General features: G+C 42.5%; 59 protein-coding genes and 2 riboswitches (1 of these 61 cut by a window edge). Of the genes, 42 read left to right on the forward strand and 17 right to left on the reverse strand.

Features of this window, described 5'->3' with window-relative positions; translation table 11 throughout:
• The first annotated feature begins 6 nt into the window (after positions 1-6).
• Entirely contained in the window at positions 7-444 is a 438-nt protein-coding gene (locus QR721_RS01280) for an Hsp20/alpha crystallin family protein (RefSeq protein ID WP_348028394.1), read from the forward strand.
• Positions 445-491: 47 nt separating this feature from the next.
• On the opposite strand, the gene QR721_RS01285 is transcribed toward QR721_RS01280, so the two are convergent.
• Positions 492-1,445 carry a bile acid:sodium symporter family protein gene (locus tag QR721_RS01285; RefSeq protein ID WP_348028396.1) on the reverse strand — a complete coding sequence of 318 codons (954 nt, stop codon included), beginning with the start codon at positions 1,443-1,445 and terminating at the stop codon, positions 492-494.
• Between the two features lie 122 nt (positions 1,446-1,567).
• On the reverse strand, positions 1,568-2,005 hold the full coding sequence (locus tag QR721_RS01290; RefSeq protein ID WP_348028398.1) for a universal stress protein: 438 nt from the start codon (positions 2,003-2,005) through the stop codon (positions 1,568-1,570).
• A 163-nt stretch (positions 2,006-2,168) separates the two neighbouring features.
• On the opposite strand from QR721_RS01290, the gene QR721_RS01295 reads away from it, so the two are divergent.
• The 9 genes from QR721_RS01295 (at position 2,169) to QR721_RS01335 (ending at position 12,847) form a co-directional block, all read left to right on the forward strand.
• Entirely contained in the window at positions 2,169-4,109 is a 1,941-nt protein-coding gene (locus tag QR721_RS01295) for a GTP-binding protein (protein ID WP_348028400.1), read from the forward strand.
• 94 nt (positions 4,110-4,203) lie between these two features.
• On the forward strand, positions 4,204-4,359 hold the full coding sequence (locus tag QR721_RS01300) for a hypothetical protein (protein WP_348028402.1): 156 nt from the start codon (positions 4,204-4,206) through the stop codon (positions 4,357-4,359).
• 123 nt (positions 4,360-4,482) lie between these two features.
• Complete coding sequence (locus QR721_RS01305) at positions 4,483-7,113, forward strand: CDP-glycerol glycerophosphotransferase family protein (RefSeq protein ID WP_348028404.1); 2,631 nt, start codon at positions 4,483-4,485, stop codon at positions 7,111-7,113.
• Between the two features lie 142 nt (positions 7,114-7,255).
• Positions 7,256-8,098, forward strand: coding sequence for a YitT family protein (locus QR721_RS01310; protein ID WP_348028406.1), 843 nt, complete (start codon positions 7,256-7,258; stop codon positions 8,096-8,098).
• Positions 8,099-8,180: 82 nt separating this feature from the next.
• Positions 8,181-9,353 (forward strand): tryptophan synthase subunit beta, encoded by a 1,173-nt coding sequence (gene trpB, locus QR721_RS01315; RefSeq protein ID WP_348028408.1) that lies wholly within the window; start codon positions 8,181-8,183, stop codon positions 9,351-9,353.
• Positions 9,354-9,441: 88 nt separating this feature from the next.
• On the forward strand, positions 9,442-10,035 hold the full coding sequence (locus QR721_RS01320) for a biotin transporter BioY (protein ID WP_348028410.1): 594 nt from the start codon (positions 9,442-9,444) through the stop codon (positions 10,033-10,035).
• Between the two features lie 78 nt (positions 10,036-10,113).
• The gene (locus QR721_RS01325) at positions 10,114-10,821 is read left to right on the forward strand and encodes a response regulator transcription factor (protein WP_348028412.1); all 708 of its coding nucleotides are present in this window, start codon (positions 10,114-10,116) and stop codon (positions 10,819-10,821) included.
• A complete protein-coding gene (locus tag QR721_RS01330) occupies positions 10,811-12,166 on the forward strand; it encodes a HAMP domain-containing sensor histidine kinase (protein ID WP_348028414.1) in 1,356 nt (451 codons plus the stop codon). The genes QR721_RS01325 and QR721_RS01330 overlap by 11 nt, the downstream gene beginning before the upstream one ends.
• Positions 12,167-12,247: 81 nt before the next feature.
• Entirely contained in the window at positions 12,248-12,847 is a 600-nt protein-coding gene (locus QR721_RS01335) for a DUF5666 domain-containing protein (protein ID WP_348028419.1), read from the forward strand.
• A 319-nt stretch (positions 12,848-13,166) separates the two neighbouring features.
• Here QR721_RS01335 and QR721_RS01340 read toward each other — a convergent pair whose 3' ends face one another.
• Positions 13,167-14,075 (reverse strand): DMT family transporter, encoded by a 909-nt coding sequence (locus QR721_RS01340; protein ID WP_348028421.1) that lies wholly within the window; start codon positions 14,073-14,075, stop codon positions 13,167-13,169.
• A gap of 144 nt (positions 14,076-14,219) precedes the next feature.
• Here QR721_RS01340 and pdxR (QR721_RS01345) point away from each other — a divergent pair, with 144 nt between their 5' ends.
• A complete protein-coding gene (pdxR, locus tag QR721_RS01345) occupies positions 14,220-15,608 on the forward strand; it encodes a MocR-like pyridoxine biosynthesis transcription factor PdxR (protein ID WP_348029758.1) in 1,389 nt (462 codons plus the stop codon).
• Positions 15,609-15,675: 67 nt separating this feature from the next.
• Entirely contained in the window at positions 15,676-16,407 is a 732-nt protein-coding gene (locus QR721_RS01350; RefSeq protein ID WP_348028423.1) for a gamma-glutamyl-gamma-aminobutyrate hydrolase family protein, read from the forward strand.
• 49 nt (positions 16,408-16,456) lie between these two features.
• Here QR721_RS01350 and QR721_RS01355 read toward each other — a convergent pair whose 3' ends face one another.
• On the reverse strand, positions 16,457-16,663 hold the full coding sequence (locus QR721_RS01355) for a hypothetical protein (RefSeq protein WP_348028425.1): 207 nt from the start codon (positions 16,661-16,663) through the stop codon (positions 16,457-16,459).
• A 122-nt stretch (positions 16,664-16,785) separates the two neighbouring features.
• On the opposite strand from QR721_RS01355, the gene QR721_RS01360 reads away from it, so the two are divergent.
• From QR721_RS01360 to QR721_RS01380, 5 genes are all read left to right on the forward strand, one after another.
• Entirely contained in the window at positions 16,786-17,289 is a 504-nt protein-coding gene (locus QR721_RS01360; RefSeq protein WP_348028427.1) for a TspO/MBR family protein, read from the forward strand.
• Between the two features lie 37 nt (positions 17,290-17,326).
• Positions 17,327-18,043, forward strand: coding sequence for an aspartate/glutamate racemase family protein (locus QR721_RS01365; protein ID WP_348028429.1), 717 nt, complete (start codon positions 17,327-17,329; stop codon positions 18,041-18,043).
• On the forward strand, positions 18,036-18,581 hold the full coding sequence (locus QR721_RS01370) for a cysteine hydrolase family protein (RefSeq protein WP_348028431.1): 546 nt from the start codon (positions 18,036-18,038) through the stop codon (positions 18,579-18,581). The genes QR721_RS01365 and QR721_RS01370 overlap by 8 nt, the downstream gene beginning before the upstream one ends.
• Before the next feature lie 22 nt (positions 18,582-18,603).
• The gene (locus QR721_RS01375) at positions 18,604-19,065 is read left to right on the forward strand and encodes an ASCH domain-containing protein (protein ID WP_348028433.1); all 462 of its coding nucleotides are present in this window, start codon (positions 18,604-18,606) and stop codon (positions 19,063-19,065) included.
• A gap of 97 nt (positions 19,066-19,162) precedes the next feature.
• Complete coding sequence (locus tag QR721_RS01380; protein ID WP_348028435.1) at positions 19,163-19,495, forward strand: zinc ribbon domain-containing protein YjdM; 333 nt, start codon at positions 19,163-19,165, stop codon at positions 19,493-19,495.
• A gap of 76 nt (positions 19,496-19,571) precedes the next feature.
• Here QR721_RS01380 and QR721_RS01385 read toward each other — a convergent pair whose 3' ends face one another.
• Positions 19,572-20,444 carry an RluA family pseudouridine synthase gene (locus QR721_RS01385; RefSeq protein WP_348028437.1) on the reverse strand — a complete coding sequence of 291 codons (873 nt, stop codon included), beginning with the start codon at positions 20,442-20,444 and terminating at the stop codon, positions 19,572-19,574.
• A 260-nt stretch (positions 20,445-20,704) separates the two neighbouring features.
• On the opposite strand from QR721_RS01385, the gene QR721_RS01390 reads away from it, so the two are divergent.
• Both QR721_RS01390 and QR721_RS01395 read left to right on the forward strand, forming a co-directional pair.
• Positions 20,705-21,874: a YhgE/Pip domain-containing protein gene (locus QR721_RS01390; RefSeq protein WP_348028439.1), complete on the forward strand. Its 1,170-nt coding sequence runs from the start codon at positions 20,705-20,707 to the stop codon at positions 21,872-21,874.
• Between the two features lie 82 nt (positions 21,875-21,956).
• Positions 21,957-22,481: a PadR family transcriptional regulator gene (locus tag QR721_RS01395; protein ID WP_348029759.1), complete on the forward strand. Its 525-nt coding sequence runs from the start codon at positions 21,957-21,959 to the stop codon at positions 22,479-22,481.
• Positions 22,482-22,544: 63 nt separating this feature from the next.
• Here the strand turns inward: QR721_RS01395 and QR721_RS01400 are convergent, their stop codons facing one another.
• Complete coding sequence (locus tag QR721_RS01400; RefSeq protein ID WP_348028441.1) at positions 22,545-23,057, reverse strand: DUF3231 family protein; 513 nt, start codon at positions 23,055-23,057, stop codon at positions 22,545-22,547.
• An 80-nt stretch (positions 23,058-23,137) separates the two neighbouring features.
• Here QR721_RS01400 and QR721_RS01405 point away from each other — a divergent pair, with 80 nt between their 5' ends.
• Together QR721_RS01405 and QR721_RS01410 are read left to right on the forward strand one after the other, a co-directional pair.
• Positions 23,138-24,547, forward strand: a complete 1,410-nt coding sequence (locus QR721_RS01405) for a chloride channel protein (RefSeq protein ID WP_348028443.1) — start codon at positions 23,138-23,140, stop codon at positions 24,545-24,547.
• Complete coding sequence (locus QR721_RS01410) at positions 24,544-25,482, forward strand: cation diffusion facilitator family transporter (RefSeq protein ID WP_431189509.1); 939 nt, start codon at positions 24,544-24,546, stop codon at positions 25,480-25,482. The genes QR721_RS01405 and QR721_RS01410 overlap by 4 nt, the downstream gene beginning before the upstream one ends.
• A 36-nt stretch (positions 25,483-25,518) precedes the next feature.
• Here QR721_RS01410 and QR721_RS01415 read toward each other — a convergent pair whose 3' ends face one another.
• The gene (locus QR721_RS01415) at positions 25,519-26,745 is read right to left on the reverse strand and encodes a dicarboxylate/amino acid:cation symporter (RefSeq protein WP_348028445.1); all 1,227 of its coding nucleotides are present in this window, start codon (positions 26,743-26,745) and stop codon (positions 25,519-25,521) included.
• Between the two features lie 140 nt (positions 26,746-26,885).
• Between QR721_RS01415 and QR721_RS01420 the strand changes: the two genes are divergently transcribed.
• From QR721_RS01420 to QR721_RS01435, 4 genes are all read left to right on the forward strand, one after another.
• Positions 26,886-28,139 carry an amidohydrolase family protein gene (locus QR721_RS01420; RefSeq protein WP_348028447.1) on the forward strand — a complete coding sequence of 418 codons (1,254 nt, stop codon included), beginning with the start codon at positions 26,886-26,888 and terminating at the stop codon, positions 28,137-28,139.
• Positions 28,140-28,271: 132 nt separating this feature from the next.
• A complete protein-coding gene (locus QR721_RS01425; protein WP_348028449.1) occupies positions 28,272-29,915 on the forward strand; it encodes an amidohydrolase in 1,644 nt (547 codons plus the stop codon).
• 64 nt (positions 29,916-29,979) lie between these two features.
• Complete coding sequence (locus tag QR721_RS01430) at positions 29,980-30,495, forward strand: metallophosphoesterase family protein (protein ID WP_348028451.1); 516 nt, start codon at positions 29,980-29,982, stop codon at positions 30,493-30,495.
• A gap of 209 nt (positions 30,496-30,704) precedes the next feature.
• Positions 30,705-31,259 (forward strand): endonuclease III domain-containing protein, encoded by a 555-nt coding sequence (locus QR721_RS01435; RefSeq protein WP_348028453.1) that lies wholly within the window; start codon positions 30,705-30,707, stop codon positions 31,257-31,259.
• A 167-nt stretch (positions 31,260-31,426) separates the two neighbouring features.
• On the opposite strand, the gene pdxR (QR721_RS01440) is transcribed toward QR721_RS01435, so the two are convergent.
• The gene (pdxR, locus tag QR721_RS01440) at positions 31,427-32,830 is read right to left on the reverse strand and encodes a MocR-like pyridoxine biosynthesis transcription factor PdxR (RefSeq protein WP_348028455.1); all 1,404 of its coding nucleotides are present in this window, start codon (positions 32,828-32,830) and stop codon (positions 31,427-31,429) included.
• A gap of 104 nt (positions 32,831-32,934) precedes the next feature.
• On the opposite strand from pdxR (QR721_RS01440), the gene QR721_RS01445 reads away from it, so the two are divergent.
• The 3 genes from QR721_RS01445 to lepB all read left to right on the forward strand — a co-directional run bounded on the left by QR721_RS01445 (position 32,935) and on the right by lepB (position 35,921).
• Complete coding sequence (locus QR721_RS01445) at positions 32,935-33,378, forward strand: GNAT family N-acetyltransferase (RefSeq protein WP_348028457.1); 444 nt, start codon at positions 32,935-32,937, stop codon at positions 33,376-33,378.
• 235 nt (positions 33,379-33,613) lie between these two features.
• On the forward strand, positions 33,614-35,098 hold the full coding sequence (gene putP, locus QR721_RS01450; RefSeq protein WP_348028459.1) for a sodium/proline symporter PutP: 1,485 nt from the start codon (positions 33,614-33,616) through the stop codon (positions 35,096-35,098).
• 274 nt (positions 35,099-35,372) lie between these two features.
• Positions 35,373-35,921, forward strand: a complete 549-nt coding sequence (gene lepB / locus QR721_RS01455) for a signal peptidase I (RefSeq protein WP_348028461.1) — start codon at positions 35,373-35,375, stop codon at positions 35,919-35,921.
• Between the two features lie 51 nt (positions 35,922-35,972).
• Here the strand turns inward: lepB and QR721_RS01460 are convergent, their stop codons facing one another.
• Positions 35,973-37,205, reverse strand: a complete 1,233-nt coding sequence (locus tag QR721_RS01460; protein ID WP_348028463.1) for a CDP-glycerol glycerophosphotransferase family protein — start codon at positions 37,203-37,205, stop codon at positions 35,973-35,975.
• A gap of 350 nt (positions 37,206-37,555) precedes the next feature.
• Here QR721_RS01460 and QR721_RS01465 point away from each other — a divergent pair, with 350 nt between their 5' ends.
• The 5 genes from QR721_RS01465 to QR721_RS01485 all read left to right on the forward strand — a co-directional run bounded on the left by QR721_RS01465 (position 37,556) and on the right by QR721_RS01485 (position 41,536).
• A complete protein-coding gene (locus QR721_RS01465) occupies positions 37,556-38,341 on the forward strand; it encodes a thermonuclease family protein (protein ID WP_431189527.1) in 786 nt (261 codons plus the stop codon).
• 232 nt (positions 38,342-38,573) lie between these two features.
• Positions 38,574-38,659, forward strand: a riboswitch (cyclic di-GMP riboswitch).
• A gap of 14 nt (positions 38,660-38,673) precedes the next feature.
• On the forward strand, positions 38,674-39,483 hold the full coding sequence (locus QR721_RS01470) for a methyl-accepting chemotaxis protein (protein ID WP_348028467.1): 810 nt from the start codon (positions 38,674-38,676) through the stop codon (positions 39,481-39,483).
• 130 nt (positions 39,484-39,613) lie between these two features.
• Positions 39,614-40,249, forward strand: a complete 636-nt coding sequence (locus tag QR721_RS01475) for a LysE family translocator (RefSeq protein ID WP_348028469.1) — start codon at positions 39,614-39,616, stop codon at positions 40,247-40,249.
• Positions 40,250-40,261: 12 nt separating this feature from the next.
• Positions 40,262-40,774 (forward strand): GNAT family N-acetyltransferase, encoded by a 513-nt coding sequence (locus QR721_RS01480; RefSeq protein WP_348028471.1) that lies wholly within the window; start codon positions 40,262-40,264, stop codon positions 40,772-40,774.
• A gap of 6 nt (positions 40,775-40,780) precedes the next feature.
• Positions 40,781-41,536 (forward strand): hypothetical protein, encoded by a 756-nt coding sequence (locus QR721_RS01485; RefSeq protein WP_348028473.1) that lies wholly within the window; start codon positions 40,781-40,783, stop codon positions 41,534-41,536.
• Between the two features lie 54 nt (positions 41,537-41,590).
• Here the strand turns inward: QR721_RS01485 and queE are convergent, their stop codons facing one another.
• Genes queE through queC form a run of 3 tightly spaced genes read right to left on the reverse strand, consistent with a single transcriptional unit; the run spans position 41,591 to position 43,412 of the window.
• Complete coding sequence (gene queE / locus QR721_RS01490) at positions 41,591-42,313, reverse strand: 7-carboxy-7-deazaguanine synthase QueE (protein WP_348028475.1); 723 nt, start codon at positions 42,311-42,313, stop codon at positions 41,591-41,593.
• Positions 42,310-42,747, reverse strand: coding sequence for a 6-carboxytetrahydropterin synthase QueD (queD, locus tag QR721_RS01495; RefSeq protein ID WP_348028477.1), 438 nt, complete (start codon positions 42,745-42,747; stop codon positions 42,310-42,312). Before queD ends, queE begins: the two co-directional genes overlap by 4 nt.
• Positions 42,744-43,412, reverse strand: coding sequence for a 7-cyano-7-deazaguanine synthase QueC (gene queC, locus QR721_RS01500; RefSeq protein WP_348028479.1), 669 nt, complete (start codon positions 43,410-43,412; stop codon positions 42,744-42,746). Before queC ends, queD begins: the two co-directional genes overlap by 4 nt.
• An 87-nt stretch (positions 43,413-43,499) precedes the next feature.
• A riboswitch (PreQ1 riboswitch) is annotated at positions 43,500-43,544 on the reverse strand.
• A 237-nt stretch (positions 43,545-43,781) separates the two neighbouring features.
• Between queC and QR721_RS01505 the strand changes: the two genes are divergently transcribed.
• Positions 43,782-44,588: a ZIP family metal transporter gene (locus QR721_RS01505; protein ID WP_348028481.1), complete on the forward strand. Its 807-nt coding sequence runs from the start codon at positions 43,782-43,784 to the stop codon at positions 44,586-44,588.
• Between the two features lie 92 nt (positions 44,589-44,680).
• Here the strand turns inward: QR721_RS01505 and allB are convergent, their stop codons facing one another.
• The 3 genes from allB to QR721_RS01520 form a co-directional block, all read right to left on the reverse strand.
• Positions 44,681-46,039 (reverse strand): allantoinase AllB, encoded by a 1,359-nt coding sequence (allB, locus tag QR721_RS01510; RefSeq protein WP_348028483.1) that lies wholly within the window; start codon positions 46,037-46,039, stop codon positions 44,681-44,683.
• An 82-nt stretch (positions 46,040-46,121) separates the two neighbouring features.
• Positions 46,122-47,480 (reverse strand): NCS1 family transporter, encoded by a 1,359-nt coding sequence (locus QR721_RS01515; protein WP_348029761.1) that lies wholly within the window; start codon positions 47,478-47,480, stop codon positions 46,122-46,124.
• Between the two features lie 494 nt (positions 47,481-47,974).
• Positions 47,975-48,724, reverse strand: a complete 750-nt coding sequence (locus tag QR721_RS01520) for a LytR/AlgR family response regulator transcription factor (RefSeq protein ID WP_348028485.1) — start codon at positions 48,722-48,724, stop codon at positions 47,975-47,977.
• A 114-nt stretch (positions 48,725-48,838) separates the two neighbouring features.
• On the opposite strand from QR721_RS01520, the gene QR721_RS01525 reads away from it, so the two are divergent.
• The 6 genes from QR721_RS01525 (at position 48,839) to QR721_RS01550 (ending at position 53,565) form a co-directional block, all read left to right on the forward strand.
• The gene (locus tag QR721_RS01525; protein WP_348028487.1) at positions 48,839-49,729 is read left to right on the forward strand and encodes a DMT family transporter; all 891 of its coding nucleotides are present in this window, start codon (positions 48,839-48,841) and stop codon (positions 49,727-49,729) included.
• Positions 49,730-49,893: 164 nt separating this feature from the next.
• Complete coding sequence (locus QR721_RS01530) at positions 49,894-50,619, forward strand: hypothetical protein (protein WP_348028489.1); 726 nt, start codon at positions 49,894-49,896, stop codon at positions 50,617-50,619.
• Position 50,620: 1 nt separating this feature from the next.
• Positions 50,621-50,980, forward strand: coding sequence for a GntR family transcriptional regulator (locus QR721_RS01535; RefSeq protein ID WP_348028491.1), 360 nt, complete (start codon positions 50,621-50,623; stop codon positions 50,978-50,980).
• A 2-nt stretch (positions 50,981-50,982) separates the two neighbouring features.
• Complete coding sequence (locus QR721_RS01540) at positions 50,983-51,696, forward strand: ABC transporter ATP-binding protein (RefSeq protein ID WP_348028493.1); 714 nt, start codon at positions 50,983-50,985, stop codon at positions 51,694-51,696.
• Positions 51,696-52,622, forward strand: a complete 927-nt coding sequence (locus QR721_RS01545) for an ABC transporter ATP-binding protein (protein WP_348028495.1) — start codon at positions 51,696-51,698, stop codon at positions 52,620-52,622. Before QR721_RS01540 ends, QR721_RS01545 begins: the two co-directional genes overlap by 1 nt.
• The gene (locus tag QR721_RS01550) at positions 52,615-53,565 is read left to right on the forward strand and encodes a DUF2705 family protein (protein WP_348028497.1); all 951 of its coding nucleotides are present in this window, start codon (positions 52,615-52,617) and stop codon (positions 53,563-53,565) included. The genes QR721_RS01545 and QR721_RS01550 overlap by 8 nt, the downstream gene beginning before the upstream one ends.
• A 603-nt stretch (positions 53,566-54,168) precedes the next feature.
• Here the strand turns inward: QR721_RS01550 and QR721_RS01555 are convergent.
• Positions 54,169-54,930, reverse strand: a complete 762-nt coding sequence (locus tag QR721_RS01555; RefSeq protein ID WP_348028499.1) for a sulfite exporter TauE/SafE family protein — start codon at positions 54,928-54,930, stop codon at positions 54,169-54,171.
• A 234-nt stretch (positions 54,931-55,164) separates the two neighbouring features.
• Between QR721_RS01555 and QR721_RS01560 the strand changes: the two genes are divergently transcribed.
• Complete coding sequence (locus tag QR721_RS01560) at positions 55,165-55,626, forward strand: STAS domain-containing protein (protein ID WP_348028501.1); 462 nt, start codon at positions 55,165-55,167, stop codon at positions 55,624-55,626.
• A gap of 126 nt (positions 55,627-55,752) precedes the next feature.
• On the forward strand, positions 55,753-56,736 hold the full coding sequence (locus QR721_RS01565) for a DMT family transporter (protein WP_348028503.1): 984 nt from the start codon (positions 55,753-55,755) through the stop codon (positions 56,734-56,736).
• A 21-nt stretch (positions 56,737-56,757) separates the two neighbouring features.
• Here the strand turns inward: QR721_RS01565 and QR721_RS01570 are convergent, their stop codons facing one another.
• Positions 56,758-57,671, reverse strand: the 3' portion of a protein-coding gene (locus tag QR721_RS01570; protein ID WP_348028505.1) for a catalase. Its footprint extends 670 nt past the window's final position; only the last 914 of its 1,584 coding nucleotides appear in the window; the start codon falls outside the window, past its right edge; it ends in the stop codon at positions 56,758-56,760.

The following is a 57,671-nucleotide window of genomic DNA, read 5'->3' on the forward strand; positions in this document are numbered from 1 at the left end:
TGTGTCATGGTAAGAGTACCATATGATCCGTTCAAGCAGCTCTCGAATGTTCGTCAGGAGATGGACCGTTTCCTTTCAGGAATTCCGAATCCATTCGAGGGGAACCGAGATTTTGGAAATGTGCGAATGGATGTAGTGGAAAATGATACAGAAGTGATCGTTGCATGCGATATTCCAGGACTGGAGAAAAAAGACGATGTGAGCATTCAGGTTGATAAGCATGCTCTCCACATAAGTGGTACGGTTATAGACCGCTTGGAAATGAGTGAAGGTCATATACATCGTCAGGAACGCTATACCGGTACATTCCAGCGCACGGTTTCTTTACCTGCAGCTGTTTCCTCGGAAGGTGTGACCGCGAGTTACAAAAATGGTGTCCTCGAAGTAAGGATGCCAAAGCTAGAAAGCGAAACAAGACGACGAATTGATGTAAATTTTGAATAGAGAAGCAGGGGAACCGGCAATGCATAAATGCATGCCGGTCCTTCAACTTAGTGGGAGTTCACTTTGTTCCGTTCTCTTAATGGGATTGTACTTAAAATTACCCCTGCAAGACTGCCTAGCGTAAGATTGGCGACCATATTAGCCATTGAAGCAAGTGCTGCCAACGAGCCGAATGCGTCGCTAGCCAGTACAGTTGCGAGTGCAGAATTGCAAATGCCCACTTCAAAAAGCATGGATCGGCATTCTGCATCAGTACAACCTATCCATTTCGCGTATCCAAAGCCAAGAAGCATCTGCAAGACAACCTGAATTACGACACAGAGGAAGAGTGCTGGCAAGACATATGTATGTGCGAGCAACGAAGAGCTCGACTTTGCTGTGATACCGAGAACGACGACATAGAGAGAAAGGGCAGATATGATGGAAGCATAAGGTTTTATAAAGTCATTCAGTTTTGGATAGTAATTTTGCAATAGTATACCGAATATCAATGGTATAAAGACGATTCTTGTCATTTTCCAAAGGAAGGGCAGGTAAGCGAAATGGACGCTTGTCCCGATGATTACTTTTGCTAGAAGGGGTGTCAGCAGAGGGCCAATCAAAGTATCAAATGCTGACATTGTGATGCTGAGTGCAAGATCCCCACGACCAATTAGAGCATTCAAGTTAGCTGAGGTGCCACTTGGAACGATACCTGCCATGATAATTCCGTAAAAAAGTTCAGATACACCAAAGAACAACAGACCAATGATAATAGATACAACTGCTCCTATAATCCATTTACCTAGCGAGCCAAGCAGAGGAATTTTCGGTTTCTTTAGTAAAATGCCGAGACGGCTGCGGTCAAGTGTCAATCCCATAATGAATAGAACGAGCCCGAGTGCAGGTCCTGTTGCCATATTCCATCCTTTAAACAGATCAGGTTCTGAAATGCCCCACATTGCAAAGACGACAATCCAGAGAGGCATGAGTCTGGCGATGATGATTGTAGCGATCTTCAATGCAAAGAAGCCTCCAGTTTGCAAATTTTTATGTGCAATTAATCGTATCATGTCTACAGCTTGTTGTGGGAAGAACCGGCTGCAGGTACGAAAAAACACGTGCTGAAAGAATAGCGCGTGTTTTAATGGACGATGAATACAGGACAATTGGCCAATTGAGCAACTTTGTGACTGACACTGCCTAGGAGCATTTCTTTTACCCCGCTTAAGCCACGGCTGCCGATAATGATCATTTCCTGGCCGGTATCTTTGGCATATTGCAGAATCTGTTTTGCAGGGTCGCCTTGTAAATATACCTCTTTAGCAATAATGCCTTCTTGCTTTAGACGCTCATTATATGTTTTGAGCATCTTCATGACACGCCCTTGGGTTTCCATATCAATGTCTTTTAAGTACGTTTCCGGTACATACATGACACCCATCATTGAAGGGACGAATTCTCTCCCGACAAAGAGAAGTGTGACGTCGGAAATACCTGGTTCGGCGATTTCCAAAGTTGTATCTAGTACGGCATTGCTCATTTCCGATTCATCAATGGCAACGAGAATATTTTTGTACATAATCTCACCCTCTCATTGATAAGAAACATAGTACTAAATAATAGGAATGCATAAATACATTTCCCGCAAGGTGATTGTTTAAAACGATGTATGCCCCCATTTTCGGCTTCAGAAATATCAATTTGCTATACTTGAAGCAAGAAGAAAAAGTGAGGCGAGGTTTGTGCATAAGACAATTGGAATTTTGGCTCATGTTGACGCAGGAAAGACAACGTTCTCTGAGCAGCTGCTTTACCATACAAAGGAAATACGGGAACGCGGCAGAGTAGATCATAAGGATGCATTTCTCGATAGCCATCTGATTGAAAGACAGCGAGGTATTACCATTTTTGCTGATCAGGCTTCGTTTGAATATAAAGGTTCAACTTACACAATGATTGATACACCAGGGCATGTCGATTTCTCTCCTGAAATGGAGCGGATGATACAAGTTATGGATTATGCTGTACTGATTATCAGTGCGACAGATGGAGTGCAGGGACATACAGAGACAGTTTGGCGGCTGCTTCGCAAACATGGAGTGCCAACCTTTATTTTTGTTAATAAGATGGACCGAGAAACGGCAGACTTCGAGGCAATGCTTGCGGAACTTCAGAGCCAATTATCGCAGGATATATGTGATATTAATTCAGGTCTCCAAGACGGAATGATGACAGAAGAACTGGCAGAGTGGATTGCTGAGCGGGATGAACTGCTAATGGAGAAGTATTTTGATAATGGATATGAAAAAGGATTATGGCACTCGACTATGCGCAAACTCGTTCAGGGAGGTACTGTCTTTCCATGTGCGGCAGGTTCTGCGTTGAAAGATGAAGGTGTACTTGATTTTCTTGATAATCTTGATTTGCTTACAGAAACAATATATGACCCGGCTGCTGATTTTTCTGCACATATCTATAAGGTTCGCTACGATGAGAAAGGAAATCGCTTCGCTTATATGAAGGCAAAATCTGGCACATTGCGTGTTAGAGATGAGGTTATGATTAATGGCAGCGCGGAGAAGATAACAGGAATATACAAGATCAAGGGCAGCCAGCTTAAGCCTACGCAAGAGGTTGTAGCAGGAGAGCTCTTCGCTGTTGCTGGCTTGCCTGATGTCCAAGCCGGTGTTGGTATAGGCATGAAATGGGAAAAGCACCAATTAGAGCTCATTCCGACTTTGAAGGCGAAGGTTATTCATGAATCGGGCGTTCATGTGAAAGAAGTATTGCGCATTTTTAACATGCTTGACCGTGAAGAGCCGTCTCTTCAAATCCAATGGGACGAGCATTTCCAAGCCATTCATGTTCATGTCATGGGTGTTATTCAATTGGAAGTGCTGAAGGAAGTTGTACAAGAAAGATTCGGGATTGCCGTAAACTTCGAGAAACCTCAAATTCTTTATAAAGAAACAATTGGCTCAGAGGTCATTGGCTATGGTCATTTTGAACCGCTGCGTCATTATGCTGAGGTTCATTTGAAACTGGAGCCTTCACATAGAGGGAGCGGCGTTACTTTTGAGAATAAAAGTCACCCGAATGACCTCCCGATCGGCTTTCAGAATCTTGTACAGCAGCATGTCCTTGAGCGTGATCACCATGGTTTGCTAACGGGTTCTGCATTGACCGATGTGAAAATAACATTGCTTACAGGTCGAGGGCATCAGGAACATACTTCCGGAGGAGACTTCCGTGAAGCAACATTTCGGGCAATCAGACAAGGGTTGGAGAAAGCAGATAACATTCTGCTGGAACCGTATTATAATTTTCGCATTAAGGTCGTTCAGGATGAGATAGGTCGTATTCTCTCTGACATTCAGCAGGCAAGCGGCACATTTGAGGCCCCTCAGACGATTGGCACTCATGTAGTTGTAACTGGGCGGGTGCCTGTGGAAACCTTTATGGATTATCCTGCTGACTTTGCTTCCTATACTCATGGAAAAGGAATACTTTCACTCGTTTTCGGTGGTTATGATCGTTGCCATAACGAGGAGGAAGTAATTGAAGAAATTGGCTATGACAAGAATGCAGATCCAGAATATACATCTTCCTCAATTTTTTGTACAAAAGGAGCTGGCTATTCAGTACCGTGGGATGAAGTGGAGAAAAAGATGCATTGCCTCTAAATTCCTAAGCTTTTACGTGTTATTTCGATTCGCACGACAGGTACTCATAAAACAGCCCTTCAAAGCAAATCCTATGTTTTGAGGAGGTTGTGATATGAGGGAGAAAAATGAACAAGATTCTGTGCCAAATGTGTCAGGCAGTTTCCAAATTGTTACCGATGAACAGCAGAAGGCGTTGAAGAAGTTGGAAAAGGAAGACACATTGGACGAAAAAAGTCTCTACTATGCGAGAATTTTCATGGAAGACTGATTAAAAAGCCGGGTGGGTGTAGGAAATAATTACTGCATCTACCCGGTATTGTATTGCTTTTGAGTGCTTATACAGCCTAAAATATAATATACCAGATATTTCTAGGCTGAGGAGAGATTTCATTTGTTTCAAGAATTGAAAAAGCAATTGAAAAAAATCAGAGCTTATATAGTTCGTAAAGTTGAGCTGAAAGGTTTTATTTATGATGCAAGGCAGTTAACTTATGAGTTGGAACTTACTAACTTTCGTAAATCAAAAAAGATGATTCAACCTTTTCTCATAGTGGATGATGATATGCAATATGAATTGAATTACTCACTTATTGGGAATAAATTGGAAATACATGTACCATTTCACCTTATCGGGCAGGTTGTAAAAAAGGCTCATATTCTGTTAAAGATTAATAATGAGAAAATGTGGATCAAGGAAGCTCAAGAATACGATGAGTCGCAAGCATATTTTATATATGATCACCGTTATTTAAAGGTATCTGTTTCCAAGAATATTAAGCTGAGTCACCGCCATAGGTTGTATAGCTTTAGCCGAGACGGATTTATTCTGAACAATTTGGACGCATCTTACAACACATTGTATTGCATGATAGAAGAAGGGATCACTCCAGCTTTCCTGCTAATAGACCATAAACAGAACAAATTGCGCGAACTCCATATCAAAACGACTGAGAGAGGGCTAGCTTTAACAGGTTTTGAGTATGTTCCACAAGGCTTCTGGCAGCTTTATGCTTGTACTGATAAGGAGTTGCGACCAGTTCAATCTAAGAAGGAAATGCTCTTTGAATTTCATTCCTTGAATCACTGTATTGCAATTAATGAAAAGGATGGTTTCCTTTTTATGCAATTCCAGCCACATGAGCTTATTGTACAATCGATGGAGTTTGAAAAACAGAGAGATATGATTATGCTGGCATTCAGAACGCAAATCCCTCTTGAACCTGCAAGTGTGCTTATCATGAACGATCTTGCACTGAGTGAAAATAAGGAATATCCTTTATCCATGATAAGTGAAAGTACATATTCGACGGCCATTCCACTTGAGGAACTTTACCGAGGTTTTTCCAAAAAGCGGTTCTTTATTTTGACGACAGCTATAGAGTCTGTGAAATCTCAGCTCAACCTGGACCAGACGAAACTCGCTGCAGACAGGTGGCGCTATCCAGAGGTTATTGACAGTCAGTCTGTTAGTGTATCCTTCTATCGACGCAAGGATGCTTCACTTGGTGTACAATTGCCTCGCCCGAAGCTTCGCAAACAAATTCGTGACATAAAAGGTTCAAGAATTAAGGGGGAGCTCGGATCCCTCGGTCGGTTCATTGATTGCAGAGTGTTTCTTTTAATTGAAGAACGTGAGACTGGTTTGGCTAAGGAATTGGAGATTGAGAGACAATTTTCTATTGATTTACAAACAATAAATCTCTGTGATTTGAAATCAAAAGGGAAAACTGTACTTGATTTTTATATTGTTCTGAAAAACTCTGTAGACGAAATTATTCGTAAAGAGAAGATAAAGTACGAGCATGCAGACTATCGTAAAGACAACTTTTATGGTCATTGGACAGAGCAGGACTTGGACGGAAATCTACATCATTTCCTACTGACTACAACGCCCTTCGATAATTTGAAAATAGAAACATTTGTCATTGCGAAAGACCTTGTTCTTCCAAACGATCCAAGTGTGAAAGATGCCAACGTATGGTTGATCGGTGAACGTTACGATACAGCACAGGACAATGGTTTAGCACTTTTTGAGTGGCTTACTGCCAATACAGATATTGAGGCCTATTATGTAATAGAAGAAAATGCACTTGATTATCAGAAGATCAAGCATTACCAGAACGTGTTGCGTTTCGGATCTCCTGAGCATTTTAATGTTGCTTTCAAAGCAAAAGTGCTTTTGGGTACCCATGATTTAGAGAACCTACTTCCTTATAAGCCTGCGAAAGGTTTCTTTGGCTATGAAAATACGGTGAAAGTATTCCTTCAGCATGGAGTGCTCGGCAGGAAAAATGTAGAGTATCACAAACATAACTATGACTTGCCATTTGATTTGTTTGTCGTTAGCAGTGATCCGGAAAAGTATGATGTAGTCATTGATAAATTCGGCTATAATGAAGATGAGGTCATAGTGACCGGGCTCGCTCGTTTTGATAAATTGCCAAAGGAAAACGATACAAGAGATATCTTGCTCATGCCGACGTGGCGCGACTGGATTCATAATGATGAGCAGTTCTTGAATAGTGCTTATTATCATGCTTATGCTAACTTGATTAACAATGCTGAGCTTCTGGCACTTTTGGAAGACTATGATGTTCGTCTTAACTTCTACCCGCATTATCGTGCGCAGGTTTACTTCAATGAAGAGATTGTGAGTAACCCTAACCGTGTGCGCTTTATTCCGCTTGGGATACGTCATGTGCAGGAGTTGCTTATTGAACATGCGCTGCTCATTACAGACTACAGTACAGTGAGCTTCGACTTTACAATGATGAACAAACCTGTTGTTTTCTATCATTTCGATGTAAAACAATTTTTCAAGAGGGGCATTTTGCGACCGGTGGAAGAAACGTTCCTTGGGAAAATTGCCAGTACAGAAGAGGAACTTGTTAGCTTGATCAAGGATCGGCTTGAAGCTGGATTTTCCAATTATCAAATGGATATTTCCGGAGTGATCAAGTACCAGGACTATAATAACAGCAAACGAATCTATGAACACGTGATTCAGTTTTTGAATCAATGAAAGATTTCTTAATATTAATCGGCAGTTGTCTATTAAGGACAACTGCCGATTTTTGGTGAGTAGGTATTTTTCAAAGATTTTGAATTGTAATTTGGAAAGGTTGATGAATTTGAACGTACAATTAACAAAAAAGAGAGCAGTAATGGAATATATCTCAATTATTTTTGGTTCCGCTCTTGTTGGTCTTGCCTACAATATTTTCTTTCTGCCGGCTAGACTTGCGGCAGGTGGTGTTTCGGGAATTAGTACAATTTTATATGAACTGTATGGATTCACACCTGCCTATGTGCAGTGGTTGTTCAATATCCCGATTTTCATATTAGGAATGATGCTTTTAGGAAAGGACTTCAGCTTTAAAACGCTTGTTGGTATTTTCTTTGTTCCCTTTACCATTTGGGTGACTTCAGGTATGACGTTTCAAATTGAGAATCCGCTACTTGCTGCTATATATGGAGGAGGTCTTCTTGGTATCGGTCTAGGCATCGTTTATCGTGGAAAAGGATCGACAGGAGGACTAGCTACCATAGCACAGATTTTGAAGAAATATACGGGGCTTTCAAGCGGTTATTGCCAGATGATTGTGGATGGCCTTGTTGTCATTGCATCGGCCGCTGTCTTCAATCTTGAACTTGCTTTATACGCAATGATGGCGATTTATGTTACGAGCAAAGTTATTGATTTTGTTCAGCTGCAGACGTCACCATCAAAACTCGTACTCATTATTACGGAAAAAGAGGAGCGGATCCAGTCAATTATACGTGATGAAATTGACCGTGGGCTGACAAAAGTACGTTCTGTCGGTGGCTTTTCAAATATGGAAAAAACGATGATTCTCTGTGTTGTGGAGCAACAGGAGGCCATCTACTTGAGAAAAATTCTTCAGGAAGAAGAGCCGACCTCGTTCGTCGTTTTTCTTAACGCTTCAGAAATTTTGGGGAGAGGATTTTCTCTGGCAAAAGTTGATCCAGTCAAAGATAGAGATTAAAAAGGGAACCGGGTGCATCGGCATCTGGTTTTGTTTTATGTTAGAATAGACGAAATATTCCGCTTAGAGGGAGAGGAAAGATATGAGTGTAAACGGCAATGAGGAAAAACAAGGATATTACGGAGAGTTTGGCGGCAGTTTTGTTCCACCTGAGCTTCAAAATGTCCTGGATGTACTGGCAGAAGCCTTCTATAAGTATAAGGATGATCCTGAGTTTAATGAGGAATTCAATTATTATTTGGAACACTTCGTCGGTCGAGAGAATCCACTCACTTATGCGAAGAATCTTACGGAGAAGATTGGCGGAGCGAAAATTTATTTGAAGCGCGAAGACCTGAATCATACAGGGGCGCATAAAATCAACAATGCAATCGGTCAGATCCTGCTTGCAAAAAGGATGGGAGCAACTCGTATTATTGCCGAAACAGGTGCTGGACAGCATGGTGTGGCTACCGCAACAGCGTGCGCAATGTTCGATATCCCTTGCACAATCTATATGGGGAAAGTGGATGTAGAGCGTCAAGCGTTGAATGTATTTCGAATGGAACTGCTCGGAGCAAAAGTTATTCCTGTAAATAAAGGACAGGGGCGATTGAAAGACGCAGTAGATGCAGCGCTAGGGGACCTCGTAGAAAACTATGAAAATACATTCTACCTTCTCGGTTCAGTTGTCGGTCCACATCCGTTCCCGACGATGGTGAGACACTTCCAGTCAGTAATTAGCGAGGAATCAAGAAGACAGGTTATACAAGCAGAAGGCAAGCTTCCATCAGCGGTTATCGCCTGTGTTGGCGGTGGAAGCAATGCAATTGGTGCGTTTGCTCATTATCTTGAGGACGAGAATGTACGTCTCATTGGTGTTGAACCTGTTGAAGCAGCGACGATTACGGAAGGTGTCCCGGCAGTCATTCATGGATTCAAGTGTCTTACTCTACTTGATGAGAACGGAGAGCCGCAACCGACTTATTCCATAGCTGCAGGACTGGATTATCCTGGAGTCGGACCGGAGCACAGTCATTTGAAAGTATCGGAGAGGGCGGAATATGTAACAGTATCCGGAGAAGAAGCATTATCGGCATTCCAAGAGCTATCGAAAGTGGAAGGAATCATTCCTGCATTGGAAAGTTCACACGCAGTCGCTCATGCTAGCAAACTGGCAAAAGAGCTTTCACCTGAAGACGTCATTATCGTTAATCTGTCCGGCCGTGGCGATAAAGATGTGAACCAAGTCTTCGATATGCTTCATAACAAGTAAGTTAGGTATCAAAATACTTTATTCTCAACTGCCTCCAAATATGTTAACTTATAATAAATATAGTAAACAATAAGGAGCAACAGCTATTATGAGTGATCAGCAAAAGAGATTGAGAGAAATTATTGTCTGTGCATTATTTGTAGCCATCACTGGAATCCTCGCACAAGTTTCTATTCCAGTTCCCCCTGTGCCTTTTACGGGGCAGACATTGGCGGTTGGGTTGACTGCGACTATCATAGGAAGCCGGTTAGGTACATTTTCAATGATCGGTTATATGGCGCTTGGAGCTGTAGGTGTTCCAGTCTTCTCTAGCTTCAGTGCAGGATTGCAAACAATTGTTGGTCAGACAGGCGGATTTATTATCGGCTTCATTCCAGCAGCCTTTATAATTGGTTTTATTCTTGAGAGAACCAAATTTTCAATTCCAATGGCTATAATCGCTAATGTAATCGGCATGTTCGTGACACTTGGGTTCGGAGTGATTCAGTTGAAGTACGTGGCGGATTTAAGTTGGGCAGCAGCATTTGCCGGTGGTGTAACACCATTTATCCCGTTGGGTCTAGTAAAGGCAGTACTGGCAGCCTGGATTGGCATTATTGTGCGCAAACGTCTTATTGCTGCGAATGCTTTACCTGTAACGAAAAGAAAGCGAATAGAGAACTCTGAAATTGGAATATCATAGTAGTACATGAGGATCTGGCTGTCGCCGGGTCCTTTTTTTGATATGATACTTTGAAGTATGAATAATAAGGTGGTCCGAATGATAAAAAAGAAGATACTTATCGCAGAAGATGAGGCAAGAATCGCACGTATATTGGCATTGGAGCTGGAGCATGAAGGCTATGAGACAGAAATCGCAGGGACGGGGAAAGAGGCATTTGCAGCAATGCAAAAAGGTGACTTCGACCTCGTTTTGCTCGATGTCATGCTGCCAGAGATAAGCGGTTTTGAAGTATTGCGACGTGTACGCATGGAGGATGAAACGACACCAATAATTCTCGTCACAGCACGTGACTCTGTATACGACAAAGTAAACGGACTTGACCATGGGGCGAATGATTATATAGCAAAACCATTTGAGATGGAAGAACTGCTGGCCCGAGTAAGGTCCGCCATACGTACTTCGGAAGCGCAGGCAAATAAGCGAGGATCTGGAAACATTAGAATAGTGGGAGATCTGAAAGCTGACCTCATGACACGAGTAGTATTAAAGGACAACAAGGAAGTAGAATTGACAAAGAGAGAATTCGACCTGCTCGTTTTTCTTATGGAATATAAAAATCAGATCTTAACTAGAGAACAGTTGCTTGATGCTGTTTGGGGATTTGCATACAGCGGAGAGACAAATGTTGTTGATGTGTATATCGGTTATTTGCGTAAAAAACTGGACAGTAAAGGTGAATCGTCACTCATTCATACTGTGCGAGGAGTCGGATTTACGATGAAAGGGACAAAAGATGAGCATTAAAACGAGACTAGGTTGGTTGCTTGTGTTCTGGTCTCTGCTTATCTTGCTTGCAGCAAACGCATTTACTTATATTGCTTTTGTCAACGAGACAGAAGACAGAGAACTCGATGCAATAGAGGATGCAGGGGAAGGTCTGCTCAATATGGGCATTGATCTTTCTGATGTTAATAGCAAACCGTTCCTCAAATCTCTGTTGCCTGATGATGGGATGATTAGGGTTCTGGATAATGAAGGGAATGTACTTGTCCGTGTAGCAGATGAGGATGACGCTGCTTATTTTCCTCCCAGCCGGCATCTAAAGAAGGAAAAGACGGCAATCGTGGACATTGAAGGAGAAAGAATTGCTCTGTTTGCAGTTCCTGTTACAAACGGAGGTTCTGCAACAACCTTGGAGATTTCACGTAATTTAAGTGAATTGCAAGAAGAGAAGAGGACTCTGTTACTCACAATGCTCTCAGTTTCAATTGTCCTTCTAGCGCTTGCAGTTCTGATTGGGCAATTTATTGCAAAACGATTTCTTAAGCCCGTTTCAGTCATTGGTAGAACAATGGAAGACATTAAGGAAAGTGGACAGTTCCAGCGAATTGTATTATCGAAACGGAAAGATGATGAGCTTTATGCATTGGCAATGAATTTCAATCATATGATTGACTCGCTTGAAGAGATATTCGCTAGACAAGAGAGGTTTATTGGTGATGCCTCCCATGAGTTGAAAACACCTTTAACAGTTATTGAAAACTATGCATCTATACTGGACCGTTGGGGCAAAAAGGATCCGGCACTCCTTGATGAAGGAATCGAGGCAATTAGAGATGAGTCGATAAGGATGAAGCATCTCGTAGAACAACTGCTTGATCTAGCTTCTGTTCAGAAGCAAAACTTTGAACTCGATCCAATTGATGTCGCTTTATTGGCAAAACAAACAGCTCAACGTCTAGAAAAGGCTTCTGGACGAAATATCCTGATGGAAAGCGGACAGGGTCGGACTTTGGCGATGACAAACAAAGAGAAATTTGTCCAAATTCTTTTCATACTCTTGGATAATGCCTTGAAATATAGCGAAGAAGCAGTGACTGTTAAAATCTCTGCAAATGAAGAAACGGTCATAGTAGAGGTGAAGGACAAGGGAATTGGGATCCCTCAGTCTGAAATTCCAAGATTGTTCGAGCGTTTTTATCGTGTAGATGCTTCGAGGACGCGCGCTACTGGTGGAAGCGGTCTCGGTCTGGCAATTGCTCGGGAACTGACCGAGAAAAACGGAGGCAACCTCCAAATCAACAGTAAACAGGGTGAAGGTACAACGGTAAGATTGGAGTTGCCGGCTGTTGATGAAAGACAATCTTAAGGAATTTCTTAATAGCTTCAAAATGGGATCTTAACTTAGGCGGTTATACTGAATTCAACAAATCATTTTGGAGGGATTCAGATGAAAAAACGGACAAAAATCTTGTTGCCGACAACAGCCTTGGCGCTTGGAATTGGAGCGTTTGCTTTAACAGGTGAATTGAGTGAAGGAACAAAAGCATATCAGAATTACGCTACACAAAATGAATACAAAACAGGTGATATTTATACGGGCAAGAAAGCAAACGCCAAACAGAACGCCAAAAGACATATTGAAATCGAAGGTAAAGTCACTGGAATTTCTAAAGACAGCATTACAGTCGATGTTCCATTCCAAGGAAGCAAGACTTTTAAAATCGATAAGAATACAAAATTAAAAAAGAGCAGTTTGAAAAAAATCTCAAAAGGTTCTCTTGTTGAAATTGATGCAAATGGAGATTATGCATACAAAATTGAAGCCGAGAAATCGATTGAAACTGAAGGCATAATCATTAAGATTACAGAACAGGAAGTAACCGCAGAACAGAATGGTAAGCAAGAGACTTTCAAGAAGGCAGGCAACTTCCGTATTGATGCCGAAGACTATAGCGGTGCATTGGAAGGTCTCCAAGCTGAAATAAAATTGAATGCCAAATCTGAAGTGAAAGAACTGGAAATTGATGAAGACGGTGCCGATGATTAATAAATAAGGAGGCTGGGACAGAAGTGTTTTAGCCTATAAAAAACTCGAACTAATGCAAAGAATAAAATTGCTTTAGTTCGGGTTTTTTCTTTATAGAGTATAAGTTCTCAAAAACACTTGGGGATAAGCCGCCACTGCGAAAAGAATGCTCGCTTTCACCCAAGGCCATAGTGCGACATCTGTTCAAGCTGCCTTTTCCGTCGCTTACTCCGGCGGGGATGCAACCGGTGCCTAGATGTTAACTGATGCATTCTTCGTTTTTTACATAAGCAATTTTGTTGTGTCGCTGCCTCCCCTTCTTCTAGATTCAGCAAATTCGCTAGATTTCAGCGATACTAGTAAGCTTTCCTTTTTTCCGTTTTACAGTCTTTATATTTGTAATAAATACGCCAGTTAGTACGATCATACTGCCGCCAATTTGATATATACTCGGAGTTTCGCCAAGGAAGATCCAGGCGATGAAATAGGAAATGGCTGGTGTCAGATAGAGTGAGCTCGTAGCTTCGGTGGCACCGGTTTTGGATGTGACATAAGCAAGGGCGAAGTACGGAACCACTGTCGGAAAAATGCCGAGATAAACGACTGTCAGTGTAGCATCAAACGGAGCTTTTGCTATTTCAGCGAATAAGCCTGGCGAGAAGATCAGCATGGAAATCGTCCCAGCCCAAATCGTATACATTGTAAATGGAAAGAAACCATAACGTTCAAGATAGCGATTCTGAAATACAAAATAGAAGCACTCTGCTATTGAGGCAATGAGTATAAACATAATACCAATGTGTAGTGCAGTTCCTCCATTACCCCCACCAATCGTAATTACGATAACCCCGATGAATGAAACAAGCGCGCCAAACCAGCCGTGAATTGGAAGCTTCACTTTATGGAAAGCAAACGCAAGAATTGCTGTGAAAATAGGAGTCATGGAAACGAGAAGACTTGCAATTCCAGCACTAACAGTCTGTTCCCCAATATTTAGTCCGATATGATAGACGGTAAAAGCTAGAAAGCCTAGCAGCATAATGACAGGTAAATCTTTAAGCCGTGGTATTGGAGTTTTAACGAACAAAGAGACGATGAGTAGAATACTTGATCCGATAAGCAATCTAAGGAGAGAAAGATGTTCAGGTGAGTAGGCAGAGAGGGCATGTCGAATCCCGGGAAATGCAGATCCCCAGAACAAAATAGTAAAGAAATGTGCGGAGAAAATTTTCAGCTTGGTCATTTTCATAGTTGGGTTACACTCCTCTCAATACCAGCCAGTCGATTTGTTGATTTCCATATTAGCGTGGGTTTGCTAAAATGTCTCCAACCAGTAAACGGTGGAAAAACCAACCAGTATGAGGAGAATTGTTCGTTGAAACAGCCAAAATATATGCAAATCATCATTTATATAAAAAGTAAAATTTCCAACGGAGAGTGGACAATCGGCAGTCCAATTCCAAGCCAAAGAATGCTCGCAAAGATGTTCAATGTAAATCGAAGTACTGTCATTACAGCTCTTGATGAACTGATGGCTGATGGACTCGTTACAGGCATTCCGGGAAAAGGGACAGTCGTTACGAACAACACTTGGACACTTATGGGGAAAGAGGCCATGGCAAATTGGGGTGATAGTGTTTCAAAAGGTATACACGAGGCAAGTATGTCGACGGTTCAGAAAATTAACGATGCCGAATCTGATTCAGGTCTCATCCAATTAAGTAAGGGTGAGCTTTCTCCAAATATTTTTCCCTTAGAACAAATGAAATTAATTATGCGTGAAGTGTCCGAACAACTGGAGCCATTTGGTTATGAAGAGCCAAAGGGAAATCCGTCTCTACGTGAGGCAGTCAGCAATTACTTGGAAAATCGAGGGATGAAAGTGTCGCCATCTTCCATACTTATAGTGTCCGGAGCCCTTCAGGCATTGCATCTTATCTCAATTGGATTGCTGCAAAAGGGCGCAGATGTAATGCTTGAACAGCCGTCTTATTTATACTCGCTTTCTGTCTTTCAATCGGCTGGCATGAATTTATGCGGGTTGCCAATGGATCGTGAAGGTTTAAAGCCAGAAGCACTCAAACAAATGAATGAGCACGGCAAAAATGTTCTTTACACAATCCCTTCCTTCCATAATCCGACAGGTGTTCTTATGACGAATAATCGAAGAATGCAAATTATCAAAGCCTGTGAGCACGAACGGCTGCCAATAATTGAAGATGATGTTTATCGTGATCTTTGGATTGATACGCCGCCTCCGCTGCCATTAAAAACGATGGATCGTCACGGCAACGTTCTTTATCTCGGAAGTTTGTCAAAAAGCCTGAGCCCAGGCTTGCGAATCGGTTGGCTCGTGGGACCCGAAGCAGTCATTGCTCGCCTTGCTGATTTGAAAATGCAATCTGACTATGGATCAAGCTCACTTAGCCAGCAAGTTGCTGCGAAATGGCTTTCAAGCGGAGCATATGACACACATATTGAGAGTGTGAGAAAGGAATTAAGAGAGCGTCGTAATATAGTCTTAAAATACTTGGAGAAGCATCTCGGTCAATTTGCTGATTGGGACATACCTGCTGGAGGATTTTTCATTCGTGTCCGGCTTCGACCAGAATTCCGGGTAGGCAAATTATTCCAGAAGGCGTATGCAAGTGGTGTCCTGCTGAACCCAGGGAGCATTTATGCTGAGCGTGACGGCCAGTATTTTCGGATTTCTTTTGCCTATGATGCGCTCAATAGGCTGGAAGAAGGAATTCAGAGAATCGGTATGCTTGTAAGAAGCTGATTTGTTTTAACTGCACGAGAGCCGGGAAATTGTTCTCTATAATGAATTGTAAAATGGAGGGGAAGACATGGCTGAGAAAAAACCGATCATAGGTGTCTCCGCAGATATTGGAGTAGAAGAGGCGAGCAATTTTCCAGGACACAGGCAGACTTTTGTCTATGAGGACTACGTAAAAGCTGTTGAAGCTGCCGGCGGCGTGCCGATTGTTCTACCAGTAACAAGAGATGAAGAAATAATCAAGCAGCATGCAGAAGAAATTGACGGCCTGCTTCTGTCAGGCGGGGTTGATATCAACCCTCTTGAATATGGAGAAGAGCCGCTTGAGAATCAAGGTGCAATTTTTCCGGAACGTGATGAATTTGAAATTGCCCTTGTGAAAGCTGTTATTGAACTGGAGAAACCCGTTTTCGCAATCTGTCGTGGAATTCAAATCATGAATATTGCATACGGAGGAACCCTTTATCAAGATCTCGAATATGCTCCTGAGCATACGCTTAAACACCAACAAGGATCAGGACGTCCGGGAGATGAGAGTCATACTGTTTTTGTTGAAAAGGGTTCCTGGCTTCATGGTATCTTTGGTGAGGAAGTTAGGACGAATTCATTCCATCACCAAGCAATCAAAGATGTCGCAGCCGGGTTCAAAGTGACAGCAAAATCAAAAGACGGAATTATAGAAGGAATTGAGAAAGAAGGAGACTGCTCCATCGTAGGGGTGCAATGGCATCCGGAACGAATGGCAGATGAGCGAGATGATATGCTAAGGCTGTTTAAGCATTTGGTGAAAGAAGCAAGCTAAAGAAAAAGAGGACGAACCTCATGCCATACGGCATGAGGTTCGTTTTATTTTAGTCCTGTTTGTCTTCATCAAGGAATGATGCTCTAGCCTGTTTGTGTTTGTCGATCTTTTCGAATTTATCAATCTGACCTGCGTTTTCAATATCTCCTGTTGCTTTATACCCTGCAATTTCCTTGTCGGAAGTTGTACCGTAAAGCCCCATGCCGCCTAATTCCACATTGATTTTTTCATTTCTTTCATTATTCTTATTGGCCAATCAGATCACCTCCTGTACTTTTCTCTAAATACTATGTCCAAACTAATCCATAACATTTGCAGAAAATGTGTCTAGCCTGTTTTGTACAATTTCAGGGAATGTTAAATTCAGGAGGCGATACTATGGAAATCTTCAAGGTGAATGGAAAACTGAACGGTAAGAAATTGGCTCTTAGCGTACTCGTGCCTGTAGCTGGAGGGGCACTCGTCGGTTGGTTAGCCAATAAGGATTCAAAGCAGGATTATGCAAAACTTGAGAAGCCTGCATTCTCCCCGCCACCGTCAGTATTTCCTGTTGTCTGGACAGGACTCTACACAAAAATGGGATTGGCGCGATATCGAATTGCGGAGAAGGCGGAACAGATGAATGCCAAGTCAGAAAGTCTTCTTGTATACAACACCCAGCTAGGTTTGAATTTTCTATGGTCATTCCTTTTCTTCAAATGGAACTTACGGGGAACTGCGCTTATAGAGATGACGATTCTTCTTGGAGCAATTCTTATGACAATGTGGAAATTTTATGAGGAAGATCGACTCGCAGGGCTTATGATGACTCCATATCTGGGTTGGGTAGGTTTTGCACTTGCTTTGAATTATTCAATTTGGTCTATGAACAAGCAGAAGTAATTTAAATGTTATAATTGGTTAAATATGGAGGGTTATTATGAGGAAAGTAGGTATCATTGGCGGAACAGGACCAGAGGCGACGGTGGACTATTACCAGTCCATCATCGCCGAATATCAAAATCGGATTGGCAGTAAAGAAGACTTGCCTGAGTTGGTAATTAACAGTATTAATATGTACAAAATTTTTAATTTACTGGAAGAGGATGAAAAGTCCGAGCTAGTTGACTATCTTGTTGAAGCGATTCAATCTTTGGAGCGTGCGGGAGTTGATTTTGCGGTCCTCTCTGCAAATACTGCACATATTGTTTTTGAAGAAGTTGAGAAGAGGGTTTCCATTCCGCTCATTAGCATGATTCAGGCGGCTTCTGCAAAAGCGAAGGAATTGGGACTACAGAAAGTCGGTTTGATTGGCACAGGTTTTACAATGGCAAGTGATTTCTATGAGAATGCATTTTCAAAAAACAATCAGGAAATCATTGTTCCTAGTAAAGAAGACCAGGATTATATTCATCGCAAGATTGTTGATGAATTGGAACAAGGGATAGTCAAAGAAGAGACAAAGTCCAGATTCCTGAAAATCATTCGTAAGATGGTCGCTGAACAGAAGGCAGAAGGGATCATTCTTGGATGTACCGAGTTGCCTCTTATGATTAAAGAGAGTGATCTCGACGTTCCTGCATTAAATACGACGGCCATTCATGTTAATCGGATACTTGATGCAGTGCTTGGGGCAGGAGAGAGTATCGATGACTAATGAAAAGGCATTAATTCTCGTTGATGTACAGCAAGGATTCGATGATCCGAAGTGGGGAACAAGAAACAATTTGCATGCGGAAGAAAACATTGCTCAACTGCTGGCTTATGGAAGAGAGCAGGACTGGCTGATTATTCATGCGCAACATCTTTCTAAAGAGGAATGTTCTCCACTCCACCCTGCTAAGCCAGGGGTTGCTTTTAAACAGTTCGCTCAGCCGCTGCCTCATGAAAAGATTGTGCAGAAACATGTGAATAGCGCATTCATCGGAACAGACCTTGAAGTCTATCTTAGAGAACATTCAATTGAAAAGAATATTATTGTCGGCCTGACAACCCCTCATTGTGTTTCCACAACTGCCAGGATGAGCGGTAATCTAGGATTCGCTACAATTGTAGTCGAAGATGCGACAGCTGCTTTTCCACTCATGAACCACAAGGGTCAGTTTTTCTCGGCTGAAGTGGTTCATGAAAATGCTTTAGCATCCTTGTGCAATGAGTTTGCTGAAATTAAGAAAACTAAGGATCTGATAAAGTAAATAGAGAAAGTGGGTAAAAGTTATGGAGAATAAATCAGTTGTTGCACTTTGGTCAGCTTACAAAGAGAATTATCTAGATGCGCCTGAATCATATGAGGCTTGGGGATTTGGTGACTCGCCAGCGATGGCAGATGATTTGGCAAGGCTTGTAGTGGAGGGCACTAAAACTGCCACTGCTTCAAACCATGCACTCTACGAAATTGAACAGGAGCCGCTTCCTGTGCCAGGTCTAATTAATATCATTCTGGATGGCCAAGGGAAAGCAGTTGCTGTTATCGAAACGACAAATGTGCAAGTCATGCCATTTCATGAAGTTACAGAAGAGCATGCATATTTGGAAGGGGAAGGTGACCGTTCGTTAGCATATTGGCGATCTGTTCATGAATCATTTTTTAAAAAAGAACTTGAAGCAAATGGCTTGGTATTCAATGAAGATATGCTCGTCGTCTGCGAACGTTTTAAAGTTGTTATGATACCCGAATAAAGTGACAGAACCCCTGAATTCACAAGGTTTCCTGGCAATTTGCAGAAACTTCTATATAATGAGATGAAATACATAGCTTATTGGAAGGGGCGAGAATATGTCAGGTATTCCAAGTTGTCCATCCTGCAATTCTGATTATGCCTATGAAGACCGCGGACTGTTTGTCTGTCCGGAATGTGCTCATGAATGGTCTGGTGAGGCGGCAGAATCTGAAAGTACATATGTGAAAGATGCTAATGGCAACATGCTTCAGGATGGAGATACAGTCACAGTCATTAAGGACCTTAAAGTAAAAGGAAGCTCTTCCGTTCTAAAGATTGGAACGAAAGTGAAAAATATTCGTCTTGTGGAAGGTGACCACGATATCGACTGCAAAATACCGGGATTCGGTCCGATGCAGCTGAAGTCGGAATTTGTAAAGAAAGTGTAGTTGCATACATAGTGAAAAGAAGCTGCTCCATCGGTCTTTTGCGACCGATGGAGCAGCTTCTTTTATTTATTATCTTTTATCCAAAGAACATTTTAAGGAAGTCTTTTGGAACATCAGATTCGAAGCGCAATGTCTTGCCTGTTTTCGGATGGACAAAGCTGATCGCATAGGCGTGTAAACCAAGCCGGCGAAGCGGATTGAGTCGTGCGCCATACTTCTTGTCGCCTACGACTGGATGACCAATATCCTGCATATGAACACGAATCTGATTCTTACGTCCGGTTTCCAGATTTACTTCCAGCAGAGACATATCACGGGATGCCTTTGCGACTTTATAATGTGTAATCGCCTTTTTCCCGCCGTTATCCTTCTGGCTGGAATGCATTTTATGGGCAGGCCCTTTGCCCTCTGTAAGCCATGAACTGATTGTACCGTCTTTGGCAACATGACCTTCGACAAGGGCCAAGTATGTGCGCTCTTTAACGTTTTCTTTCCAGGCATTTTGTAGTGCTTGTTGTGTTTCTTTATTCTTTGCAAAGATAAGCAGACCTGATGTATCTCGATCAAGACGGTGAACGATAAACAGCTGGCGCTTTGGTTGGGTTCTTCTGAGGTAATAAGTCAGCTCACGATAAGCGGTTGCCTGCTTCTCTGTATCAGTTGCAATTGTCAACAGTCCGGCAGCTTTCTCGACGACCATGAGATCTTCATCTTCATAGACAATTTCAACTCCGCGGAGCTTGACATCTTCTGGTACGACACGATTTTTAATTTGTACCTTGTCTCCCGGTTGCAGCTTTTCATTAAACTGTGTCGTCACTTTACCGTTTAGAACTACTTGGCCACGACTGAGTATCGACTTTACCGAGTTACGGCTCTTGCCGGAAAGTGCTTTATAAAGGAACTTTAAAAGTTCATCTTGTTCATTAATTCTCCATTCATTTGCCATGGATCGTATTCATCCTCTGTTTTGCAGTTTTCATCATTATACCACCGCAAGTGAGTCCAATACAGCTTGGCACTATTTGGGGGATTGGACTTCAGTAAAATTTTGAGCCAACCTCTGATATGTTGCTTTCTCGTATATATGTGCATATTCCCAAATAAGTGACCTTGAATTTATATTGACGTTTGTATATCTGACGAGTATAATTTCTTTTCGTTACTCTAATTAAAGTAATTCAATTAAAGAAGAAAGGGTTGTTAAATTTGCAGACATTCAAGAGACTCATCAAGATACCGGCAATCCGCAATGCGATTATCATGGCGTTTTTCTATCAGATCATGTTTATCGCTATTTTCATGTATGGATATGGAGCGGTACCGAAGAATATAGACAAATTAGAAGTGGCAATTGTTAATCAGGACGGGAAAGCTGGCCAGTCAATGATTGATGGCATTAAAGGTGAACTTCCTTTTAAAACAGTTGAAGAATCATCTCTGAAAGAGGCGAAGGAAAAGCTCAACAATCGAGATGTCCATCTTGTCATCTCAATGCCTGAAGGTTTTATGGATAGTTTGAAAAAACAAGGTAAAAAAAGTGAGCTCGACTTCTATGTAAATGAAGCGAACCCACCACTTGTCGCTCAATCAATGGAACAAGTTGCAACTGAAATGACCACCTCTGTCAATAAGGAGCTTGGCATCAAGGGTACTGAAGGTACACTCGCAAGTCTTCATATGCCAGCTGATCAGGCGAAGCAGCTTGCAGCTGAACTTCCGAATAAATTGCAGCCGAATATCCATCGTACCGCAACTGTACCGGATGGTTTGAATAATCAGATGGCACCATTCTTCCTGACAATGGTTTCGTATATTGGAGCAATGATTTTCTCCATGGTGACAGGGAATGTCCTTCTAGGTGTGAAACAGCATTTCGGTAAATGGAAGTCATTCTGGTCAATCCATGTAATGAGTGTGCTTGTGTCACTCATTTCACCAGCCATTGGCGTACTTGTTTACTATGCAATCACTGGTGGATTTGATGGAGGTGTGTTTGTCAAAGTATGGCTTACTCACTCCATTGAAATGTTTGCAGCAATTGAATTCATGTCTATCTTTGCCTTGCTATTCCGCTCACACGCAATGTACGTCAACCTGCCAATCATGCTTGTCCAGACAATTGCTAGTGGAGCAATGATGACAACAGCAATGATGCCGGGTATGTTCAAGGCATTTAGCTATGTATCCATCATGTTCTACAGTGTCCAAGCTGATTACAGTATGATGTATGGCGGCGGAGGCGTGGCCGAACATCTGCTGAAACTTGCATTGATTGCACTCGTTTCATTTGGTCTGGTCGCACTCATCCACCAGTTGTTGCCAAATAAGCAGGCAGCCAAGCCGGATGCCAGTGCAGCCAACTCGCAAGTAGTGTAAAATTGAAACTATAGGAATGATCAACTTACACTGATTGCTGAAGGAGGCGTGCAAAATTTCGCTTCAAATATTTATTCTCGGTGTGCTTTCCGAAGGACATCATCATCCATACGACTTAAAAAAGATTTTCAAAAAGAACAAAATGGATGAGGTCTCTGAAATAAATGACGGAAAGCTCTACTATAATTTCGAGTCGCTTCTCAAAAAAGGGTGTATTGAAAAGATTGAAGTAGTGCGAGAGGAGAACCGTCCAGAAAGAACGGTTTATGGAATTACGGATAAAGGTAAGGATGTCCTGAAAGAAAAGATTTATGAGAGTTTCACTAATTTTAAGGGCATCCGCTCCATCTATTCTTCTGTAATCTTTCTTAAGCATACAGATCTCGATAAGTCTGCTTATATGCTTGAAGAAGTCGTGAATAAGCTGAAGGAAAAGATCACCCATTATGATGAAGTCTGGAATAATATAAAGGATAAAACCCCGCCTTCAGTTCATCTGATAACAGATTACACGCATAACCAGATGCGCATTGATCTTGCCTGGCTGGAAAGGGTAGTGAAATTCGTCCAGAATGGTTTGCAATTGGATGGAAGGTCTGAGTTTTGACTTTATGAATAGAGGAAATACAAAAAGAACGGAACCTTTAAGGTTGCCGTTCTTTTTGGTTTTTTATGCGTTTTCTGGACGTGCGTTATGAAGTGGCGGTGGAATAAGCCACCCTTTTTCCTTACTCAGGTGCAAAGTTTGTTCGCCAATCATAGCTTTTTCCATATGGAACTGACCGAACATTTTTGCGATATCTTCACGGATGCACATACCCATGATCTGACTGCAGCTCATTAAGCCGGCAGCGGTATCTGCACCGATGATTGCACAGATTTCCTGATCCATGATGCGCGCGCCTGCAGGGATATCTTCCAGATTGGCTGTCGGTGGTTCAGGCGGACTTGGAGGAAGTGCCACGCCATTTTCTTTGAGAACTAGAGCAACTTGTTTAATTTGGCTTGCTGATTTGTTAACAATATCGTGAAGCAGTTTCTTCAAATCTTCGTCACCTGCATGATTTGCAAGGGTTTGGTAAAGAACATGAATTCCTTGACCACCTGCCATATAGGACCACATGCTGAACACTTCACCGTAATGTAGTGGTTCGTCTTTCGGATTACCATCGAGGATGCCCATTTTTTCATCTCCTTGAACAATCTTGCTGATAGTTTGGCTTCGGGCACATAATTTATACGCACAAATAAGGGGGGAGATTCTTGTCAGACTATACATATAAGGAACCTTTCATCATGTTGGCTATGCTTGCACGCTGGATTTTATTAGCAGTGGTCACAGGGCTTGTTGTCGGAACTGCGACAAGTCTTTTCTTGCATATTCTCGCTTTTTTGATCGGAGCAAGGACAGAGACGCCACTATGGATATTGGCAATAATACTTCCAATTGGTGGTTTGGCTAATGGTTTGCTCATTTACTATGGATATGAAAAAGTGAAAGAGAAACGCAGTGATTCTGTTATTACTTCCATACATAAACAGGGAGGACAGATGCCTTATAGTGCACTGTTTTTCCGACCGGTTGCTGCTCTTATTACATTGGCTTCCGGTGGATCGGCGGGGAAAACTGGACCATGTTCACAAATGGGAGCAATTATCGCATCGTGGCTCGGTAACCGGTTCGGCTTGAGAGAGCAGTTGCAAAAGCAGATTGTCGTCTCGGGAATGGCGGCCGGTTTCGCAGGTGTCTTTGGTATACCGATTGCTGCCGCATTCTACGGAGTGGAAGTCATCTCATCTGGCAAGCTTCGTTATGAATACATTTTTCCGGCTGTTGTCGCGAGTATTGCTTCAGTTGAAGTGAGTAAAGTATGGCATGTTCCGTTTCACTTCTTTCCAATAGAGCAGTCTTATAGGCTGAATGAAGACATTGCTTGGAAAGTGCTAACCATTGGTATTGTATGCGGTCTTGTTGCATGGATTTTCATTGAAGTATTTGAAGAGATCGGCATGCTTTTTGAATACTTGAAGCATCGTTTTCATATTTGGCAACCGCTCATGCCGATGATTGGAGGAACTGTGCTTGCGTTGCTGATCCTATTGATTCCAACAGATTATTTCAGCCTTGGAATGCCTATGCTGCAAGACACATTGCAAGGAGAACAGGCGAAGTTCTATGAGCCATTTATTAAAATATTGCTAGTAGCAATCACATTAGGTTCCGGATTTTACGGAGGAGTCGTGACACCGCTATTTATTATCGGTGCTCTCTCAGGCAGTTCCTTGGCCCAATTGTTCGGCATTCATCCTGCATTTGGCGCTGCAATTGGTTTGGTCGCCGGTGTCGCCTCTGCATCTAATGCCCCAATTGCTGCTGCTTTCATGGGTTTGGAACTGTTTAGCGGGATTAATGCGATTTATGCAGTGACATCCTCTATGGCAGCTTATATTGTAATTGGACATAGAAGTGTGCATCCGGATCAGATTGTTACACATCCGAAGTCATTCCTTGTGTATAAGGAGAACTCTGTTCCTGGAGGAAGAGGAACAGGCCGCATAACATATAAAGCTTTGAGGAAAATGAGAAAGCAGGAAAGTGCACGTCGAGCGTGGAAACGTTTTGTCCCGCATTTTCATCATCAATCGGGTCAATTAAGTAAAAAGCGGGAATGACTCTCCATGAGGATTTTTTAGAAGGAGGGCTGAACTTGGGACATGAACATAGTCATGGCGACAATAAAAAGGCATTGTTGATCAGCTTCCTCATTACAGGTGGTTTCATGATTATTGAAGCAATCGGAGGCTGGCTGACGAACAGTCTCGCGTTGCTCTCAGATGCTGGACATATGCTAAGTGATACTGTATCGCTTGGCATAGGAGTAGCAGCCTTTAAAATCGGAGAAAAAGCGGCTGACCATAGTAAAACTTATGGCTACAAACGTTTTGAAATACTTGCGGCTTTGTTCAATGGTATTACGCTTGCAGTCGTCTCCATCTATATCTTTTATGAAGCAATTCGCCGGTTCGGCAGCCCACCGGAAATCAGCTCAACAGGCATGCTAATAATCGCAGTAATCGGCCTGATAGTGAATATTACTGTCGCCTTTATCATGCATAGTGGAGGAGATACACATGGCAATCTCAATTTGCGTGCGGCGTTTCTGCATGTCATTGGTGATCTGCTTGGCTCTGTTGGAGCAATTATAGCGGCTGTTCTGATCAAGCTTTTCGGCTGGAGTCTTGCAGATCCGATTGCAAGTGTGATCGTTGCCATACTTGTCCTTGTGAGTGCTTGGCGTGTTTTGAGAGATTCCTTGCAAGTTCTGATGGAAGGGGTTCCTAGAGATGTGGAAGTTGATAGCGTCATTAAGACGATTAGGGAGGTGCCGGGAGTCATTGATTTGCATCATTTGCACATATGGGCAATTACCGATGAGCAGAGGGCACTCTCCTGTCATCTTGTCATCGACGGGGATAAGAAGATAGAAGAAGGGGACAAGATTTTGCGTCAGGTCGAACAAGTGTTGGCGGAGAAGCATATCGAACATGTGACCATTCAGTTTGAAAGTGAGCATCAGCATATAGATGCAAACGTCATTTCTGAATAAACAAACCCGGTTGCCTCTCGAGACAACCGGGTATTTCTATGCTGAGAGCTTCTTGCGCGGTTTATCAATAACTGCTGCTCCTACTACGTCTCCCATAACATTGGATGCTGTTCCACCCATGCCAATTAAGGCATCAATGCCGGCAATGAGTGCAACAATTTCCAGAGGCAGTCCAAATACCGATAGAACAGCAGAAAGTGTGACCAATCCTGCAGCAGGTACTCCAGCTGCGCCAACAGAGAGTATAGTACCAATTAAGACAATCGTTACAAAGTCCGAGAAAGAGAGATTGAGGTTCGTAATATTAGCAGCAAATACAATTGAGACACCCATTCGCAATGCACCGCCATCTGAATTGAATACTGCTCCAAGCGGAAGTGAAAAATTGGCTGTCGTTTCGGAAACACCAGCATTTTTAGCTGCTTTTATTGCAATTGGCAGTGCAGCAATACTGCTAGAAGTGAAGAATGCTGTACCATAAGCGTCCCGTGTATCTCTGAGGAAATGCAATGGCGAGAAGCCTGCCGCTTTTAGGAAAGACATATAGACTACTGTCCAGAGAACAATAATGCCCAAATAGAAGACGCCAACGAATTTCAGCAAGGATATGATTGTTCCCCAGCCTTGAGCACCAAACGCAGTGGCGCTGATTGCGAAGATTCCAATCGGTGCATAGAGGAGCACACCTTCAAGAATCTTATAAAACATCTTGTTCAGTGCCTGAAACACATTATTAAGCAGCTCGCCATATTTCTCCATTTGACTATCTTTTGAGTATTTCATTGAGGATAATGCAATACCTACGACGATAGCTACGAACATGATTGCCATCAAATCTCCGGAAGTGAAGGCTTGGAAAATGTTCTCAGGAACGATCTTCAGCAAAATCTCTGAAACATGTGGGGTGGCAGGTTTTTCTACATGTACATCAGGTAATTTGAGCCCGTTTCCAGGATTAATCCAAAGCGCAAATGCCAAACCGATTAGGACGGCAGCTGCAGTTGTTGCCATATAATAGAGGATTAGTTTACCGCCCATTTTTCCAAGCCGTGCGAGATCCATTTGATTAACTGCCAGCACGACGGTCAGGAAGATGACTGGAATCGCGACGAAGCTTAGCAGGTGGATGAGTAGTGTCCCAGCTGGTTTGAAAATTGCAGCATCTTCTTGAAAGATAAGGCCGGCAACAATACCAAGAATGAAAGCAATGGACGTTTTTATTAGAAATGAGGCGTTCTTGTATCTTAACCAGATCGATTTCATAATGGTTCAGCACCTTTTTGAGCATTTTTTACAATTTTAGCAAAACTGTTTCATAAGCGATATCTTTCCGCTCCTTTTTATAAGAGGTGTGCAGATATTCTTAAGGGGGAATAATTATTGCAACGAAAGGAGAGAGGTTCATGAGTATGATGCTAATCCGTAATGGACGGCTTGCCGATGATAGAGAATTGGAAGATTTATATATTCGTGATGGAAAGATTGAGAAGGTAGGGGTAAACCTTTCAGTGGAAAAGGAACCGGATACGGTTATAGATGCGAAAGGTAAGGTCATTTTGCCAACATTAATAGAATGTCATATTCATCCGGACAAAGCTTTCCTTGAAGAGCGGAAGCCGAACGAATCCGGGACTCTTGAGGAGGCCATCAAGAATACGGGAGAGCTGAAGGCTGATTATACATATGGAGATGTGAAGGAGAGAGCGGAAAAAGTCATTCAGTGGGTTCTTCGGCATGGGACGACCATTATGCGTGCTCATCCTGATGTTGACCATATTGAGGAACTTCTCGGTGTCGAAGTACTGCTTGAGCTGAAGAAAAAATATAAAGAGGTTCTTGATCTCCAAATCGTCGTCTTCCCACAAGAAGGAATTTTCAAATCTCCTGGAACATTGGAGCGAATGGAAGAAGGGCTTCGTAAAGGAGCTGATGTCGTTGGGGGCTGCCCATATAATGAGGAATCATTAGAGGACTCAAAACGTCATTTGGAAGCTGTTTTTGACCTTGCTGAGAAATATGACTTGCCGCTCGACCTGCATGTGGACTTTGCGGACAACTTGGAAGATCCGCGTTACTTGCTCACGGAGACAATCTGTGAAATGACGGTTGAACGAGGCATGCAAGGAAAAGTCGCGCTTGGCCATGTTACAACGTTAGGATCTATGAATCCTAAAGATGCTGAAGTCTTGTTTGACAAAATAGCAGAGGCAGGGATAACGATCGTGCCATTACCTGCAACTGACGTATATCTGAATGGAAGAAACGATGAGAAAAATATCCGTCGCGGCATGGCACCGGTAGGGAAGTTGCTTGAGCATGGCGTTAATGTGGCATTTTCCTCTAATAATATACGTAACGCCTTTACTCCATTCGGGAACGGCAATCTATTGCTAATTGGGTATCTGCTTGCAGAGACACAATTCATGGGGTCTGCTGAGCAGCAAAGAAAAGTTTTAGAGCTGATTACGTACAATGCGGCCAAATTATTGGGAATGGAAGACAGTTATGGACTTGCTCCAGGTAAAAATGCTGATTTTAATATTTTTGACTCGACGAAGTTGTCTGATGTTATTCAAGACCAGCCGGCTGCCCTATATGTTGTGAAACGAGGAAAAATTATCGTTGAAAATGACGTACAGACAAAGCGGCATATTTAGTAAGCCTTCGGTGCTTTCCTTTAAAAAGGGGGCACCCTTTTCATTACAATATGTTTTAGTTCGGTAAAAAAAGGAAATAGTTGCGGATGCAGTCAATGACTGCTGGATTTTTTGATTGGAAGTGAGATGCTTATGAAAATAGCTGACTTGATTTTTAAAAACGGAACGATCCTAACGTTGGATGAACAGAACACAGTCGCTGGATCGGTAGCTGTAAACGATGGCAAGATTATCGGGCTTTGGAGCGAACCGGAGCCGCCTAAAGAATTGCTAACTGATAAAACAGAAGTAATTGATCTGCAGGGCAAAACAATGATTCCGGGCTTCATCGATACGCACAATCATCTTCTTGGCTATGCTCAGGTAATGAATTTCGTCCAGTGTGGCCCGCCACTAGTTAAAAATATTGATGATCTGCTGAATAAAGTTTCTCGAAAAGCGAAAGAGAAGGAAGAAGGAGAATGGATTTTTGGGTTCGGCTACGACGATACAGCATTGGAAGAAGCACGACATGTGACACGTTCTGAGATTGACGCGGCAGTCCCAAATCATCCTGTTTTTATTTCTCACATTTCCGGACACCTCGGGGTTGCGAATTCAAAAGCTCTTGAACTGGCAGGGATTGATGAGAGCATCGAGGATACGGAAATGGGACGCTTTGGAAGAGACTCAGAAGGTCGACTGAATGGTGTCTTATATGAAAAGGATGCTATTTCCAGAGTAGTTCAGAACAGAGAACAGGCATCCCCTGAACAACTGCTTGAATCGGTAGGAAAGGCAGCTGAAGAATATCTGTCTCAAGGCATCACCACAAATACGGAGGCAGCAATCGGAATGCTGAATGACCCTAAAGGTGAGCTCGAGCTTTATTTGGCAGCATCAAGAAAAGGTATCAATCCGATGCGCGCTCAGTTGATGGTCATGCATACCGCATTTGAAGAAGAAGGGCCATATGCCGAATTCGACGCCAAGAAAATGGATGATTATATAAAAGAACATTCAGGTGGCCGAGCTCGTCTTGATAGTGTTAAGCTTTTTCAGGATGGCTCTATTCAAGGGTATACTGGAGCGCTGAGAGAGCCTTATTATGCCCGTCCGGAGATTTGTGGAGAATTGTTTCATAAGCAGGACGCCTTCAACGAGAAAATTCTTTACTTCCATAAGAACGGTTTCCGCATTGCCATTCATGGTAATGGGGACAGAGCTATCGGTTCGATTCTGGAAGGCTATGAATATGCATTGAAGAAAGAGCCAAAACAGCATCATTTGCATCGAATTGAACATGTTCAAACAGCGACAGAGGAAGATATTCAGAAAATGTCCAAGCTCGGTGTAGCAGGTTCATTTTTCATCAATCATGTGTACTATTGGGGAGAGCGGCATGAGAAAATCTTCCTTGGTCCGAATCGTGCCAAACGGCTGGATCCCCTGAAAGATGCTGTTGATGCCAATGTCCTCTTTACATTGCATTCTGATTGTCCGGTTACCCCGATATCTCCATTGTTCTCAGTGTGGGCTGCAGTGAATCGTCTGACAGATGAAGGACGCATACTGGGACCAGATCAGCGCATTGATGTAGTTACAGCGTTGAAATCGATGACCATTTATGGAGCTAAGCTGAATTTCCAGGAAGATGAAATCGGAAGCATTGAGACAGGTAAGTTGGCAGATTTCGCAGTTCTAGATCAGAACCCGACAGTGATAGATCCAATAGAAATAAAGAATATCCATGTGCTTAGCACCTGGATTGATGGTAAAAAAGTGTATGAGAGATAAAGTTCAGGGCATGTGCAGTGAGGAAGCGCTGTACATGCCTTCTTTTTGAAAGGAGAGAAACAGGATGAAAATTGTTGTAACTGCTGATACGCATATCAAAGAGAACAGTAAGAAAAGAAGGCTTCCTGATCGGTTGCTAAGGGCATGTACGGATGCTGATCTAATTATTCATGCGGGAGACTGGCAATCAACGCAAGTACATACTGAACTGTCTCAATATGCTGAAGTACTGGGAGTATGGGGGAATGCTGATAGTGAAGAAATCAAAAATCTTATTCCAGAAAAGGATATAGTAGAAGTAGCAGGCAGGAAAATCGGTATTGTTCATGGCCATGGTGATAAGAAAACAACAGAGAAACGGGTGGAGGAAGCGTTTAGAGATGAAGAAGTGGATATTATCATTTTTGGACATTCTCATATTCCAATGATTCGTTACGCAGGTAAGACACTGCTGATCAATCCGGGCTCTCCAACCGACAAACGGCGGCTTCCTTACTTTTCCTACGCATTGTTGAAGATAGATAAAGAGATAGAGTGTGATATTGTGTTTTTTGATAAAGATGACACTGAGAATAGATGAATACACGGAGTCTTCGAAGTTATTTTCTAATGTGAGTTAAAAGGTATTATTTTGGAATGGTATATGTCTTGGTCTGATATTTAGAGTGTTAAAACATATTAAATTTTGGCGGAGGAGGGGTGAACATTCCGTCCTATTTAGAAATATACAATAAACTTTTTTCCTTTTATGGGCCGCAGTCATGGTGGCCGGCGGAGACTGATTTTGAAATGATGATTGGTGCAATTCTCGTTCAGAATACGAGCTGGACGAACGTTGACAAAGCGATGGAAAAGCTGAAGCCTTATTTGGATGCGAATACGATTCAATCTATGCCAACTGAGAAGCTGGCAGAGCTAATCAGGTCAAGCGGTTTTTTCAATATGAAGGCAAAAAGGGTCAAGGCCTTTGTAGAATGGTTTCTTAAGCATGACTGTAATGTTGAGGAATTGAAGAAGTGGCCGCTAAATAACTTGCGTAATGAATTGCTTTCCATTCATGGAATCGGGCGGGAGACCGCCGATGATATGCTCTTGTACGCTTTTGATAAGCCTGTATTCATTGTTGATGCATATGCAAGAAGGATTTTCTATCGAATTGGCTTCGACATGCCTACTTCCTATGATTCTTTTCGTCTTATGGTAGAAGCAGAACTTCCTGAAAGCGTCTATATGTTCAATGAATACCATGCTGTGCTTGTTGAGCATGCAAAAGTGCATTGTCGTAAGAAACCGATTTGTTCGGGATGTCCTCTTATTACAATTTGTTCAAGGAGAATTAATTGAGAATAGAGTTTTCTTTGTAACAAGAGCTTTTAGTGAAAATCCTAGCAAAGTACAGTGTATGTACTTCACCCTAAAAGTTAGAGTCACTAATCTAACTTTATAGGGTGTTTTCTTATGTTTAAATACAAGAAGGATTCAGGTCGTATAGGAGTTTTTAAAGGATTTGTTTATAACTCATGCCAAGCTTTTGAAAGTTTTGTAACTCCTTCAATGATTTGTTCAATAGATAAATTAGCAAAACCCAATTGAAACAGAGGCTTATCCGGATAAGGGCCTTTAAAGTAAGGTTTTGTGGAATACACTTTGACACTATAATCCTTTGCTTTCTGTATTAATGTCGTCTCATCCAAGTTCGTGTTGACCTGCACGATAATATATAAGCCTGCTTGTTGACCAATAATGTTGAGTCGTTCGTCGAATGTTTGACGTAATGTTTCAATTAAAGCAGCCATTTTCGCTTTATATCTTGCTCTCATTTTTCTTAAATGAGAATCCCAATAACCTTCTTTCATGAATCGAGCCAGCGCTCTTTGATGTAACATGGAGGCGCTCTGTTCCAGTTGAAACATTTTCTTTTTGTATACTTCAATAAGGGAAGGAGGCAGGATCATATAGCTGATTCGAATTGCAGGCAGAAAGGCTTTGGAAAACGTGCTAATATAGATGACCCTTCCTTCAGAATCAAATGATGATAAAGCTGGAACTGGCTGATGCTGGTACATGAACTCACTGTCGTAATCATCTTCAATAATATATGCTTGGTGTTCCTTGGCCCATTTAATTAATTGCTGACGCTCAGGAATCGGTATCGTAGCTCCGGTTGGGAATTGATGCGACGGTGTTAGATAGAGAAGTCTGGAGCGAGCTTTGGCAAGCTCGTCCAAGGAAATTCCGATTGGAGAAATTTTTACTGGCTCAATAGTGAAACCTTGAAGTTCGAATACATATGATGCTCCATCGTATCCAGGCTCCTCAACTGCTAAACTTTTATAATCCTCTTTTAACAAAATGCTTAATTGCATCAGAAGCGACTGTGTACTACTGCCAATAATAATCGCTTCAGATGTAGTAAAGACGCCTCGAGACCGCATCAAATACTCTGCTAGTTGCTCGCGAAGAAATTTGTCGCCAAAAGGCTCTCCATAGCCATAAATCATGTCTTCATTCAGTACCTTATTTGCACATTGGCGCCATCTATTTAAAGGGAAAGCTGTTTGGTCTATGATGCCTGTTCGAAAATCAATTGAATATTTCTCTTCGGCTAATTCTTGTACGGTCTGTTTATGAGCCTCTTGTTTGAGATAAATAGGTATGAACTTCTGAACATAATAACCCCTTTTAGGCTCACTCCTTATATAACCCTCTGCTGCCAGCTGTTCATAAGCCTGGAGTGTCGTATTGCGGCTCACTTCAAGAAGATCTGCCAATTGGCGTATTGAAGGGAGTTGGGAATCTTCAACAAGTTGTCCGTTCTCAATTCTATTTCGAATTTGTTCATATATCTGTCTATGTTTTGCTTCTGTCTCGGTAAGTGAAAATAGTAGTGTTTTCATCTCTCTCCAATCTGACATGTAGTTTTAGTCCAAATTGTACCTTTTTGAAATGTCAGTTTTTGAGCATAATATAAAGCATATTAAGCTTGCTGGCAAGCTTGTTCCAAACAGGGGGATTTTTTATGAAGATAAAAGAAGTTAGTTTAGATTCTTTAAAAGAAGCAGCTGAGCTATTTAATGAATATCGAAAATTTTATGGTAAGGAAAATGACCTTTTGGGTGCTGAAACGTTTTTAAAAGAACGAATAGAAAATGGTGAATCAATCATTTTCCTGGCATACGAGCAAGAACAGGCAGTCGGGTTTGTACAAATTTATCCTATTTTTTCTTCTATATCTATGAAGCGTGCCTATATACTGAATGATCTGTTTGTCGAACCATCCTATCGAGGAGGCGGGGTCGGAAAGGCAATATTGAATAGGGTCTTTAATTTATGTGAGGAGAACGGTGGTAGTTATGTTACGTTGCAAACAAGTCCAGATAATCACCGAGCTAAAGGTTTATACGAACATATGGGTATGAGTCTTGACTCGGAGTATGATTGGTACATTAAATATTCCAAATAAAATTGATGCCTGAAGATATATTAAAAAGAATATAAATGAACGGGGATTAAGCCTATTTCAAAATTAGAGCCTGTTTTTTTAAAAATCAAATGAATTCCTATGTTCTCTCTTTCTAGGTATTTAACATATGGGGGAATTTTCTTCACCTTCAAATTAATAAGGCATATGTGCACCATTTTTCCGAATTGCCCTTATGTTATAATGATGAATTATAAAATTGCAAAGGGGGAAGACGATGTCCGATCATGGGTATCAACTGATAGCAATCTTGATTTATCTTGCGGGTATGCTGTGGATCGGCTGGTATGCTTACCGGCGTGTCAACAACTTGACGGATTATATGCTCGGAGGGCGTTCGCTTGGTCCTGCGGTTACTGCTCTAAGTGCTGGTGCTTCTGATATGTCGGGCTGGCTGCTCATGGGGCTGCCGGGTGCCATTTTCGCTTCAGGTCTCGTAGAAGCGTGGATTGCAATTGGCTTAACCATTGGAGCTTATTTGAACTGGATTTTCGTTGCACCGAGACTCCGAGCTTATACGCAAGTTTCCAATAATTCCATTACGATTCCAAGTTATTTGGACAGCCGTTTCAAAGGGAATTCCCGGCTGTTGCGCATTATTACTGCACTGATTATTCTTGTGTTCTTCACATTTTATGTATCATCAGGCATGGTTGCTGGAGGCGTATTCTTCCAAAGCTCGTTCGGCATGAGCTATCATGTCGGGCTGCTGATTGTAGCCGCAGTTGTTATTGCCTACACGCTGTTTGGCGGTTTCCTTGCTGTGAGCTATACGGATTTCGTCCAGGGGCTGATCATGTTCCTTGCGCTAATCTGTGTACCGCTTTTTGGTTTCTTTATAACTGGTGGTTTTTCCGGTACGGTAGAATCAATAAAGGAAGTGAATCCTCATGCGCTTAGTCTTGTAAAGGGCGCAACTGTTGCAGGCGTAATCTCTGCTCTTGCATGGGGGCTCGGCTATTTCGGTCAGCCGCATATCATCGTACGATTTATGGCGATTAAAACGGTTAAAGAAACGAAGCAAGCACGGAGAATTGGAATTGGTTGGATGATTCTCAGCCTTGCTGGAGCAATTGGTACCGCCCTTGTCGGTATAGCCTATTATCAGCAAAACACTGGTGCCAAACTAGTCGATAAAGAAGCTGTCTTTATCGCACTTGGGCAGATCATTTTCCATCCATTCATTGCTGGAGTATTGCTGGCAGCCGTCCTTGCAGCAATTATGAGCACAATATCCTCGCAGCTGATTGTTACTTCATCTGCCTTAATCGAGGATTTGTACAAAACGGTTCAGAAAAGTAAATCCTCAGAGAAGACATATGTATTCCTTGGCCGGATTGCCATTCTTGTTGTATCTATAATTGCGATGGCCCTTGCCTGGAAACAGAACGATACAATTCTGGCACTTGTAAGCTTTGCTTGGGCTGGCTTCGGGGCAGCATTCGGTCCGACAATACTGCTCTCGCTTTATTGGAGAAAAATTACTTCCATTGGAGCGCTATCGGGCATGATTGTAGGAGCCGTTACTGTAATCGTTTGGGGAAATGTTGATATTCTTAAGGATAGCCTTTATGAGATTGTTCCGGGCTTTGCACTGAACCTCATTGTCACAATTGTTGTCAGCTTACTGACGCATAAGGAAAATCCAGAGATCGACAGAGAGTTCAATGAAGCCCTTGAACTGCTGCACTCGGATGATTAAATTCTAATACGACCCGCCTTCCATTGGGGAAGGCGGGTTTTTAACTTTGAAATCGAAGAAAACAGCTGGTCCCGACTTGATGATTAAGTGACAGGACAGAGGGAATTTGCAGAAATTCGTTAGTAATAAAGATAATTGGAGGTGCAGGGTTCAATATTAAGTTTAATGGTCTTTACATAAACTTTTCCTTAAATACATAATATTCTGCTCCTGTCTCTGATACAATGAGGTCATAAGCACATTTTTCCGGTCAAACCGATAAAGGGGGACTTTCGTGAATACGGTTGGTAAAGAGATTTGGTCTTTTGTAAGGATTATACTTTTCGCAATTATTTTTGCTTATATCATCAATCATTTTCTATTGGCCCCTTATGTCGTTAAAGGGGAATCTATGCATCCAAACCTTCAAGAGGAGAATAAGCTTGTCATCAATAAATTGAGCCAATTCAGCCATTATAAGCGGTTTGATATTATTGTGTTCAATGCTCCGGATGAGGATGCCCGCTATGTTAAGAGAATAATCGGTCTGCCTGGAGATACAATTGTGATGAAGAATGACATTTTGTATATTAACGGTAAGGCATACGATGAATCCTATTTGCAGTCCCCAAGTCAAAAAGCGGGTCTGTCCTATACAGGTGATTTTACATTGGAAGAGCTGACAGGATATGAGAAGGTCCCTAAAGGGTCTCTATTTGTCCTTGGTGATAATCGAGCAGTGAGTAAGGACAGCCGTTATTTTGGGCTCCTTTCAAAAAATAAAATAATCGGAAAAGCAGTTTTTCGAATCTGGCCGTTCACAGAGGTTGGCCAGGTACAATAATGTGATTAAAAGGACCTGTGACGCAGTCGTACTGCGTCACAGGTCCTTTTTTTAAGTTTCTTCAACAGTCTTATTCATCGCCACCCCAGGCTTACTCAGTTGAGGAGCGGGCCCGATAATTGTATCTGCAAGGCGCTGGCAATGATGTTTATCGAAATAGGCAATATACTTGTTGGCGATAGGATACCAAGGGTTTGTAGTCGCACCTTCAGCTGTGATATGTCGCAAAATTTCTTGTACCTCTTCAATTGTATCTGCTTTATAACCATACAAATCCTTATTCAAATCCATATAGGTTCCACGTTTCGCAACGAACTCATCCAGATCGAATGTGAAAAATATAATTGGCTTGTTCATATAAAGGAAGTCCCAAGAAACACTTGTATAATCCGTCAGCAGCATGTCGGCAAGAATAACCTCGTCCTGTATAGAAATCTCATTGAAGCTGAAAAACTTGATGTTGGGCTCGTCCTTGGCCAACCCCCGAAAATGAGACTCAAATCTCTTCATGAAAGGATGCAGGGCGCAGATGATTTCAAGTTCTCCATCTCGTATCAGCTGTCGGATTTGTGGATTACTGACAAGCTTCTGTGTTTGCTGGAAATAGCTATTTTCCATGAAGGCTGCTTCATCAAGATCAAGCAGCCATTCACGCCATGTCATCATCATCAGAATACGCTTAACCTTCTTTGCAGGTATATTTGTAGCAAAGCGATCGAAACGCGGCATACCGGTGATGGTCAACTTTTGCTCAGGAATTTTCCATTCAAATTGCTTGATATCCTTTTCGTGCTGTGAAGCGCAATTGAAGTAATCTGTGCGCTTCAATAAAGGAATATCTTCAGGTTGAATGAGGATTTTCTTGAAACCTTCAATTCCGTGGCTTACGTGGGTGATGATTGTACGCCGATTCAGGAAAATATATTTCTCAATATGCGGAGCGATATCATAGATGATGGAGTGACCATGAAATGAATAATCCGCTTTGAAAAACAGCATATAATTGCGCAGGCTGCCAAGCGGAATTGCATTTGGTATTTGTTTTTCCTGTACGTAGCTGGTACTCGGGTCGTATAGCCAGTATACGTCTAGGTCCGCTCGCTCTCGAGTCAGATAACTGTGCAATACGGAGGCATTATCTTCGTATTTCTCGCCAAGATTTCCGCCGACAAGAACGATTGGCCTGCCTGTTCCTCGCCTCGTGAAAATAGAACATGCGAAGGCAAACATTATTTTTAAAAAGGCGATGGTGCGCGCAAATTTTTTTCTGTGTTTGAGTTCCATGGGCATTTTTCCTTCCCAAATTATATGTAAACTAATGATACATTCCCTGAAACTCTGTTTTGTAAGCCAATTTCAATTAAAAATTTTATTTTTGCAGATTCACGGACCAAGTAAAACAATTTTCATAGAAACCGCCACCTAAAAATGGCATTTTGCTATAATGAACAGAGTAATTCAAGAAATTGCCACTTCAAGTCGGAGGGATTGTATTGATGACATTGTTTATATTGTCTTTGTGTCTATCAGCTGCTGTTATGAGCGGTATTTTATACAAACATAAGTCGAACAGAGGAACGGTTGGTTTTGTTGCGCTGATTGCTTTTTGTCTGGTGCTGACTGGCTGTGCGGAGATGGAACAAGGTAGTAGCGATAAGGAACAGAAACAAAATGAATCGGATTCATCACAAGAATCAAAGCAAGAAGGAACTGGACAAGAACAAGTGCAGCAAAAGAAAGAAGAAAACGAATATATTCAAACTTCCAAAGATGGGGAAACAGTACAGGCGAAAAATCAGGCAACTGTCAAGCTATCCAGAGTTGTCGATGGCGATACAATCAAAGTGTATTATAAAGGTAAGGAAGAAACCGTACGTTATTTGCTAATGGATACACCTGAGTCAAAAAAGCCGGGAGAGTGCATTCAACCTTATGCAGAAAAAGCGAGCAAGCGTAATGAACAACTCATAAAAAGCGGAAAGCTTACTTTGGAATTTGAGAAAAGCAGGACAGACAAATATGGCCGCCTTCTCGCATATGTTTTCGTAGATGGGAAATCAGTTCAGGAGACACTAATCAAGGAAGGGCTCGCTCGTGTTGCATATGTTTATGAGCCGCCATACAAGTATTTGAACCAGTATGAGCAAGCACAAGAATTTGCGAAAAACAAGAAACTTAATATTTGGTCTAAGAAAGGTTATGTTTCCAGTCGTGGATTTAATGGCTGTGCAAAGGAAGCAGGAACACAACAGCCTGTCGAAAAGTCAACACAGGAACCAGTATTAAAGACTGGTAGCGCAGAAGTATTTAAGAATTGTACAGAACTGCGCAAAAAGTATTCAGATGGCGTGCCAGAGGGACACCCAGCCTACCAGTCTAAAATGGATCGGGATAAAGACGGGTATGCATGTGAGAGATAATTAGGAAGTCGGAGGCGGATTAAGATTTAACGCTTCCGGCTTTTTTCTTGAAAAAGGGTGAGAGCTATCTCACTAAGCAGAGCATCAATACTGTTTTCTTCAAGACTTGCGTTTTAAGTTGAGGCAAGACAAAAAAGGCATCTCGTTCATCATGGTAGGATGTTGACGGTTAAGTAAATTATTTCAAAAACTTATTGGCTTGCCGGAGAAGTTGTAATACACTTTACTTTAAATAAGTGAAAAGCAAACTGATTGAAAAGTCAGGACGCAAAGCCCAAGGTCTAAAGTCGCTGTGACAATGATGGCTGGGTTGCCTCATATGGAGGAGTAAGATGAGTCTTTCCAAGAGTACTCAACCATTGAATGAAACAGCAGTACTGGCGGCGATGGATGTTAACCTCGCAATGGTCGAGTTCAGCATGGAACGAGAAGTAATTTGGGCAAATGAAAATTTTCGAAAAACGCTTGGTTATAGTACGAGAGAACTGAAAGGCATGCGTCATGAAAAGCTTTGTTTTAAAGATTATACACAAACGCAAGGGTACCATGATTTATGGCAGCATTTGTCTACAGGGGAGAAGTACGAGGCTAAAGTAGAAAGACGCAGCAAACAAGGAAGCCGGTTGTGGCTTGAAGCAACATATATACCGGTTATTAATGACAAACATGAAGTAGAAGCAATCCTGAAAATCGCTACAGATATTACTGAGCGGGAGAATGGTACACTGAAAATTATTGAGCGTCTGAAAACATTGCCACAGGAACTCGTTGATGTAGTTGCCCGGAATTCTGCCGAAAAAAGTCAGGCAATTGTTGCGCTGCGAGAGCAAGTTGATGCAATAAGCGAAGTGGCGAAAGAAATACAGATGATTTCCTCACAAACAAATGTGCTTGCTCTAAATGCAACTATAGAAGCAGCTCGTGTCGGAGAAAAGGGCAAAGGGTTCAAAGTAGTGGCAGATGAAGTGAGACGCCTATCAAAAAATGTTGATGAAGCAACTCGAAGCATTAGACTTAATATTGAAAGAATTGAAGAGCAGGCTGGAAAGGTAGGTAACACGACGGAACAATTGAATGGTTCCGTTAAGGAGAAGCAGACAGATTTCGAACAGGTTTTTAAAGAAATTGAAAGTATGCTTTAATTCTAAAATCGTAACTTAGAATCTTTCTTTTTCTTCTTTAGTTGGTCACTTACTATCTGTTATAATTTAAAAAGTAATTATTCTCCGCCTTTTATGGGCGGTTTTTTGTTGTGGAAAGGATTGAAGCATAATGACATTATTCATCTCTGGTTTTCTTCTCGGTATGTCTATGGTGCTCGATCTCGGAACTGCCAATGTGGCGCTCATCCGGACAGGCATTATTAAGGGTTTTCTGGCAGCTTTGCTGTTTGCGCTAGGAACAACTGTCAGCGATATGGTCTATGCAGTCTGCTCAGTACTTGGAATTGCGGCGCTTTTGCAGTCGAGCAGCATATTCCATTGGATTCTTTGGATTGCAGGAACTGTTGTACTGCTGTTCCTCGCCTACCACTCCATTCGGGATGCTTTCAAGCCAAAGTCGCTTAACATAGATGACGAAGAGCGGAAGAAGCGTAATTTGTTCCAGCAATTCCTTATGGGTATGGGGATTGGTCTATCGGCTCCAACGACTTTGCTCTGGTTCGCAACTGTAGGAGGAAGCGTCGTTTCCACCGTTATTGGCGGTGTTTCTTTCGACAGATTGCTGCCATTTTTCATAGGTTTCCTATCTATATCTGTTATTTGGGGTGCAGTACTTGCCTATATTAGCAGTCTTGGTGGTAAAGTACTTGGCGGGAAAATGATGAAGGGACTTTCACTTATATCGGGCCTTCTATTTCTGGGGTTTGCAGGTTATGTATTTTTCAATGGTCTTAATCAATTGTAGGGAGGAAAGACAATGATACGAAATGCGGTTGAACAAGACTTATCTGAAATACTTACTATCTATAATGATGCAATCCTTAATACGACGGCTGTGTATCACTATGATGAGAAAACAATTGAAGAGCGGAAGAGTTGGTTTGCTGGAAAAATGGCAAATCAAGAACCAGTTCTAGTGTACGAGGAATTGGGCAAAGTATTTGGCTTTGCAACATACGGGACATTTCGTCCTTGGCCTGCGTTTAAATATGCAATTGAACATTCCATATATGTATCAAGTACAGGCAAAGGAAAAGGTATTGGTTCGCAGCTGCTCAAGGAGCTAATTGACATAGCTTCCGAAAGAGGCATAAAGACGATGGTTGCTGGAATCGACACGAGTAATCCAGCAAGTATCGCATTGCATGAGAAATTCGGATTTACCCACTCAGGAACGATACAAAATGCAGGCTACAAATTTGGTCGCTGGCTCGATTTAGCCTTTTATCAACTTGATTTTCCAGGGCCGAAGAATCCGGTAGAAGGGTGAAATAGAATGATTTCTCCGCAAATTGAAGAAGTGGACTCTTATTTGCAGGCAATCTCGGGAATGCCTGCAAATTTCCCGCTAAAAAAGGCGGATTTGCTAAGTATAAGTAGTAGGTTCCTTATGCAGGAAGAGGGTCCGCTTACGATGTACTATGCGCCGCATAATGAGGTTATCAATACTGCGGCAAGAGTAGTCATCGTCGGAATCACACCGGGCTGGTCACAGATGAAAACAGCTCTTGAAGCAGCGAAGCGGGCGGAAATAGAAGGAGCAAGTACTGAGGTAATGCTCAAGCGCGCCAAACAATCTGCCGGATTTGCCGGTTCGATGCGTACACATTTGATTCAGATGCTTGACGGTATCGGGATTTCCTCCTTATTTAATCTTTCTTCTTCCGCTGAATTATTCGAAGAACGTACAGACTTGCTGCATACAACTTCCATTATCAAATACCCAATATTTAAAAATGGGAAAAATTACACAGGCCATGCACCAAAAATGGATCGAGTTGAGATGTTGAAACCATACATTGAAAAAGTGTTTCCAGAAGAACTCAGTCTGATTGAGGGAGAATACTTGCTCATCCCGCTTGGAAAGGCTGTCGGTGAAATACTTGGACAGCTTGCTGAGGTGAAGAAGATACGTGCTGAACGCTGTCTCTTTGGCTTCCCACATCCGTCTGGAGCGAATGGCCATCGAGTAAGCCAGTTTGCATCAGAGCAAGAGCGGCTGCGGTCAATTGTGCAAGCATGGAAGAAGTAAAACTTGTTAATGGTATAAAAAAATCAGCTATCCATATTAGGATAGCTGATTTTTTTATACACCTCGTTTGTTCCCCCATAAATACGTATGGAGTTGCGGTAATACTTTTACGTTATTTAAATCGGTGCTCTCCATTACTCGATCAATAAGTTTTTCATACTTGCGAAGCAAATGTGCAACGAGAGCAGCATCATCAAGTGTCACCAAGTCATCATTTCCGACTTGTAAGTACCAGTCAGCATCTGGATAACGTTTATATAAATCAACAGCGTAGTCGAAATCTGCATCATCAAAAATGACGACTTTCAAGCTGAAGCGCCCTTTCTGCTCAGCTTGCAATGTGCGGATTATTTCATCGAGAACAGTATAGTTTGTCACCATTCCGGAACTTGGTGGCTTCGGTGAAATGGTCAGTTCATCAATTTCATTGAACCATGGCTTCCATTTGCTCCCCTGGGTTTCAAGCGCCACTTTATGGCCACGCTCATGGAGCAGTTCAATCAGTTCACCCAAACTCTTCAGTAAACCAGGATTCCCTCCAGAAATAGTTACATGATTGTATCTTCCACGTGCAAGATTATCTAGTTCCTGAACGATTTCCTCTGCTTCCATCATACGGATATTGTCCTTCTCACTGCCATCCCAAGTGAACTTGGAATCGCACCAAGAACAGCTGTAATCACAGCCCGCTGTACGAACGAACATTGTTTTTTGTCCAATGACCATACCTTCCCCCTGGATGGTAGGGCCGAAGATTTCCATAACGGGTGTCTTCATGATCGGTCACCTGCTTTCGGACGGTACACGCAGTAGCTCGTAGGTGTCTCGCGAAGGAAGACTTGCAGACATACAGGCTTATTAGGAAGTTCGCTAAGATGTTCAGAGATGACTTCATGAATGGTTCTGGCAACAACTTCGCTTGTCGGGAAGTAATTGGCCTCCTCGTTTGAGAATAGGGGATCATCATTTAGAATCCGATGGTCAAAACGTTTATGAATCAAATCCTTGATCATTTTGAAGTTTATCAAAAATCCTTGTTCATCGAGTACATCGCCGGCAACTGTCACATTGACAAAATACGTATGTCCATGGGTGCGCTGGCAAGGACCAGCTTCATCATGAGGAACATAATGTGCTGCTGCAAAGTGAAAATCTTTATTTAGTTCATACATATAGTCATGTGGTGGTACAGGATAGATTTGTTGCATCATTTAAGAGCACCTGCCGTTCTGCGTCCAAGATATTGTTCAAGCCCTTGATTGCGCAGTTCACATGAAGGACATGTGCCACAGCCATTACCCATCACGCCGTTGTAGCATGTAAGTGTCTTTTCTCTAACAAAGTCAAACGCTCCAAGCTGATCACTCAGTTCCCAAACCTCTGATTTATCAAGCCACATGAGAGGTGTCTGAAGTACAAAGTCATCATCCATTGCGAGATTCAGTGTGACATTCAAGCTTTTTATGAAACCGTCACGGCAGTCCGGGTAGCCACTGAAATCTGTCTGGCTTACACCTGTAATGATATGACGAGCTCCAATTTGGCGTGCAAGAATAGCAGCGAAGGAGAAGAATACAAGATTCCTCCCGGGTACAAACGTTGTCGGCAGACCGTCTTCGCCCGTCTCGATCTCCTGGTCATCACGGGTCAACGCATTTGGAGCAAGCTGGTTAAGCAAATCCATATTAAGTTCATGCTGGCGGATACCAAGTTCTTCACAGATTGCACGGGCGCAATCAAGCTCTGCTGCATGCCGCTGTCCGTATTGGAATGTAACTGTTTCAACCGTTTCGAAACGTTCCAGAGCCCAAAACAGACATGTCGTACTGTCTTGTCCGCCACTGAAAACGACGACAGCTTTTTCTTTCTTTTTCATTTATAGTTTCTCCTCTCGACTTGCAAGAAGAGCCCGAAAAGCGTCCTTGATTAAAGCAAAAAAGACAGCACCAAGAAGCATGCTGTTGGCTTCCTAGTTTTTTAGAGATGGAGGATTTCGAACATCTTCTGCATCATAGCAGTATTATGGTGCTCCTTTTACTCTAACACGAATAACGACGCTTGTCTTGTTAGGATTAAGGCGATTTTTAGGAAGTAACCTTAACATAATATAGAAATATGAAAAGTCCTTTGAGCGCATCCAAATTTTAATCAGAAGGCGAAATGATAAAATGCTCACGGTATGAATGTCTACCAACCTTGCATATATTATTCTAGCTGATCGATTTGAAGAAATGAGGTTACACAGGTGGATACATTCATCACATTTACCCCATTGGAGCAGGCTCTGCTTATAGGAACTTTCACTTGGTTGATGACGGCATTCGGTGCCTCATTTGTCTTTGCTTCAAAGGACTTCAACCAGAGAGTCATGGATGCAATGCTTGGATTCGCTGGTGGTGTCATGATTGCAGCAAGCTTCTGGTCGCTCCTTAAACCTGCAGCTGCAATGGCGGATGAAGCTGGTACGAGTGCTTGGATTCCAACTGCAACTGGTTTCATTCTAGGGGGCTTTTTTCTTTGGGCAGTGGACAAACTCTTGCCTCATTTGCATCCGAATATGGGATTGGCACAGGCGGAAGGAATCCAGTCCCACAAGAAAAAGCGTAGTACATTGCTTGTGCTCGCAATCACTTTGCACAATATTCCAGAAGGGCTCGCAATTGGCGTTTCAATAGGAGCTGTTTCCCTTGGGGGAGCAGAGTTTGCGAGTGTACTCATTCTGGCAGTTGGGTTAGGTTTGCAAAATATCCCAGAAGGTTTTGCTGTTTCTATGCCGTTGCGGCGTGAGGGACTTTCAAGGAGAAGAAGCTTCATGTATGGTCAGCTCTCTGGTCTTGTTGAACCTGTTGCCGCTGTTGTTGGCGTCCTGGCTGTCGGGCTCTTTCAACCGCTTCTTCCTTATGCACTTAGTTTTGCCGCTGGAGCAATGATATTTGTTGTCGTCGAGGAAGTGGTGCCTGCCGCACATGAAGAAGGGAATGGGGATCTCGCTTCGGCTTTTCTGATTATCGGATTTACACTGATGATGGTACTGGACATCATGCTTGGTTAAAAGGAGCCTAGTGGGAAAGTGAGCATAAATCAGCCATTTTGGGCAAACAAAAAAGCAGGGATGCAAATATCCCTGCTTTATCAGTTGAAACATTAGTTGTTTTCGAGCATTAGTTTTCCTTTTGGTTCGCCGACAATACCTTCATTCAAATCGAAGACAATATTACCGCGCAAAATTGTTTTTGTCACACGGCAGCCGATATCAAAACCTTCATAGGCGCTGAATTTATTTTTATAATACAGGTCCTCACTCTTCAGTGTATAGCTCTGATTCGGATCTACAAAAATAATATCAGCATCCTTACCAAGCGCAATTTCTCCTTTGTTCGGGAAGTTGAAACGCTTGGATGGATTTGTTGCGATTAGATGAACGAACTGTTCAACCGGCATGTTGCGCTGCTTAACAGCAAGGTCGAACATAAGGTCAACGTTGTTCTGGCAGCCGCTAATCCCGCCCCATGCTTCAAAGAGAGGAGCATCTTTCAAGTCCCAAGTGCAAGGGGAGTGGTCTGATGTAAGCCAGCCGATATTACCTGCAAGCAGTTCATCCCAAAGTCTTTCCTGGTCTGCTTTTTTACGCAATGGAGGCTGACATTTTGCCTTTGGTCCGATTGCATCTACATCTTCTGCTGAAAGAGCAAAGTAGTGTGGGCATGATTCGACTGTTACATCTTGACCTTCACGTTGCGCTTTAAGAATTTCTTGAATAGCTTCAGAGGTGCTGATGTGTACTAAATGAAGTTTGCATCCAGTTTCTTTAGCGAAGAGAATGGCACGCTTAACTGCTTCGACTTCAGTAAAGATTGGACGGCTTTCTGCATAGTCAACACCTGTTGTCTTGCCTTCGCGCATTTTATCCTCTGCAAGTCTTCTTGTAATATCCGGATTCTCTGCATGAATGCAAAGTAGCTGATCAAGTTCAGCGAGCTTCTGCATTCCTTTGTAGAGAGTATAATCATCTACATTGGCAAAGTCTTCAGGAATATCGCTGCCACAGTCGGAAATGAAGCATTTGAAAGCTTTTACGCCGCCTTTTGCTTGTTCCTCAAGCTGGTGGATGTTCCCTGGGATCAAACCGCCGTAAAAACTGTAGTCTACATAGTTTTTTCCTTTTGCAGCTTCAATTTTTAGGTCAAGGGCTGCTTTGTTTGTTGTCGCCGGGAGAGCGTTTAGCGGCATTTCAACATAACTTGTTGTACCACCAGCTGCAAGAGCCTGGGAGCCTGTAACAAAGCCTTCCCATTCGGTTCTCCCTGGTTCACTGATATGGACATGCGTATCAATCATTCCTGGCATGACGTACTGGCCATTTGCATCAATGGTCTTGGCAGCTTCTTCATCGATTTTATCAGCTATGCAAGCAATTTTCTCATTTTTGATGCCAATATCTGCTTTTCTAACTTCATCATAAAAAACTACGTTGCCATTTTTGATTATCAAATCGTATGTCATGCTTCATCTCTCCTTAGAAAATAGGCAGGCTGATGTCATCAGCCTGCCTTTATTAAATCTTATCATGCAAGCAGGTGATTAATCACTCAGCGTGCTTCTTTTCGAATATTGTTCCTTTTTTGAAAGGTGAATTTTTGAATCCGAATTTCATCAGTAGGAAGTAGGCTATGCCTGCAACAATGAAACCGATGATCCAGGCAAGATCAACTTCAATGAAGGCAGCGGCTGCTCCAATTAGCAAAGCTGTAAAGGCTGCCGGATTATAGCCTGCAAATGCACCATTTTTATCATAGAGTTCTTCCACATTCATTTTCTGTTTACGTAATACATAGTATTCAAGCAACAGAATGGCTACGAGTGGCCCTAGGAATGCTGAGTAAATCAAAACGAACATGTTCAGACCTTCTGAGGATGAATCTTTTACGAGCACCCATGGGAAGGAGACCAATGCAAGAAGGCCTGCAATTGTTGCTGCTGCCTTATATGGCATTTTTGTAAATAATTGAATTACATATGTTGGTGCAATGATATTTGCGACCATGTTTGTCGCGACAACGCCAAGAACGATGAACATAGAAACGCCTACTGTAATGTATGGGTTATCTACAACAATTGCGAATGCTTTAACAGGGTTTGAATTACCTGTTGCAGATGCAAGCATGACACCAAGTATCAAAACGAATCCATAAGCGACCAGGATAGGCAGGAAGTACAGCATTCCTCGCTTGCCATCACTATAGCCAGCCTTCAATTCACGAGAGTAATCAGAAGCACTGAGGAAGATGGCAGCATAGTTTCCAAGGAAGACCATGATCATCCCGAAGAAATGAACGCCCCAAGTACCTTTTGCATGAACCCAGTTATCAGTTATTGCCGTGCTATGTGAACCAAGCAGTTTAACGAACACATAGATAAGACCAAGCATGATTACAACGGAAGCGATTGCTTCAACCCATTTGATAGCATGGAAACCAAAGAGAGAAAGGACAACTTGGAAAATAACAAGTGCGACGAAGCAGATTGCAATGCTATCGAAGCCGCCGCTAGTGAAAATCTTAAGTATTTCGTTAAGGGCAGTAGCCCCAATCCAACTCTGGACACCATACCAGATAACGGCTGGTACTGCGCGTAGAAGGGAGGAAATAATCGTTCCTTTTAACCCAAACGACATACGCAGTTGCACTACATAAGGTACACCGGTACGGTAACCAACACGATCATTTAACGCAAAGATAAGGGAAATGATCCCAATGGCAATGATTGCTGCAGCAAATGTCTGGAAAATATTCAATGTTGCCAGACCAGCTACGACTACGCTGGCACCAAGTGTCATGTTTCCGAGATTAACACCATCGCCAATCCACATGAACATGTACGAAAGCGGCCCTACTGTACGGTCTGCTTGGCCATTCGGACGCAAAGTCTTGTCTTCGTTTGCCATGACTGATACGTCTTGTGCTGTTGTTTTGTTGTTTTCGTCAATGGAAGTCATGATGACACAACTCCTTTTAAATTTGAGTAAGCGGTTGTAAAAATGGCAGTATTAATTGGATACAGTCAGCGGGTCATTCTTTTTTATGACTGGCTGAAAGCCCTTGCAACAAGGATTTTGAACATGCATGTATTTGCTGTACTTATAAGTTGCCCTAATTGTATTAAGGAAAACGCTTTCTGTTGAAAAATATAAACAAAGCGACGTTGAAACATGACGAATTACAGAATGCATAAAACGAAATGGAAAACAGGACGATTTTTGATAAAAGCAAGTGGTTTTCTTTGAGTTAAAACAAAGACACCTTGTTAAGGCTTTGGGACTAAAAAAGATGAAGTGCCCAATCTTGGACACTTCATCTATTATTGCCTGGATCCCTCAGAAAAAAACCGGAAATACTAAAAAATTCGCATGCTTTCAAAAACATTGCTTAGAGCATCCCTTTAAAATCCTAAAGTCTTTCTGAAACTTTTCACATATGTCCTGCTGACTGGAGTACGTGAACCATCCTTGAAGAGCAGGTTATATGTGTCATTGAACCATGGCTGAATTTCAATAAGATAGTAAATGTTCACAATGAAGCTTCGATGGATGCGGACAAAAGAAGGGCCAAGCCGTCTTTCAAGTATATAAAGCGGTGTGTCTACAGTATATTTTCCTTCAAGCGTTTTAACGAATACTTTTCTGTTCTCAGTTCCGATATAAACAATTTCGTCGGTGTTGATAACGATGATGCTCTCTTTGAGTTTGATAAGGAATTTATCAGTATATTTATTACGTGCACGCATGCGCTTATATGATTTCTTTTCCGTCGTATTGCTTTTACTATATGTCTGATTATAATAATGCACTAATGTATCAGCAGATTTTTGCAATCGTTTCTTCGTAAAGGGCTTGACGATGTAATCAACAGCTCCAAGTCCAATTGCCTGCGGGGCATATGTGTCGTCAGAAGATGCGAAAATAAGCAGTGGCGGTGTCTTAAGGTGGTTAAGATGCTTTGCGAGTTCTATTCCTTCTTCAGGTGAGCCGTCCAGGTCGACTAGAACAGCATCAGGCTCCAGCCGGTTAATGTTCCAGAAAGCTTCTTTAGGGAAAGGCGCTTGGTCGATGAGCTTGACTTTATCATTCATCTCCAAGATTTCGATCAGCTCAGGATCTGTATTTTTTTGGACGAGATATATATTCAACATTCCTGGTTTCTCCTCTTCCCCCAACATTTTCACACTCATTGTTTCAATCGTTCCCTTGTATTAAGATGGGTAGTATTATAATTCACATTCATTATTAATGAAAGGGCTGAGAAAATGAACAAAAAAACTTTTTTTCTCGCGCTTATTACGGTTACAATTTGGGCTTCGGCTTTTCCAGCAATACGTGCCAGTCTCCAAGGCGGTTATACTTCGGGACATCTTATCCTTGTGCGTTTTCTCATTGCCTCACTTGTATTTGTAATCGGTTGCTTTTTGCCGCAAGTTAGATTAGGCCTGCCGAGAAAGCAAGATTTGCCAAGAATCTTCATCCTCGGATTAGTTGGTATTACAATGTATCATTGCGGTATTACCTTTGGCTCGCAAACTGTAAACTCCGGGACAGCTGCTTTGTTCGTCGGGTCGGCACCGATTTTTACAACAATTATTTCAGTCGTTGTTCTAAATGAAAAAATGAACACGATTAAGTGGTCAGGACTCGGTATCGGTTTTATCGGTATAGCTATCGTTGCGTTCGGTTCTTCCGGAGGGTTCGCGCTGTCCCGAGGTGTTCTGTTCGTCCTCATGGCTGTTATCGCAACTTCTGTTTTCTTCGTTTTTCAAAAGCCTCTCCTTGGCAAGTATAACGCAATTGAATTAACTGCATATTTTACATGGGCAGGTACACTCCCTATGCTCGTTTTCGCACCAGGAGTCATCAATAACTTGAGGGAGGCTACCTTACAGGCGCATCTTTCTGCTGTATATGTCGGTGTGTTCGCAGCGGCGCTAGCCTACGTCATCTGGGCAATGGCTCTATCCATTGGCGATCCGGGTTCAGTTTCCACGATGATGTACCTTGAGCCTCCGCTAGCACTCATCATTGCTTTTGTTTGGCTTGGTGAATGGCCTCATACGGTTTCACTTATCGGTGGCGCAATTGCAATTGGCAGTCTGCTTTTTGTTCATTTTATGGAAAAAAGGAAAACAAAATATTTACAGTATTGAACATCACCTTAAATGGATGATGTTCTTTTAATTTGTAAAAATATCCAAAAACTCTTCATTTTCCAGTTTTTATAGTGTACTATTTAACTAGTATACTAATTTGGGTTTTGGAGGTGTGTGCCATAAAGCAGTTTGTCGGTCTTTTTAAAAAGGATTGGTACTGGATGCGGACAGAGATCTGTTTGGGACTGGGCTTCTATAATGCTAGTCTGATCGTGCTTCCTTTAATTTTACAGAAGACGCTTGCAAGAGATACTTTACTGCATGATCTTGTTGTGGGAATGAGTTTTATAACCGTCCTTCTCGGTGTATTTATTCCAACAGTTGTAATGATTTGGTTATTGCATCATGACATGAAGCACCCGGATGTTTGGCTTCATACACCAGCCAGCAGTGTAAAACTGTTTGCAGTGAAAGTTTTTCTTTCAGCTTTAACCGGTATTGCAATGATCATTTTGACAGAAATTATTGTAACTTTGACCTATTTCAATTCAAATGCGAGTTACGGCTTTAGTGAAATGATTGGAATTGAGTTAAACTTGCTAGCCATTCTTGCCTATTTATCTTTAAGCGCAGCTTTTATGGGATTAATATTTTGGGTGCTTTATCAATTATTACGCCCTCACCTGGGGAAGGTGAGCTTAGTGCTCACGATAATCCTTTATTGTTTGTACATGTATGGATACAGCAAGTTCCAAGAGACGGATTTATACAAGAGTGTGTTTAAAATGAAAGGTTTGGATATTGGTGTCTTCACCTATAAATCAGGAGACTTTGAATTTATCGCTTCGGGTTTTCTTTCTATTGGAGATTTGCTATTTGACCTCTTTCTGAACATTGCTCTGGTGACACTGGCAATAATCCTCTTTAACAAAAAAGTGAGGTGCTAGCATGGGCATGGAATTTCTGCCGGATCGGCCAATCTATCAGCAACTTGTAGAACATATCATCGGTGAAGTTATCCGCGGCGCAATAGCGCCAGGTGAAAAATTGCCATCCGTGCGGGAGTACGCACTTGAAGTCGGTGTAAATGCGAACACAATGCAGCGCGTTTATAAGGAGTTGGAACAGTTGGGTGTGACGGAAACGAAGCGGGGCCAAGGATCATTTGCATCCCAGGATAAAAGGAAACTGCAGGAAATTCGTGAAAATTTGAAGTCCCAGCTAGTTGAGTCATTTATGAAAAAGGCAGAAAGCTATGGCTTTACTGCAGAAGAAATGGCTCGATTTTTGGAAGGGAGGGGGGAGTGAAAATGATTAAGCTTCGTAATGTTAATGTTGCCTACGGTAAGCGGCAAGTCTTGAACAACGTTTCACTAAAGGTTGACAGAGGAAAGATGATCGGCCTAATTGGACCTAATGGCAGCGGTAAGACTACGTTGCTTAAGCTGATGGCTGGTTTGCTCCAAGCGGACTCAGGCTATGTGGAGCTTTCAGGAGAGACTGTGACTAGACGTACCGCAAACAAGATTGCCTATATGACAGATACTGATAATTTCTTTCCTTATTTCAATGCGAGGCAAATATTCGAATACTATGAAAGCCAGTTTTCCGACTTTGTCATGGAGAAGGCGTTGGATGTTGCGGAATTCTTGAGTGTTCCGTTGGAGGAGAAACTAAAATCTTTATCCAAAGGCAATAGAGGCAGATTGAAAATTGCAGCCACCTTTGGAAGAGAGGCAGACTTTTATTTATTGGATGAGCCTTTTTCAGGGCTTGATCCAATGGTGCGCAGGCAAATAGCTAAGGGCTTGATCCGCTACACTGACCCAGAGAAACAAACAATTGTCATGTCTACACACGAGATTCAGGAAGCAGAACCGCTTTTTGATGAACTCATTGTTTTGAGTTATGGAAATGTCATTGCGACAGAAACAGTCGATGGAATCCGGGATCGATACAATATGGACACCACATCTTGGCTCGTATCACTTTTTGAACAAAAAAATAAAGAGGAGGCTTTTTGATGACAGAGAAGGCGATGGAGCTTGTCGACGTCAGGAAGTCGATTGGCAGAAAAGAAATAATCAAAGGTATTACATTTACGATTAATAAAGGAGAAGTATTTGGCTTTATCGGTCCGAACGGAGCCGGTAAAACGACTACAATCCGTATGATGGTTGGACTGATGAAGCTTTCAGGCGGGGAAATTCGGATCTGCGGTAAGAGCATCAAATCAGAATACAAAGAAGCTGCACGTGAAATCGGGGCTATTGTAGAGAACCCTGAGCTTTATCCATTTATGACGGGTTGGCAAAACCTTGTTCATTTCTCCCGCATGCAAAAAGGAGTTACAAAAGAGCGCATCAAGGAAGTAGTTGAGCTTGTCGGCCTTGGAAAAGCAATGAAGGAGAAAGTTGGAAAGTATTCACTTGGAATGAGACAACGACTCGGTATTGCTCAAGCTCTGTTACATAAGCCTTCTGTTCTTATACTTGATGAACCGACAAACGGCCTCGATCCAGCTGGAATTCGTGAAATGCGGCAGCACATCAGGAATTTGGCTGAAAAGGAGAATGTCGCAGTTATCATTTCTAGCCACTTGCTCTCTGAAATTGAGCTGATGTGTGACCGTGTCGGTCTAATCCAGAATGGAAAAATGGTCGCAGTAGAAGCGGTCAGAGAGGCTGAAAAACCGGATGTACCAGCTTTGCAGGATGTTATTCTTGAAGCAGTACCGCTAGAAAAGACACGTTCATTGTTGTTTGCTTACGACAAAATTGAAGCGAAAGCTGAAGGTGATCTGCTCAGGTTCAAGTGCCCGAAGGAGAGATTGCCGGAGATTGTCGCCATGCTCGTTCGCGACAATATAGCAATCTATCAAGTTGGCGCAGGAAAAGCGACATTGGAAGAAAAATTCTTTGATCTGATTGGAGAGAATACAATTGTTTAATCTGATACGCAACGAACAAATGAAGCTGTTTATCCAGAAATCCACTTGGATTATGCTAATAGTTCTTGCCGTTCTGGCGTTTTTCAGTGTACTGCTTTTAAAACCTGATGAAGCAAACAAATATACTGATAATAATTGGCAGGAGAAGCTGCAAAAAGAGAATAAGGCATATGAGAAAGATGTAAAGAATCCCGATTTTGCAGGCGATGCCAGTTTTATTGAATATAAGATGGGACAGATTAAGACAAACAATTATTATCTAAAAAATGATATTAAGCCTCTTAATTACGGCGCATGGCAATATGTACTGGATGCAAAGGACTTCCTGTCCATGTTAAGCTTGCTGACAATTATTGTTGCTGCCGGAATTGTTGCAAATGAGTATAGATGGGGGACAATCAAGCTCTTGCTGATTCGTCCGATGACGAGAACGAAGATATTGTTGTCAAAATATATTTCAGTTCTGCTTTTTGCACTGATCAGTCTCGTGCTTTTCATCGTTGTAGCATGGGTGGCAGGCGCAATTTTTGTTGGAGTGGATGGTCTGAATCCGAAAGTCGCTATTTATTCAGATGGCAAAGTCCTTTATGAATCGATTATTGGAATCATCTTCAAGGACTATGGTTTTAAGCTCGTAAACCTTGTAATGATGGCAACATTCGCATTTGCAATCTCGACTTTATTTAAAAACAGCGCTCTATCCATTGGTATTTCTATTTTCCTCATGATGGCAGGAAGTAGCATTGTTGTCTTCCTGGCCAATAAATCATGGGCAAAATATATTCTCTTCGCTAATACGGATTTGACACAATATACGACAGGCGTTCCACTGTTCAAAGGCACGTCACTCGGCTTTTCAATTACTGTACTCGTCGTCTACTATATTGTTTTCCTTGCAGTCTCCTGGATTTCCTTCACGAAGCGGGATGTAGCTGGAGCATAGAAAAAGAGGCTGGGACAGAAGTGTTTCAGCCTAAAGAAAACCCGAACTAAAGCAAAGAGAAATTTTGCCTTAGTTCGGTTTATTCATTTTCAAGTATAGATTTTTAAAAGTATTTTGGGATAAGTCGCCGCTGCGAAAAGAATGCTCGCTTTCACCCAAGAGCATAAGTGCGACATCTGTTCAAGCTACCTTTTCAGTCGCTTTCTCAGTGTCTTTCTTTACCTGCGGGCAAGCACTGAGCCATTGTGGCGCAAGCGCCTCACTGGCTCAGTACGCTTGTTTCGACGGCAGGATGCCTAGTGATAGCGTTGGTCGCAGGACGCGACCGATTTTAGCTATCTTCCCGCGGGAGTCTCGCATTTTTTCTCCGCTATGTCTGACGTTCTATCCAGGATTGCAGTGGAAGGCGACGACTCCAACGGGAATAGCATGAGCTGAAGATAACATTCCAGGCGTTCTTTGCCTGGAATTTAGCTGAAGCCATGCCCGTGGAAAGTATTCGCCTGCAACGGAAATCCGACGAGTTACAACCAGCCTTGCTATAGTCATCGGATTGATTGTTCGTCTTTTACCCAGGCAAATTTAGTTATGTCCCGGCCTCTTTTAATGTCCGAATAACAGGATCAATCCCCCAGCAGCCGGCACAGAAATCATAGCTATTTTTAAAATTAGAAGGTGAAGTCTTGATGTGAATTTTGCACCTATATAGGAACCGATCACTGTGCCGCCAATTACTTCAATGAATAGCTTGATATCGATAAAACCGAGAGTGAAGTAACCGAATCCTCCCATTAGTGCAATTGGCAGGATGACAAGCATCGTTGTACCTGCAGATTGCTGGATTGTCAGGCCAAAGAATGTAAGCAGGCCAATTTGGATAAACGGAGTCGAACCAATACCGAAAAGACCCGAGAGAATACCGGTAATAATACCGACACCGACAGCAGCAGCCCAGAATTTGAAACTATTCGGGGATGGGATTTCGGGCTGAGAATCTGCGAATACACCGAAACCCCTAAATACGCGTATAGCCAGGAGTAATGAAGAGAGAAATAGCATCGAAGCTGTGAGCCATTTCAGATTGTCTGCTGGTATGAGATAAGAAAGTTGTGAACCTGTGAATCCGCCGATGGCACCAAAGATTCCTGTTGCCAAGCCGACAGAAAGAATTGTATTACGCTCGCGGAAATGGCTGTATGTCCCCGAAAGCGATGTAAATACCATCGCAAGCAGTGAAGTGCCGAGCGCAGTATGAATCGGAATACCGAAAAAAATGGTCAATATCGCAATGATGGACCCAGCGCCTCCGGCTCCAATGAAACCGAGAAGCAGACCCATCAAAAGCATTGTCAATAAAATAAGCATGGGCTTGTCCACCTCCATCATTCCCCATTATAACATGACGGGAAAAAAGGGTTTTTAACGGGTCTTGTCGAATAGAGTTAATGTATTGTGTACGGGAAGTCATTTACAATATACCAATTAACCGATATATTATTGAAATCATGTGTGGCTTTTATGCTTTCATTCTTAAGATTTAGAAAAACAATCGCGTTTTAAGACTTCATGATGAATCGCATGCAGGGAGAGATTTAAAGAATGAGCAATGAAATAGATGAGCTTAAAGCGAGACTCAGGGAGTATGAGCAGCTCGTGGAAGAGCTTTCCGCACCAATAATTCCTTCTATCATCCCGGAGACAATTCTTGTTCCGCTTATGGGGACGTTGACAGAGCAGCGTTTTCAACTGATACAAGAAAAGGTATTGAATACGATAGCGAACGATGGTTCAGACACTGTTTTGATAGACTTCACAGGTATAAATCTGAATGATGTGGACCGGATGGGTCTGGACGGGCTTAGTTGTCAGGTGTCGCAGTTGAACAGCGCCCTTGATGTTATGGGCGTAAAAACGGTGTTTGTCGGTTTTTCTCCTGAGTTTGTTCGGGCGATTGTAACAGCAGGTGTCGATGTAAGCCGGTATCATGTACATGCCAGCTTTCGGACAGCGTTGCAGCATGTCATGCGCGATAAGGGACTGGAGTTCAATGATCTCAGATAACTTTCTTTAGCCGATTGTATATAACGAGCAATCGGTTTTTTGTCGTACTCTTGTCAAACTCCCTTTCAATTGGCATGATGGAATTAGTGATTCAATATATTCTTTCATAAAGGAAGGGGGAAGACGATGCGACCAATCATACTAGGTATTCTTGCTGCCTTCTTCTTCGCTTTTACTTTTGTATTGAACCGGTCAATGGAACTGTCTGGCGGCAGCTGGATTTGGAGTGCTTCTTTACGCTACTTCTTTATGCTTCCCTTTCTGTTTCTAATTGTCGGTCTCAGAAGAAACTGGAGTGGGGTTAAACGTGAAATTGCAAAGTCTCCAACTCCGTGGCTTGTCTGGAGTTTTGTCGGATTCGTACTATTCTACGGACCGCTCAGTTTTGCAGCGGCTTATGGACCAGGATGGCTTATAGCGGGTACATGGCAAATTACAATTGTCTCCGGATCTTTGCTGGCTCCTCTCTTTATTCAGAAGCTTTCGGCACCTGGAGGGGATTTGTTAGTAAGAGGGAAAATTCCTGTGCGAGGGCTTTTTATGTCGCTCATCATTCTTGTGGGTATCATACTCATGCAGGCAGCACAGGCACAACATCTGTCGACGAACACTTTGTTGCTATCTGTTATTCCTGTATTAGTAGCATCCTTTGCTTACCCGCTCGGAAATCGCAAAATGATGGAGCTTGTTGGCAGCAGACTTGATACATACCAACGTGTTCTTGGCATGACACTTATGAGCATGCCATTCTGGATTATTCTGGCGATATATGGGGTTATGACGGTCGGTTGGCCAAGTTGGAGTCAGACTTTCCAGGCGTTCATTGTAGCTGTCAGCTCAGGTGTCATTGCAACAGTACTATTCTTCCAGGCTACGGACCTTGTGAAAGGTGATATGGCGAAGCTTGCGGCTGTTGAAGCGACACAAGCAGGAGAAGTACTGTTTGCGGCAGCTGGGGAAATAATATTCCTGTCAGCTCCATTGCCTTCAGGTTTATCGACTGTAGGCCTTTTACTTGTTATAGGCGGTATGGTGCTGCATAGCTGGGTTTCGGGGAGGACGTCAGAGCCGAAAAATAGAAATACTAAAAAAGCTGCAGATCTTGGGTGATCTGCAGCTTTCTTTTGCATATTAATAAGGATCGGCTTCGTGGCCTTTTTGCTCGGCTTCACGTGGTGCATCAGGACCGCTTTCATTGCCAAGCGGGTGCATGCTTGATTTACCTTTTGCGGCATTTTCCAAGCCTTCACGGAGACGGCGGCCATATTCTTCATCAGCCTCTTCAGCAAGTGCCATCATCTTGTCTTGAAGTCGCTTGTCACAGTCAGAAAGGTCATTGACGAGATTCTTGATCAACTCATCACGTTCCCAGTCTTCAAACATACGATAAGTCTCGCCAGCTTGTTTCGTATTGCTCTGACGGTCAATGGATTCACGCACAAGTTTGCCTTCGTAGTAAGGCTGATGTTCCTTACCAGCTGGTTCCTGCTCCTGCAGACCGCCAAGGCTGGATGGTTCATAGTTGATATGCGGATTCTGACCTGGGGCAAGATCTCGTTTATATTGCATTTGTCCGCCCATCTGGTTTGTTGCGACATCTGTCTTCGGTGCGTTGATCGGTAATTGCAAATAGTTCGCTCCGACACGGTGGCGCTGAGTATCCGAATAGGAGAACGTCCGTCCCTGGAGCATTTTATCATCAGAGAAATCAAGTCCATCAACGAGGACTCCTGTACCGAAAGCGACTTGTTCAACTTCATTGAAATAATCTTCAGGGTTTTTGTTCAGAACCATTTTGCCGACCGGAAGCCAAGGGAACTTGTCTTCTGGCCAAAGCTTCGTGTCATCAAGCGGGTCAAAATCGAGTTCTGGATGTTCGCCGTCTTCCATGATTTGAACAAATAATTCCCACTCCGGATAATCTTCGCGTTCAATTGCGTCATATAGATCCTGGGTAGCATGGTTGAAGTTCTTCGCCTGAATTGCTTCTGCTTCTTCTTGTGTGAGGTTCTTGATGCCTTGCTTTGGTTCCCAATGGTATTTGA

The sequence above is a fragment of the Aciduricibacillus chroicocephali genome (assembly GCF_030762805.1).
GTDB lineage: Bacteria > Bacillota > Bacilli > Bacillales > Amphibacillaceae > Aciduricibacillus > Aciduricibacillus chroicocephali.

Bases quoted from the DNA above. Each gene is read 5' to 3' on its own strand.
- QR721_RS01470 (WP_348028467.1), top strand. From the start codon at position 38,674: ATGAGTCTTTCCAAGAGTACTCAACCATTGAATGAAACAGCAGTACTG.
- pdxR (WP_348029758.1), top strand. From the start codon at position 14,220: ATGCAAATCATCATTTATATAAAAAGTAAAATTTCCAACGGAGAGTGG.
- QR721_RS01535 (WP_348028491.1), top strand. From the start codon at position 50,621: ATGGGCATGGAATTTCTGCCGGATCGGCCAATCTATCAGCAACTTGTA.
- QR721_RS01375 (WP_348028433.1), top strand. From the start codon at position 18,604: ATGGAGAATAAATCAGTTGTTGCACTTTGGTCAGCTTACAAAGAGAAT.
- QR721_RS01365 (WP_348028429.1), top strand. From the start codon at position 17,327: ATGAGGAAAGTAGGTATCATTGGCGGAACAGGACCAGAGGCGACGGTG.
- QR721_RS01310 (WP_348028406.1), top strand. From the start codon at position 7,256: ATGGAATATATCTCAATTATTTTTGGTTCCGCTCTTGTTGGTCTTGCC.
- QR721_RS01515 (WP_348029761.1), bottom strand. From the start codon at position 47,480: ATGGCAAACGAAGACAAGACTTTGCGTCCGAATGGCCAAGCAGACCGT.
- trpB (WP_348028408.1), top strand. From the start codon at position 8,181: ATGAGTGTAAACGGCAATGAGGAAAAACAAGGATATTACGGAGAGTTT.
- QR721_RS01385 (WP_348028437.1), bottom strand. From the start codon at position 20,444: ATGGCAAATGAATGGAGAATTAATGAACAAGATGAACTTTTAAAGTTC.
- QR721_RS01290 (WP_348028398.1), bottom strand. From the start codon at position 2,005: ATGTACAAAAATATTCTCGTTGCCATTGATGAATCGGAAATGAGCAAT.
- queD (WP_348028477.1), bottom strand. From the start codon at position 42,747: ATGATGCAACAAATCTATCCTGTACCACCACATGACTATATGTATGAA.
- QR721_RS01445 (WP_348028457.1), top strand. From the start codon at position 32,935: ATGAAGATAAAAGAAGTTAGTTTAGATTCTTTAAAAGAAGCAGCTGAG.
- QR721_RS01360 (WP_348028427.1), top strand. From the start codon at position 16,786: ATGGAAATCTTCAAGGTGAATGGAAAACTGAACGGTAAGAAATTGGCT.
- putP (WP_348028459.1), top strand. From the start codon at position 33,614: ATGTCCGATCATGGGTATCAACTGATAGCAATCTTGATTTATCTTGCG.
- QR721_RS01485 (WP_348028473.1), top strand. From the start codon at position 40,781: ATGATTTCTCCGCAAATTGAAGAAGTGGACTCTTATTTGCAGGCAATC.
- queC (WP_348028479.1), bottom strand. From the start codon at position 43,412: ATGAAAAAGAAAGAAAAAGCTGTCGTCGTTTTCAGTGGCGGACAAGAC.
- QR721_RS01475 (WP_348028469.1), top strand. From the start codon at position 39,614: ATGACATTATTCATCTCTGGTTTTCTTCTCGGTATGTCTATGGTGCTC.
- QR721_RS01545 (WP_348028495.1), top strand. From the start codon at position 51,696: ATGACAGAGAAGGCGATGGAGCTTGTCGACGTCAGGAAGTCGATTGGC.
- QR721_RS01525 (WP_348028487.1), top strand. From the start codon at position 48,839: ATGAACAAAAAAACTTTTTTTCTCGCGCTTATTACGGTTACAATTTGG.
- QR721_RS01380 (WP_348028435.1), top strand. From the start codon at position 19,163: ATGTCAGGTATTCCAAGTTGTCCATCCTGCAATTCTGATTATGCCTAT.
- QR721_RS01280 (WP_348028394.1), top strand. From the start codon at position 7: ATGGTAAGAGTACCATATGATCCGTTCAAGCAGCTCTCGAATGTTCGT.
- QR721_RS01530 (WP_348028489.1), top strand. From the start codon at position 49,894: ATGCGGACAGAGATCTGTTTGGGACTGGGCTTCTATAATGCTAGTCTG.
- QR721_RS01540 (WP_348028493.1), top strand. From the start codon at position 50,983: ATGATTAAGCTTCGTAATGTTAATGTTGCCTACGGTAAGCGGCAAGTC.
- QR721_RS01520 (WP_348028485.1), bottom strand. From the start codon at position 48,724: ATGTTGAATATATATCTCGTCCAAAAAAATACAGATCCTGAGCTGATC.
- QR721_RS01460 (WP_348028463.1), bottom strand. From the start codon at position 37,205: ATGGAACTCAAACACAGAAAAAAATTTGCGCGCACCATCGCCTTTTTA.
- QR721_RS01425 (WP_348028449.1), top strand. From the start codon at position 28,272: ATGAAAATAGCTGACTTGATTTTTAAAAACGGAACGATCCTAACGTTG.
- QR721_RS01465 (WP_431189527.1), top strand. From the start codon at position 37,556: ATGGAACAAGGTAGTAGCGATAAGGAACAGAAACAAAATGAATCGGAT.
- pdxR (WP_348028455.1), bottom strand. From the start codon at position 32,830: ATGTCAGATTGGAGAGAGATGAAAACACTACTATTTTCACTTACCGAG.
- QR721_RS01370 (WP_348028431.1), top strand. From the start codon at position 18,036: ATGACTAATGAAAAGGCATTAATTCTCGTTGATGTACAGCAAGGATTC.
- QR721_RS01335 (WP_348028419.1), top strand. From the start codon at position 12,248: ATGAAAAAACGGACAAAAATCTTGTTGCCGACAACAGCCTTGGCGCTT.
- QR721_RS01555 (WP_348028499.1), bottom strand. From the start codon at position 54,930: ATGCTTATTTTATTGACAATGCTTTTGATGGGTCTGCTTCTCGGTTTC.
- QR721_RS01480 (WP_348028471.1), top strand. From the start codon at position 40,262: ATGATACGAAATGCGGTTGAACAAGACTTATCTGAAATACTTACTATC.
- QR721_RS01340 (WP_348028421.1), bottom strand. From the start codon at position 14,075: ATGAAAATGACCAAGCTGAAAATTTTCTCCGCACATTTCTTTACTATT.
- QR721_RS01300 (WP_348028402.1), top strand. From the start codon at position 4,204: ATGAGGGAGAAAAATGAACAAGATTCTGTGCCAAATGTGTCAGGCAGT.
- QR721_RS01420 (WP_348028447.1), top strand. From the start codon at position 26,886: ATGAGTATGATGCTAATCCGTAATGGACGGCTTGCCGATGATAGAGAA.
- QR721_RS01410 (WP_431189509.1), top strand. From the start codon at position 24,544: ATGACTCTCCATGAGGATTTTTTAGAAGGAGGGCTGAACTTGGGACAT.
- QR721_RS01400 (WP_348028441.1), bottom strand. From the start codon at position 23,057: ATGGGCATCCTCGATGGTAATCCGAAAGACGAACCACTACATTACGGT.
- queE (WP_348028475.1), bottom strand. From the start codon at position 42,313: ATGAAGACACCCGTTATGGAAATCTTCGGCCCTACCATCCAGGGGGAA.
- QR721_RS01325 (WP_348028412.1), top strand. From the start codon at position 10,114: ATGATAAAAAAGAAGATACTTATCGCAGAAGATGAGGCAAGAATCGCA.
- QR721_RS01565 (WP_348028503.1), top strand. From the start codon at position 55,753: ATGCGACCAATCATACTAGGTATTCTTGCTGCCTTCTTCTTCGCTTTT.
- QR721_RS01330 (WP_348028414.1), top strand. From the start codon at position 10,811: ATGAGCATTAAAACGAGACTAGGTTGGTTGCTTGTGTTCTGGTCTCTG.
- QR721_RS01320 (WP_348028410.1), top strand. From the start codon at position 9,442: ATGAGTGATCAGCAAAAGAGATTGAGAGAAATTATTGTCTGTGCATTA.
- QR721_RS01430 (WP_348028451.1), top strand. From the start codon at position 29,980: ATGAAAATTGTTGTAACTGCTGATACGCATATCAAAGAGAACAGTAAG.
- allB (WP_348028483.1), bottom strand. From the start codon at position 46,039: ATGACATACGATTTGATAATCAAAAATGGCAACGTAGTTTTTTATGAT.
- QR721_RS01415 (WP_348028445.1), bottom strand. From the start codon at position 26,745: ATGAAATCGATCTGGTTAAGATACAAGAACGCCTCATTTCTAATAAAA.
- QR721_RS01350 (WP_348028423.1), top strand. From the start codon at position 15,676: ATGGCTGAGAAAAAACCGATCATAGGTGTCTCCGCAGATATTGGAGTA.
- QR721_RS01435 (WP_348028453.1), top strand. From the start codon at position 30,705: ATGATGATTGGTGCAATTCTCGTTCAGAATACGAGCTGGACGAACGTT.
- QR721_RS01560 (WP_348028501.1), top strand. From the start codon at position 55,165: ATGAGCAATGAAATAGATGAGCTTAAAGCGAGACTCAGGGAGTATGAG.